The organism is Streptomyces atratus (assembly GCF_040655115.1).
GTDB lineage: Bacteria > Actinomycetota > Actinomycetes > Streptomycetales > Streptomycetaceae > Streptomyces > Streptomyces atratus_D.
The window spans coordinates 1-45,790 of sequence record NZ_JBFAJH010000004.1; the positions used below are offsets into that span (position 1 = coordinate 1).

General features: G+C 68.9%; 38 protein-coding genes and 3 pseudogenes. 21 read left to right on the top strand and 20 right to left on the bottom strand.

Going from position 1 to position 45,790, the window contains the following annotated elements; translation table 11 throughout:
* Positions 1–545: 545 nt before the first annotated feature.
* Positions 546–734, bottom strand: a pseudogene (locus tag AB0I23_RS06785) (nitrate reductase); the annotation flags it as partial.
* An 88-nt stretch (positions 735–822) separates the two neighbouring features.
* Between AB0I23_RS06785 and AB0I23_RS06790 the strand changes: the two are divergent.
* Positions 823–1,257, top strand: a pseudogene (locus AB0I23_RS06790) (MarR family winged helix-turn-helix transcriptional regulator); the annotation flags it as partial.
* A gap of 173 nt (positions 1,258–1,430) precedes the next feature.
* A complete protein-coding gene (locus tag AB0I23_RS06795) occupies positions 1,431–3,542 on the top strand; it encodes an MMPL family transporter (protein ID WP_359107515.1) in 2,112 nt (703 codons plus the stop codon).
* 272 nt (positions 3,543–3,814) lie between these two features.
* Here AB0I23_RS06795 and AB0I23_RS41605 read toward each other — a convergent pair.
* Positions 3,815–4,823, bottom strand: a pseudogene (locus tag AB0I23_RS41605) (B12-binding domain-containing protein).
* Positions 4,824–4,910: 87 nt separating this feature from the next.
* Complete coding sequence (locus AB0I23_RS06810; RefSeq protein ID WP_359107521.1) at positions 4,911–5,315, bottom strand: hypothetical protein; 405 nt, start codon at positions 5,313–5,315, stop codon at positions 4,911–4,913.
* A 619-nt stretch (positions 5,316–5,934) separates the two neighbouring features.
* Here AB0I23_RS06810 and AB0I23_RS06815 point away from each other — a divergent pair.
* The 6 genes from AB0I23_RS06815 to AB0I23_RS06840 all read left to right on the top strand — a co-directional run bounded on the left by AB0I23_RS06815 (position 5,935) and on the right by AB0I23_RS06840 (position 11,910).
* Complete coding sequence (locus AB0I23_RS06815) at positions 5,935–8,655, top strand: SpoIIE family protein phosphatase (RefSeq protein WP_359107523.1); 2,721 nt, start codon at positions 5,935–5,937, stop codon at positions 8,653–8,655.
* Positions 8,656–8,730: 75 nt separating this feature from the next.
* Positions 8,731–9,042 carry a BON domain-containing protein gene (locus AB0I23_RS06820; protein ID WP_359107525.1) on the top strand — a complete coding sequence of 104 codons (312 nt, stop codon included), beginning with the start codon at positions 8,731–8,733 and terminating at the stop codon, positions 9,040–9,042.
* Positions 9,043–9,282: 240 nt separating this feature from the next.
* Positions 9,283–9,882, top strand: a complete 600-nt coding sequence (locus tag AB0I23_RS06825; protein WP_359107527.1) for a CBS domain-containing protein — start codon at positions 9,283–9,285, stop codon at positions 9,880–9,882.
* Entirely contained in the window at positions 9,879–10,019 is a 141-nt protein-coding gene (locus AB0I23_RS06830; protein WP_359107529.1) for a hypothetical protein, read from the top strand. Before AB0I23_RS06825 ends, AB0I23_RS06830 begins: the two co-directional genes overlap by 4 nt.
* A gap of 201 nt (positions 10,020–10,220) precedes the next feature.
* The gene (locus AB0I23_RS06835) at positions 10,221–10,880 is read left to right on the top strand and encodes a CBS domain-containing protein (protein ID WP_359107530.1); all 660 of its coding nucleotides are present in this window, start codon (positions 10,221–10,223) and stop codon (positions 10,878–10,880) included.
* 154 nt (positions 10,881–11,034) lie between these two features.
* Positions 11,035–11,910: a universal stress protein gene (locus AB0I23_RS06840; RefSeq protein ID WP_359107532.1), complete on the top strand. Its 876-nt coding sequence runs from the start codon at positions 11,035–11,037 to the stop codon at positions 11,908–11,910.
* Between the two features lie 244 nt (positions 11,911–12,154).
* Here the strand turns inward: AB0I23_RS06840 and AB0I23_RS06845 are convergent, their stop codons facing one another.
* Positions 12,155–13,033: a universal stress protein gene (locus AB0I23_RS06845; protein ID WP_359107534.1), complete on the bottom strand. Its 879-nt coding sequence runs from the start codon at positions 13,031–13,033 to the stop codon at positions 12,155–12,157.
* 483 nt (positions 13,034–13,516) lie between these two features.
* Between AB0I23_RS06845 and AB0I23_RS06850 the strand changes: the two genes are divergently transcribed.
* Together AB0I23_RS06850 and AB0I23_RS06855 are read left to right on the top strand one after the other, a co-directional pair.
* Positions 13,517–13,975 carry a Crp/Fnr family transcriptional regulator gene (locus AB0I23_RS06850; RefSeq protein ID WP_359107536.1) on the top strand — a complete coding sequence of 153 codons (459 nt, stop codon included), beginning with the start codon at positions 13,517–13,519 and terminating at the stop codon, positions 13,973–13,975.
* 41 nt (positions 13,976–14,016) lie between these two features.
* Positions 14,017–14,655 carry a CBS domain-containing protein gene (locus tag AB0I23_RS06855; protein ID WP_359107538.1) on the top strand — a complete coding sequence of 213 codons (639 nt, stop codon included), beginning with the start codon at positions 14,017–14,019 and terminating at the stop codon, positions 14,653–14,655.
* A gap of 257 nt (positions 14,656–14,912) precedes the next feature.
* On the opposite strand, the gene mmsB is transcribed toward AB0I23_RS06855, so the two are convergent.
* From mmsB to AB0I23_RS06880, 5 genes are all read right to left on the bottom strand, one after another.
* On the bottom strand, positions 14,913–16,157 hold the full coding sequence (mmsB, locus tag AB0I23_RS06860) for a multiple monosaccharide ABC transporter permease (protein WP_359107540.1): 1,245 nt from the start codon (positions 16,155–16,157) through the stop codon (positions 14,913–14,915).
* Entirely contained in the window at positions 16,154–17,704 is a 1,551-nt protein-coding gene (gene mmsA / locus AB0I23_RS06865; protein ID WP_359107542.1) for a multiple monosaccharide ABC transporter ATP-binding protein, read from the bottom strand. The genes mmsB and mmsA overlap by 4 nt, the downstream gene beginning before the upstream one ends.
* Positions 17,705–17,761: 57 nt before the next feature.
* On the bottom strand, positions 17,762–18,874 hold the full coding sequence (gene chvE / locus AB0I23_RS06870; protein ID WP_359107544.1) for a multiple monosaccharide ABC transporter substrate-binding protein: 1,113 nt from the start codon (positions 18,872–18,874) through the stop codon (positions 17,762–17,764).
* Between the two features lie 5 nt (positions 18,875–18,879).
* Positions 18,880–19,872 carry a hypothetical protein gene (locus tag AB0I23_RS06875; RefSeq protein ID WP_359108005.1) on the bottom strand — a complete coding sequence of 331 codons (993 nt, stop codon included), beginning with the start codon at positions 19,870–19,872 and terminating at the stop codon, positions 18,880–18,882.
* Positions 19,873–20,640: 768 nt separating this feature from the next.
* Positions 20,641–21,486: a GNAT family N-acetyltransferase gene (locus tag AB0I23_RS06880; protein WP_359107546.1), complete on the bottom strand. Its 846-nt coding sequence runs from the start codon at positions 21,484–21,486 to the stop codon at positions 20,641–20,643.
* Positions 21,487–21,772: 286 nt separating this feature from the next.
* On the opposite strand from AB0I23_RS06880, the gene AB0I23_RS06885 reads away from it, so the two are divergent.
* Positions 21,773–22,432, top strand: a complete 660-nt coding sequence (locus AB0I23_RS06885) for a CBS domain-containing protein (RefSeq protein WP_359107548.1) — start codon at positions 21,773–21,775, stop codon at positions 22,430–22,432.
* A 569-nt stretch (positions 22,433–23,001) separates the two neighbouring features.
* Here the strand turns inward: AB0I23_RS06885 and AB0I23_RS06895 are convergent.
* Positions 23,002–23,910: a universal stress protein gene (locus tag AB0I23_RS06895; protein ID WP_359107550.1), complete on the bottom strand. Its 909-nt coding sequence runs from the start codon at positions 23,908–23,910 to the stop codon at positions 23,002–23,004.
* 516 nt (positions 23,911–24,426) lie between these two features.
* Between AB0I23_RS06895 and AB0I23_RS06900 the strand changes: the two genes are divergently transcribed.
* The 3 genes from AB0I23_RS06900 (at position 24,427) to AB0I23_RS06910 (ending at position 26,670) form a co-directional block, all read left to right on the top strand.
* Positions 24,427–25,035 (top strand): CBS domain-containing protein, encoded by a 609-nt coding sequence (locus AB0I23_RS06900; protein WP_359107552.1) that lies wholly within the window; start codon positions 24,427–24,429, stop codon positions 25,033–25,035.
* 6 nt (positions 25,036–25,041) lie between these two features.
* A complete protein-coding gene (locus tag AB0I23_RS06905) occupies positions 25,042–25,680 on the top strand; it encodes a CBS domain-containing protein (RefSeq protein WP_359107554.1) in 639 nt (212 codons plus the stop codon).
* A 114-nt stretch (positions 25,681–25,794) separates the two neighbouring features.
* A complete protein-coding gene (locus tag AB0I23_RS06910) occupies positions 25,795–26,670 on the top strand; it encodes a universal stress protein (RefSeq protein WP_359107556.1) in 876 nt (291 codons plus the stop codon).
* A 135-nt stretch (positions 26,671–26,805) separates the two neighbouring features.
* On the opposite strand, the gene AB0I23_RS06915 is transcribed toward AB0I23_RS06910, so the two are convergent.
* The 3 genes from AB0I23_RS06915 to AB0I23_RS06925 all read right to left on the bottom strand — a co-directional run bounded on the left by AB0I23_RS06915 (position 26,806) and on the right by AB0I23_RS06925 (position 28,222).
* Positions 26,806–27,315 (bottom strand): hypothetical protein, encoded by a 510-nt coding sequence (locus AB0I23_RS06915; RefSeq protein ID WP_359107558.1) that lies wholly within the window; start codon positions 27,313–27,315, stop codon positions 26,806–26,808.
* Positions 27,270–27,425: a cation-transporting P-type ATPase gene (locus AB0I23_RS06920; protein ID WP_359107560.1), complete on the bottom strand. Its 156-nt coding sequence runs from the start codon at positions 27,423–27,425 to the stop codon at positions 27,270–27,272. The genes AB0I23_RS06915 and AB0I23_RS06920 overlap by 46 nt, the downstream gene beginning before the upstream one ends.
* A gap of 140 nt (positions 27,426–27,565) precedes the next feature.
* On the bottom strand, positions 27,566–28,222 hold the full coding sequence (locus tag AB0I23_RS06925; protein ID WP_436846886.1) for an Rv1733c family protein: 657 nt from the start codon (positions 28,220–28,222) through the stop codon (positions 27,566–27,568).
* Positions 28,223–28,881: 659 nt separating this feature from the next.
* Between AB0I23_RS06925 and AB0I23_RS06930 the strand changes: the two genes are divergently transcribed.
* Positions 28,882–30,237: a nicotinate phosphoribosyltransferase gene (locus tag AB0I23_RS06930; RefSeq protein WP_359107564.1), complete on the top strand. Its 1,356-nt coding sequence runs from the start codon at positions 28,882–28,884 to the stop codon at positions 30,235–30,237.
* 144 nt (positions 30,238–30,381) lie between these two features.
* Here the strand turns inward: AB0I23_RS06930 and AB0I23_RS06935 are convergent, their stop codons facing one another.
* The 3 genes from AB0I23_RS06935 to AB0I23_RS06945 are packed head-to-tail and all read right to left on the bottom strand — an operon-like array spanning position 30,382 to position 33,851.
* A complete protein-coding gene (locus AB0I23_RS06935; protein ID WP_359107566.1) occupies positions 30,382–30,576 on the bottom strand; it encodes a hypothetical protein in 195 nt (64 codons plus the stop codon).
* A gap of 39 nt (positions 30,577–30,615) precedes the next feature.
* Positions 30,616–33,090 carry a glycoside hydrolase family 65 protein gene (locus tag AB0I23_RS06940; RefSeq protein WP_359107568.1) on the bottom strand — a complete coding sequence of 825 codons (2,475 nt, stop codon included), beginning with the start codon at positions 33,088–33,090 and terminating at the stop codon, positions 30,616–30,618.
* Positions 33,090–33,851 carry an HAD family hydrolase gene (locus AB0I23_RS06945; RefSeq protein ID WP_359107570.1) on the bottom strand — a complete coding sequence of 254 codons (762 nt, stop codon included), beginning with the start codon at positions 33,849–33,851 and terminating at the stop codon, positions 33,090–33,092. Before AB0I23_RS06945 ends, AB0I23_RS06940 begins: the two co-directional genes overlap by 1 nt.
* Before the next feature lie 502 nt (positions 33,852–34,353).
* On the opposite strand from AB0I23_RS06945, the gene AB0I23_RS06950 reads away from it, so the two are divergent.
* Together AB0I23_RS06950 and AB0I23_RS06955 are read left to right on the top strand one after the other, a co-directional pair.
* Positions 34,354–34,812, top strand: a complete 459-nt coding sequence (locus AB0I23_RS06950; protein WP_359107572.1) for a cyclic nucleotide-binding domain-containing protein — start codon at positions 34,354–34,356, stop codon at positions 34,810–34,812.
* A gap of 107 nt (positions 34,813–34,919) precedes the next feature.
* Entirely contained in the window at positions 34,920–35,633 is a 714-nt protein-coding gene (locus tag AB0I23_RS06955) for a response regulator transcription factor (protein ID WP_359107574.1), read from the top strand.
* Positions 35,634–35,854: 221 nt separating this feature from the next.
* Here the strand turns inward: AB0I23_RS06955 and AB0I23_RS06960 are convergent, their stop codons facing one another.
* Positions 35,855–37,570, bottom strand: coding sequence for a sensor histidine kinase (locus AB0I23_RS06960; protein ID WP_359107576.1), 1,716 nt, complete (start codon positions 37,568–37,570; stop codon positions 35,855–35,857).
* A 252-nt stretch (positions 37,571–37,822) separates the two neighbouring features.
* Here AB0I23_RS06960 and AB0I23_RS06965 point away from each other — a divergent pair, with 252 nt between their 5' ends.
* Both AB0I23_RS06965 and AB0I23_RS06970 read left to right on the top strand, forming a co-directional pair.
* Positions 37,823–38,815 carry an Acg family FMN-binding oxidoreductase gene (locus tag AB0I23_RS06965; protein WP_359107578.1) on the top strand — a complete coding sequence of 331 codons (993 nt, stop codon included), beginning with the start codon at positions 37,823–37,825 and terminating at the stop codon, positions 38,813–38,815.
* A 65-nt stretch (positions 38,816–38,880) separates the two neighbouring features.
* On the top strand, positions 38,881–39,762 hold the full coding sequence (locus tag AB0I23_RS06970; protein WP_359107580.1) for a universal stress protein: 882 nt from the start codon (positions 38,881–38,883) through the stop codon (positions 39,760–39,762).
* A 244-nt stretch (positions 39,763–40,006) separates the two neighbouring features.
* Here the strand turns inward: AB0I23_RS06970 and AB0I23_RS06975 are convergent, their stop codons facing one another.
* A complete protein-coding gene (locus tag AB0I23_RS06975) occupies positions 40,007–40,693 on the bottom strand; it encodes a helix-turn-helix domain-containing protein (protein ID WP_359107582.1) in 687 nt (228 codons plus the stop codon).
* Positions 40,694–40,713: 20 nt separating this feature from the next.
* Positions 40,714–41,787, bottom strand: a complete 1,074-nt coding sequence (locus AB0I23_RS06980; protein ID WP_359107584.1) for a zinc-binding dehydrogenase — start codon at positions 41,785–41,787, stop codon at positions 40,714–40,716.
* A 461-nt stretch (positions 41,788–42,248) separates the two neighbouring features.
* On the opposite strand from AB0I23_RS06980, the gene AB0I23_RS06985 reads away from it, so the two are divergent.
* Positions 42,249–43,274: a zinc-binding alcohol dehydrogenase family protein gene (locus tag AB0I23_RS06985; protein ID WP_436846887.1), complete on the top strand. Its 1,026-nt coding sequence runs from the start codon at positions 42,249–42,251 to the stop codon at positions 43,272–43,274.
* A gap of 843 nt (positions 43,275–44,117) precedes the next feature.
* Positions 44,118–45,572, top strand: a complete 1,455-nt coding sequence (locus AB0I23_RS06990) for a glyceraldehyde-3-phosphate dehydrogenase (protein WP_359107585.1) — start codon at positions 44,118–44,120, stop codon at positions 45,570–45,572.
* Here AB0I23_RS06990 and AB0I23_RS06995 read toward each other — a convergent pair.
* The coding region (locus AB0I23_RS06995; protein ID WP_359108045.1) for a hypothetical protein at positions 45,551–45,790 on the bottom strand (240 nt) is incomplete at its 5' end. The two genes, AB0I23_RS06990 and AB0I23_RS06995, sit on opposite strands and share 22 nt — an antisense overlap.

Consider the following 45,790-nt stretch of genomic DNA (forward strand, 5'->3'; position numbering starts at 1 on the left):
CATGCCCAGCGAGATCTTCTTGGTCTTGGTCATGCGGGCGAACTTCTTGGGCATTGCGGCGATCTGCATTCGGTAATTCCACTTCCGTCGGGGGGCGATGCCAAGAATTGTTAATCGAGAGGAAATCCCGGGTCAATACCCACCCTTTACTACCCGGATTCGTACCGGGTCCGGAAATAATCGAGAAAAGTGCCGTCAAGGCTGCGGAACAGGTCCCGGCGGCTCTACTATTTGTCTTCGGAGTGACGCCCGTCACGTGGCCCACTCCACACGGCAAATGCCGCGAATCGGCACAAGAGTGGTGCGGGTCACGTGGTCTGCGTCATATTGAGGACGCCGTATTCGCTTGCTGTAATGCTGAATAAACGCACTGTATTGGTGGCGGATTATCGGCGTGAATCGGCAGGGAATCCCGGCCGATGGCCGGTGCGCGGCCGATCCGGTGGCGACGCATGACGGCGACACACGGTGCGTGTCAGCGTCGTGCGACAAGGCTGATTCAGCATCGCGCGGCGGATCAGCAGGTGAAGGGCAGGCTGTACCCCGGAGCGGCGGATACGGACCCCGACGGCCTGGAGGGCGAGGCCGGAGCTGTAGGCGGTCATGGCGTTGACGGCGATCGTCCCCAACACCAGGGCGAGCAGGAAGACGGGGGTGAACCAGGCGGGCAGAATCGTCTCCAGCTCGGTCTGCGGGTCGGTCATGTCGACCGCGGTCGCGGCGAACGCGCCCATCCGTACCCGGTGACCTCGATAGGCTGGAACACGTGGCGAGTACAGGAAAGACACCGGAGGCGGATGCCCCCGGTCCGTTCAGGGGCGCGAACTCCACGCTTTTGCCGTGCAGTTGCGCCGGATGAACGGAGAGATCAACCGCGTCGCGCACGATTTCGCGGCGGATGAGGGACTGCACGCCACCGACGTGCAGGCGCACGCGGCGATCATGGACTCCGAATCGCCGTTGACACCCGGCCGACTGCGGGAACACGTGGGTCTCACCTCCGGCGCGGTCACCGCATGCCTGGACCGACTGGAGCGCGCGGGCCACATCCGCAGGGCCCGGGAGAGCGCGGACCGCCGCGTGGTGCACCTGCACTACCTGCCTGACGCCAAGACATCGGCGCGGGAACACTTCATGCCGCTGGCGACGGCAACCGCGCGCGCCCAGGAGGGTTTCACCGGCGACGAGCTGTCGACGGTTCTGCGCTTCCTGGCCGTGATGAACGACGAGCTGGGGCAACTGCGGCGCGAGCGCTGATCCCGCGGTGGGCCGCCGGCCGGCAGGCCACCTGCATCCGGATGGTCGCGCCGCACAGAAACCACCGCAGCAAAGTGGCACCTTTCCTTGTGGGGGCGTCGGAGCATTTTATTTCAACCATTGAGACACTCTTTGGTTGAGAGATCTTGCTCATACCAGTACCTGGGAGTGCAATGTTGAGGTCCACCCGGCTCGTGCCCTGGCTGGTTCCCGTCCTCCTGCTCGTCGCGTGGCTCGGCATCGGCGGCACCCTCGGCCCGTACGCCGGAAAGCTCGGCGACGTCGCCACCAACGACCGGGCCGCGTTCCTGCCCCAGAACGCCGAGTCGACCAAGGTCATCAACGCGCAGAAATCCTTCCAGCAGAACGAGACGCTCCCTGCGATCGTCGTCTGGACCGCCGCGGACGGCGCCAAGGTGAGCGACCATCAGCGCCGGGCGGCCACCGACGCCCTCGCCTCGCTCAAGGGCTCGCCCGAGCTGGTCGCGGAGCCGTCACCGGCCCTCGCCTCGCAGGACGGTCAGGCCCTGCAGGGCATCGTGCAGCTGCGGCCCGACCTGGGCAAGGAACTGCCGGACGCACTCGAGAAGCTGGCGGACGCGGCCGCGAAGGTGCCCGGCGCCGAAGTCGCGATCGCGGGACCGGCGGCCAGCCAGGCGGACCTGGCCAGCGCGTTCGCGGGAATCGACGGACTCCTCCTCGGCGTCGCGCTTGCCACGGTGCTGGTCATCCTGCTGCTGGTCTACCGGAGCGTGCTGCTGCCGCTTGTCATCATCATCGGCGCGGTCTTCGCGCTCGGGCTCGCCTGCGCTGTGGTGTACGCCCTCGCCGACCATGCCATCGTCCGGGTGGACGGTCAGGTGCAGGGAATCCTCTCCATCCTGGTCATCGGCGCCTCGACCGACTACGCCCTGCTGCTCACCGCGCGTTTCCGCGAGGAGCTGGGCCGGCACAGCGACCGGATGACCGCCATGCGCGCAGCCCTGCGCAAGTCCGTGGGCCCGGTCGTCGCGAGCGCGGCGACCGTGGCGCTCGGCCTCATCGCCCTGCTCCTCAGCGACCTGACCAACAATCGCGCCCTGGGGCCCGTCGGCGCCATCGGCATCGTGTGCGCCGTCCTCACCACACTCACCTTCCTGCCCGCCGTGCTCGTGCTGCTGGGGCGGAGCGCGTACTGGCCGGCCCGCCCGGCCACCGGCGGCAATTCGGCCGGCATCTGGGTTCGCGTCGCCTCGCTGGTCGACCGCGCACCCCGCAAGGTCTGGGCCGTGACACTGGCAGCCCTGCTCGCCTGCGCGGCCTTCGCCCCCATGCTCGAGTCCAAGGGCATGCCGCTCGACGAGATCTTCGTGAACGACGCACCGTCCGTCGCCGCCCAGGCCACGCTGAGCAAGCACTTCCCTGGCGGCTCGGGCAACCCGGCCGTCATCATCGCCGACGCGAACAGCCTCGACGCAGTGGCCGAGGCCGCCCGCAAGACCGACGGCGTGGCGTCAGCCCTGCCGACCGCTGCCTCCCGGGAGCCCGGCGCCGGGGCTCCCCTGGTCGTCGACGAAAGAGTCCGGATCGCCGCAACGCTCGAGGACCCGGCGGACAGCGACGCGGCGAAGAACACGGTCGCACATCTGCGCGAGGCCGTGCACGCCGTTCCCGGATCGGAATCCCTGGTCGGCGGCTACACCGCCCAGCAGTACGACACCCAACAGACCGCCGAGCGCGACCGGAAGCTGATCGTCCCGGTCGTCCTGGTGATCATCCTGGTGATCCTTGTCGGGCTCCTTCGCTCGCTGCTGATGCCTGTGCTGCTGGTGGCCACCGTGGCACTCAACTACTTCGCCACGCTCGGCGTGTCCGCGCTCGTCTTCCAAGAGATCCTCGGCTTCTCGGGCACCGACGCGTCGGTGCCGCTGTACGGCTTCGTCTTCCTTGTCGCCCTGGGCGTGGACTACAACATCTTCCTGATGTCGCGCGTCCGGGAGGAGTCGCTCAGGCACGGCACGCGCGAGGGTGTGTTGCGGGGGCTCACCGCCACCGGCGGGGTCATCACGTCCGCCGGAGTGGTGCTCGCCGCAACGTTCGCCGCACTCGGTGTCATCCCGCTGGCCTTCCTGGTGCAGATCGCCTTCATCGTCGCCTTCGGCGTGCTGATGGACACTCTGGTGGTCCGGTCGCTGCTGGTGCCGGCGCTGGTGCGGGACGTCGGCGCGACGGCGTGGTGGCCGGGATCCCTCAGCCGTGAGGAGACTCCGCAGCCCACCGAGCGGGAGCCGGTCGGCATCGGCTGAGGCGGTTGCGGCGGCCCGCTGACCGGCCCCCGCGCCCCGGCAATCACCGGGTGCGGGGGTCGTTGTCCCGGAATCAGCACGCTCGCGCAATACGATGCGTCTTCCGCTCGGCACGGTCAAGGGCCATCTCCGGCGCGCGCTGCACTCCCTGCGCCGCTCGATCGACGCGGAGCCGACCACCGTACAGAAGCACGGAACGCCCGCGTAGCTGTCGCAGACGCTGTCCGCTGCTCTCAGCATCGGGGGCGTTCGGGATCGGAGGATGACGGCTGTCAGCCTCGCATCAGGACCTCGACGGCATCGACGCCCGACCGCAGGCCCTTCAGCCTCCCGGTACCCGGGACGTGCGGGCAGCTCGCCCAGCCCGGTCCGGCAAGCAGCAGGGCAGGGCCGGCCCGGGCTCCGCGCAGACCCCATTCCCTACCCGAAACCCTCTGGACGACCGCACGGTCCGCGGTCGAGCGGGACTGCGCCCACAGGACCACCGCCGACGGGCCGATCCGGCGGACCGCCTCGTAGGACGCCTCGGCCGGCAGCGCCGGGCCGAACATCGGTTCGGGCAGACCGCGTTCGCCGAGCGCGGCCCCGAGAGCCTCCATCGGGAGGCTGTGCTGCTCGCCCGGCGCGCAGACCGACAGCACCGGGGCGGCTTCCGTCGGGCCGCGGGCCGCACGGGTGCGGCTGATCGCGGACGAGATGTACCAGGACAGCAGGTGTTGGACCTCGACGTACCGTTGCCCGGTGGTGGCCCACTTGCGCCCTGCGGCGTGGAGCGTCGGGGCGAACACGTCCTCCCAGGGGCCGTCACCGGTCCGTGCTCGGCGATCGCCGTGTCGAGCAGATCCTCCACAGCGAGTGCTTCGAGCCGTATCACCGCCCGGGCGAGGCCCCGGCAATCCTTCCGGACGTCACCGAGCGGCAGGGCGGTACGCCCGCCGGGCGAAGGCACTCGGTGCTCCGTGGACGAGGGGGCGGGTGCGGCGGCGACGTGTGTACGCGCGTCCTCCGCGCCGGACGCACCCCGGAGCGCGACGCGCGCCGCCTCCGCGGCGGAACACCCTCGGCGGTGAGCCGGCACATTTCCTCCAGCCGGGAGATGTCCTCGGGCGTCCGCCGGCAGTGCTTTCCGTCCGTCCGAGTAACGGGGCCCATCGCGTACCGCCGCTCCCGGGCACGGAGCGTGGTGGCCGCGACGCCGAGCCGCCGGGCGACCGCACCGGTGCTCAGAGCGGCACCTCCAGGGTCGTCGAGCCGTGGAGCGGAGTCAGGATCAGTGGCCATGGATCACCGTACGAGGCACGACCGCTGCAAGATCCTCCCTGTCACTCCGGGCCGCCGTCGGACCGCGGTGCAGGTCGCGGACACCGGCTACGGGCGAACGCCGACTTCCGCATCGCGTGGAAGACCGCGGCCTGGCCCATGTGCCACCGGCCAGGGGAAGACGGCTGCAGCGGCGAGGGACTCGTACGCCCTCGGAGATACGCTGTCGAGCCCGCTCGCCCGCTCGGCGTCGACGAGCAGAGTCGGCTCGCCGAGAGGCGAGACGGCGGCGTGGTGGTACGTGGTGACCGTGCGTGTGCGGGGCACCTCCAGCCCCGGGAGCCGTGCCGCGGGCGCCTGCGGTCCGATGGCCACGACCACGACGCGCGCGGCCCGTTCACCGGCTCCCCCGCCGGTGCGGGCGTACACCGGGGCCTCGAGTTCAAGCGCACCGGGCAGAAGCCCGTCGGCGAGCTGCGCGGGCAGGCGCCGATGCCCCGCCCCGGCAGGCACAGGCTGCCGCGGGCCATGCTCCGCCGGACCAGGTCGAAGAATCGGGAGGACGTCTCCAGCTCCGCCTCCGGGAACGCACCCGACAGGACGGACGCAGCGAAGTGTCGATCATCCCCTCGGATATGCCGGCCTCGGTGAGCGCGGTGAGCGTCGTACGGTCCGTCCGGCGTTTCAACGCGGCAGCCGGCAGCAGCATGTCCCGGACGGTCAGTGCCCCCAGCGCCGGCAGGTCACGGGCCGAAGAGCCGCCCCGGCAGCAGACCGGCGGCTTCGCGCGGGCGGCGTGGGGGTCGCTGACCCGAATCCGGCGTCCGTCCCGGTGCACGGGTGACCCCGGGGTGAACGGTCTCGGACCGACGGGGCTCCGCCGGGAGTGCCGCCCCCGCGGAATCGCTTCACGCCGGGGCCAACGTGCGGCCTGGACCGGGCCGGAGGAGCGCAACGTGTCGCGCCCGGCCGGTCCCACCCTGTGGCGCACGATTGAAGCAGGGGCCTGAGGCGGATCTCATCGTCGCCGACCGGAGCGTCTTGACGTCCGGTGTTTTGAGTCGGTCGACGGCGATCGAACGATAAGCGACCCAATGGGCATACGTTGCTAGAAAGTGCTAGGAATATCGACATGGTCGACCATTCCGACCGATCCCGGAGCGGGTCGGCTCGGTCACTGAGCGGCAGGCGTCCGCTAAGCGTAGCCGGGCAGGTATTCATCCTGCAGGCGGTGGTCATTGTCCTGCTTGTGGCGGGCGCGGTGGTGGCGCTGGTCCACCAGTCGTTGCACGACGCCGAGACGGAGGCGCAGCGCCGTTCGGTGGCTACGGCACAGGCGTTCGCACACTCTCCGGGAATTGTGGAGGCGCTGAAATCTCCCGATCCCTCAAAGGTGCTGCAGCCGCTCACCGAGGAGACGCGGAAACTGGCCGGCCTCGATTTCATCGTGGTGACGGACCCGCACGGGATTCGCTACACACACCCCCGCCCGGAGTTCATCGGAAAGCGATTCGTCGGCACCATCGAACCGTCGTTGACGGGCAAGGTCCACGTGGAAGACGTCCAGGGGCCCCTTGGCCACGAAGTCCAGGCGGTGGTCCCCGTCAACGCTCCCGACAACAGGGTCGTGGGCCTGGTGGCCGCCGGTCTCAAGGTCGAGAACGTCACCAACGTGGTCGACAAGCAGTTGATGCTCATCTTTGCCAGCGGGGGCGCCTCGCTCGCCCTGGCCACAGGTGGGGCCGCGCTGGTGGCCAGGCGGCTGCGAAGGCAGACCCACGGGCTCGATCCCGCCCAGATGACCCGCATGTACGAGCACCATGACGCGGTGCTGCACGCCGTCCGCGAAGGAGTGCTCATCGTCGGACACGACGGTCGGCTCCTGCTGGCGAACGACGAGGCCCAACGGCTTCTTGATCTGCCGCCCGACGCCCAGGGACGCCCCGTCGAGGAACTGGAGACCCTTGACCCGGCCACGGCGGAGCTGCTTGTCTCCGGCCGCGTGGCCACGGACGAGATGTACTTGGCCGGAGATCGAATGCTGGTGGTGAACCAGCGGCACACGGCCCGCAACGGAAGCACCCTGGGAACGGTGGCGACCCTGCGCGACTCCACCCAGCTCCTGGCGCTGTCGGGCAAGGTGGAAAGGACGAACGAACGCCTCAGGCTCCTCTACGACGCGGGAGTGGGCATCGGCACCACCCTGGACGTGACACGCACGGCCGAGGAACTGGCCGAGATGACGGTCCCCCGTTTCGCGGACGTCGTCACGGTCGACCTCGCCGACCCCGTTCTGTCCGGGGAGGAGCCGACCGGTACGGCTGCCGACATGCGCCGCGTCGCCGTCAGCGGCATCCGGGACGACCACCCCCTCTTCCCGTGCGGCGAGCTCATCTCCTTTCATCCCTCCACGCCTCAGGCGCGTGGATTCTCCACCGGCCGGTCGGTGGTGGTGCCCGATCTCTCCTCCGCACCCAACTGGCGTGCTCAGGACCCGGAACGGACAGGCAACGTCGTCGACTTCGGAATCCACTCACTCCTCACCACACCGCTGCAGGCGCGGGGGGTGGTTCTGGGTATAGCCAACTTCTGGCGCTCGCGGGAGGCCGGAGAGTTCGACGAGGAGGACCGGTCACTCGCCGAGGAGCTGGTCGCCCGTGCCGCGGTCAGCATCGACAACGCACGCCGGTACACCCGCGAACACGCCCTGGCGGTGATGTTGCAGCGCAGCCTGCTGCCGCGTGCTCTGCCCGAGCAGAATGCCCTGGATGTCGCCCACCGCTATCTGCCCGCACAGTCCGGAGTCAGCGGTGACTGGTTCGATGTGATCCCGCTGTCGGGCAACCGCGTCGCGTTGGTCGTCGGTGACGTCGTCGGTCACGGACTGCACGCCGCCGCCACCATGGGGCGGCTACGCACCGCGGTGCACAACTTCTCCACGCTCGATCTGCCGCCCGATGAGCTCCTCGACCATCTCGACGACCTCGTCGACCGCCTCGACAAGGAAGAGGAGAGCACGGACGTCGGTGCAGGGGTCGTGGGAGCCACGTGCCTGTACGCGATCTACGATCCGGTCTCCCGGCACTGCGTCATGGCCCGCGCCGGGCATCATCTGCCCGCGCTGGTCCACCCCGACGGCACGGTGGAGTTCCCCGAGCTTCCTGCCGGGCCGCCGTTGGGGCTCGGCGGCATGCCGTTCAAGACCGCCGAACTGGATCTGGCCGTGGGCTCTCAGCTGGTCCTCTACACGGACGGGCTGATCGAGGACCGCACCCGGGACATCGATGTGGGGATGGAGCTGCTCCGCCAGACCCTGGCCCATCCCGGGCGTTCGCCGGAAGAACACTGCAGGGCGGTGCTCGACGCGCTCCTTCCCACCCAGGCCAAGGACGACGTAGCACTGCTCGTCGCCCGCACCCGCGCGCTCGGCGCCGACCAAATCGCCGGATGGGACGTGCCGCTCGACCCCGCCGCCGTAGGCGGGATGCGTGCCGCCGTCGCGGAGAAACTTGACGACTGGGGCCTGTCGGAACTGGCATTCGCCACCGAGTTGATTCTCAGCGAGCTGATCACCAACGCCATCCGCCACGCCTCCGCGCCGGTCCGGGTGCGGCTCCTGCGTGACCGCAGCCTGATCTGCGAGGTATCCGACGGCAGCAGCACCTCACCCCATCTGAGATACGCGGCCACCATGGACGAGGGGGGTCGCGGCCTGTTCCTCGTCTCCCAGATCGCCGAGAACTGGGGCACGCGGTACACCTCTCAAGGCAAGGTCATCTGGGCGCAGCAGCCGCTGCCTGCATCCGCCCCCGGCGCGAACGACACGGACCCGTCGCCCACTTCGTCGCCCTGATCCCGGCGTACCCGGCCATCGGCCGCCCTCGGCGGGTGCGCATCGACGCGGGGCAGTCGGGGTGAGGACTCCGACGTGGGAGCCCATGGATCCACCGAACAGCCGGCCCCCGGCGCCCGCCACGAGTTGGGGGCCATGGCGGACACCGAGATCGTCCATGACGTGCTCGGCCGGACGCTCCGCATGGCGGCGAGCGGCGTCACTGTGACGGTGACCGACGGGGTCGTGGGGCTGGACGACCGCGCGGAGGAACGCTCCAGCAGTCCCGTGATCGAACGCTTGTGCCGGTCCGTCGACGGTGTCGTCAGCGTCGAACAGCACCTCGAGTACACCGACGACGACCTCGCCGTGGTTCCTGACGCGGCCCGCGATCGTGGCCACCGGTGAGCCGCTCCACGCACGGGCGGAAAGAGCCCACCCGCTTCTCGCGGATCCCGATTGCGCGGTGCACGGCCGCCAGCCGCTTCTCCGCATCCTGGTAAGGACTCTTTCCGTCGGTTTCATCAAAGCACCCCGGGCAGCAGGCCGCCAGGGCCGAACAGCTCCCACCCGACCCCGGACGACCCTACCCGGCCCGATTCCCGGCTCTCAGGCTCGGAGATACCGAGTCACTATTCCGGAGGGGTCATGAAGCACCTGCGCACAGTCGACGATGTGATGACGCACGCCGTCATCTCGGTCGACCGTCAAGCACCGTTCAGGGACATCGTGGAAATCATGCGGCAACGGCACATCAGCGCCCTGCCCGTCCTGTCCGAGGACGGGCGGGTCGCGGGCGTGGTCTCCGAGGCGGACCTGCTGCTCAAGGCACAGGGCGCCGACGAATCACGCGCGGTCACCGCCGGCCGGCTGATGACCGCACCCGCCGTGACCGTGCCCAGGGACGCCACCATCGCGAGTGCCGCCCGCCTCATGGCACGCGGCCACCTCAAGCGGCTCCCGGTCGTCGACGACGGACGCCTGGTCGGCGTCGTCAGCCGGGGCGATTTGCTGAAGATCTACCTCCGGCCGGACGAGGACATCGCGGCCGAACTGCGTGAGCTGATCATGGCGTACCTCATACCGGCGGGTTCGTCCCTCGTACACGTCTACGTGTCCAAGGGCACCGTCTATCTCGACGGCTCCATCCCCGACCCCACGCTCCAGGCCATGCTGGTGCGCGTCGCACGCACCGTGCCGGGTGTCGTGGATGTCACGGCTCGACTGGACGCCGAAGTGCCCGCGTGAAGGAGGGGCACGACGAGGCAACGCCGATCGCCGCAATGATGACGCCCGCAGACGTCGCGTCGGAGCGCCGCACCACCTTCAAGAACGTCGCCCGTACGCCCGACGGGTTCGGCGTCACGGCCGCTCCCTGCGGCTGAGCACGTCCGCCCCGACCGTCGAGGTCACCGACCGGCTGCTGCCCCTCAACGGCACCGCGCCCCGCTCGAGCCTCGTCCTCCCTCGTCCTGCGGTTGTGCCGGAGCGTCGACGGAGTGGTGAAGGTGGCCAATCGGCTCACGTACGAGCAGGACGACATGTCGGTCGACGTACAAGGAACCGCAGAGCGATAGGAGTGGACGGTGAGACATCGAGACATTGGCGAGCTGATGACCCGCGGGGTCGTCACCGTCCCAGGAAATGCGGCGTTCAAGGACATCGTGCGCACACTCACTGAGCACCAGGTGTCGGCCGTCGCGGTCGTCGACGACGCCGGACACCCGCTCGGAGTGGTATCGGAAGGCGACCTCCTGCCGAAGTCGGCCGATCAGGGGGACTTCCTCCGGTCCCTGCCCACTCCCGAGCCGCAGGAGCGGGAGAAGGCGGAAGGCACGCGGGCCGAGGAACTGATGTCGGCGCCCGCAGTATGCGCCAGGGCGGACTGGACCGTGGCCGAGGCGGCCCGCCTCATGGAGGCACAGAGTGTCAGACGGTTGCTGGTCGTGGATGAGGCGGACACTTTGGTGGGCATCGTCAGCAGGCGGGATCTGCTGAAGATCTTCCTGCGCGACGACGACGCCATCCGCCACGAGATCACCGGCGACGTACTCGACCTGACCTTGCGCCAGGATCCCGGCGCGATCACCGTCGAGGTGACCGACGGCCGTGTCGAACTGAACGGCTCGGTGCGGTTCAAGAGCCTGATCCCGGTGATCGAACGGCTGTGCCGCACCGTCGACGGAGTGGTTCACGTGGCACAGCACCTCGGATACGCCGTCGACGACGACGTATCCGTCCGCTGACGTACGGCCTCCGTCACGGCACCGGCGGTCTGCGACCGGTGCCGCGGGTCGCGACCCGCGCCGGTCCGATGACGGACTCGTGCCCACCCTTCCACCCCGGCATGGGCACGGACGAATCTCCGCCACACCCACACCACGCACTCAGGAGGACGCCTTGGACCGCCACATCACCGTCGGCCTCGACGGATTCCCCGAGAGCGCGGCTGCTGCCCGCTGGGCGGCGCGCGAGGCCCGTCTGCGCGATGCGGCCTTGCACCTCGTCCATGCCGAGGAACGGTCGCGGCCGCTCGGCTTTCCCGCAGCGGCTTCTGGTGTACGGCGTGGCTGGGCCGACGCCATCCTGCGGGAATTGGCTGACGACCTGCGCCGCGCTCACCCGGAACTCGAGATCACCACGCAGTCGGTCGACGGCCCACCCGCGGCGGCGCTCGCCGCAGCCGCGACAACTGCCGACATGCTCTGCATGGGATCCCGCGGGCTCAGCGCCGTGACCGGCTTCGTACTCGGCTCCGTCGGCATGGCCGTCATGCACGCCACCGAGCGGCCCGTGGTACTCGTACGCAGCGGAGAGGACGCGCTGCCTCACGAAACGGAACAGCACACCCAGCGCGACGTAGTCGTCGGTGTCGACATCAGCCGGCCCTGCGACGCCCTGCTCGCGTTCGCGTTCGAGGAGGCGTCGCGTCGGGCCTGCCCGCTGCAAGTCCTGCACAGTTGGCCGGCCCCGCTGTTCTACGGGTACGGATCGACCTACGATCCCAAAGTCCCGGCGCAGATCAACCAGAGCATGGCCGCCGGCCTGGACAAAGCTCTCAGGCCCTGGCGGGACAGGTTCCCCACGGTCGAGGTGAAAGCCCGTACCCCGATGGGGCACGCGGCGCAGCAGCTCCTGGACGCCGGTGCCGACGCCGGTCTGATCGTCGTCGGTCGCCGGATCCGCCGCTCATTGCTGGGTGCTCACATCGGCTCCATCACACACGCCGTGATCCACCACGCGACCTCACCGGTCGCCGTCGTCGCCCACGACTGAGACCGCTTCCGGCTCGGGGTTCCGGGGGCCATCCCGCGTGGACGAGCCGACCATGGACGTATGCCTACCGTACGCCGTGGAGGAGAGGTCGACGCCTTTCGAGCCTTGACCGGACGCCGCGGACGCCCCGGGGACCGCTTGCTCGAAGCCCTGAACAGGCCCGGAAGGGGCAATGATCGGTGAACACGCCGCAGGCCACGCGGGCCTGCCCACTGTCCGTCCGCCTCCTTGACTCGGCGATGGTTCACGGACTGTGGGGCACCACTGCCACGGGACAGCTGGAGTGGTGGAGCGCCGTGTGAGCTGTCCGGCCGAGTTGCAGACCCACGTGCCCCTTGCGCCGCGATGCACCCACGACAAGGAGGTCGGCGGCTGCGGAGCGCCGGACGAGAACTTGATGGGCCGGCCCCTCGACAGCGGAGCGGGAGACGACAACGTCCGGGTTCTCCTCGATCGAACCCTCAAGCGCTTGGTCAAGCTCGGTGGCCGCCCGCATCTCCCAGGTGAGGTGAGGCGGAGAGTCCTTGCCGTGCGGCCGGCCGACCGCTTCCGACGCGGGACAACGCCAGGCGCGTACTGCGTCGATCTCACAGTGCCGGGTGGCAGCCTCGCGGAAAGCGAACGTCACGGCGGCCGTCCCGTGGGACACGTCCGCGACACCGAGCAGGATGCGGCCGTGCGCTCCGGCTGTCCCTGCCGGGTCGCCGCGTACCACGATGACAGGGCAGTGGGCCCGGGACGCAAGGGCCAGACTTACCGAACCCAGCAGGAGCTCCTTGAGCTGACCCCGGCCCCTGGATCCGACAACCAGCATCGCGGCCTCGTTCGCCTCGTCGAGCAGCGCGGTGACCGTGTCCTCCGCCAGCACCTCGGTGGAGATCTTCAGATCGGGATCACGGATGCTTGCGCGCGTGGCCGCGGCGGCCACGATGGTGTCGGCCAGAATTTGCCCGGAAGGGCGCTCGACGCTCTGATGCAGGCCTGCCCCCTCGTAGCGTTCCCATCGGGAGGCGTAGACAACTCTCAGAGGAAGGTTGTGCCGGGCTGCCTCCTCCACGGCCCAGTCGACCGCTCGGAAGCTCGAATCCGATCCATCCACGCCCACGACCAGGGGCTGCCCCATCGTTGTCATCGCCTTTCGTCCACTTGTCGTCGGATGCCCATGCCGCCACCGTGCCATCCCCCTGGACTTCCCAGGAGGGATGACCGGGTCCTCGTGCTGGACATTCGACCCGATATTCGCAATAAACAATAAGAGTGATACATGCCCTCGGGTGGCCCCGCCGTACTACGCGGCGGGACGACTACCCGAATGCCCTGCTCGCCACCGCATCAGGGCGCAGACTCCTCATGCGAACAGCCGGTGGTCCGCGCGGCCGACAGTCGAAGCCAGGCTCACGTGTAGGGCCGGTTGGTCCCCAGGTCGCCCCCGTAGAGCCCCTGGGGAACCCGGATCATTCGGCGCACTCTATGCCCGAGAGCGGCCCGGCAGGACCCGCACGCCGTACGAGGAAGCAGAGCGCCGAGAGGAGCACAGCCTCGGCTCAGGCACCGCCGGCAACGCTCTCACCGACGACCCGTGCCGCCCTGCGGAGGAGACCAGATCATGACCACTCCAAACATCCGGTCGCTCGGCACCAGGCATCGGGACCGGCTCATGCAGTTCGCCCGGGAAGTGTCGTTCCCGGAGGGGACACGCATCTTTGAGGAAGGGCAGCCTGCCGATCACTTCTGGATCGTGAGGACCGGCACCGTCAGCCTCGATTTTCACGTTCCGAAAGGACCGCCGGCGGTCATCGAGTCGCTCGGGCACGGAGAACTTGTCGGCTGGTCGTGGTTGTTCAGCCCGTATGTGTGGCAGCTCGGAGCAGAGGCGATGACGCCCGTGCGCGCCTACGAACTCGATGCCGCGCAGGTCCGCCTCGCATGCGAAGCGGACTCGGAACTGGCCGCTGCCGTGGCCCTGTGGGTCGGCCAGGTGATAGCCCACCGACTTCAGTCCGCCAGGGCGCGTCTGCTGGACCTGTACGCACCGCACGGTAGTGGGATGCCCCCTGTCACCTGATCCGCCGTCCCGGTCGGACGGGCACCCGTGAGGAGACCACCATGGCTGATTCACCACACACGGTCAGCGATGTCATGACCCACACCGCCATCGCGGTGGGAGGACAGGCCAGTTACAAGCAAATCGTCGAACTGATGAAAGAGTGGAAGGTGAGCGCTCTTCCCGTACTCGAAGGCGAGGGACGAGTGATCGGCGTGGTCTCGGAGGCCGATCTGCTCCCCAAGGAGGAGTCCCGGATCGACGACCCGACCCGGGCGGAGCTGCCCCTGGCAGACAGGGTGAAGGCGGGCGCCGTGAGCGCGGAGGAGCTGATGTCGAGCCCGGCAGTGACGGTCCACCCTGACGCCCCCATAGCAGAGGCAGCACGCATCATGGCCCAGCGTCACGTGAAGCGGCTTCCCGTGGTCGACGCAGTCGGACTGCTGGAGGGAGTCGTCAGCCGCAGTGATCTGCTGAAGGTCTTTCTCCGCTCGGACGAAGACCTGGCCGACGAGATCCGACGCACGGTCACAGACGTGTCCCAGCCCGGAGGAGCGGTGACCGTATCCGTCGTCGACGGCGTAGTCACGCTCGGAGGTACGGTGCGCGACCGCACGCTCATCCCATTGCTCGCCCGGGCCATCCGAGCGGTCGAGGGCGTGGTGGACATCCGCTTGGACCTGAATCGGACCGCGGGTTGAGCCCGGGGAGGCCGCCCGCCGACGAAGCCGCTGCGCGGAGCGCGGTTCATGCCGCGGTGGAAGCAGGGTTCGGCCTCGGCGACTTTCCCGAAGAGCTCCTTCACCGGTACACCGTGCTTACCCGTTGCGTGGGCCGTTGCGTGGGCCGTTGCGTGGGCCGTTGCGACCAACGTGCTCGCCGCCGGCCCGGCGGCCGCGGCCGCCGCTCACACCGTGCGTCTGCTCGTACCCATGGCGTGCGGCTCCTCTCTGAGACGTTACGAACCGACCTTGCGCTTGTTCCACACGTCGAAGCCGACCGCCGCCAGCAGCACCAGGCCCTTGATGACCTGCTGCCAGTCGGAGCCGACCCCGACGAGATTCATGCCGTTGTTGAGCACGCCCAGCACCAGACCGCCGATGATCGCGCCCAGCACGGTGCCGACGCCGCCGCTCATGGAGGCGCCGCCGATGAACGAGGCCGCGATCGCCTCGAGTTCGAAGTTGATTCCGGCCTTGGGGGAGGCCGCGTTGAAACGCGCCGCGAAGACCAGGCCGGCCAGGGCGGCCATCATCCCCATGTTCAGGAAGACCAGGAAGACGACCTTCTTGTCCTTGACACCGGACAGCTTGGCCGCCGGGAGGTTCCCGCCGATCGCGTACACATGACGGCCGATGACCGCATTGCGCATCACATAGCCGAAGCCGACGACCAGGACGCCGAGGATCAGCAGCACCACCGGTGCGCCGTTGTAGCTGGCCAGCAGCATGGTGACGGTGACCACCGCGGCGATCAGCGCCGTCAGCTTGAGGGCGAACAGCTTGGCGGGCAGGACGTCCAGGGTGAACTCCTGCTGCCGCCTGCGGTCTCGCACCTCCTGGTAGACCACGAAGGCGATCAGCACGAGCCCGAGCAACAGGGTGAGGTTGTGGTAGTTGGTGTCCGGGCCGACCGCGGGCAGGAAGCCGTTGGCGACCGTCTGCAGGCCGTCCGGGAACGGGCCTACCGTCTGGCCCTTCAGGAAGATCTCCGTCAGACCTCGGAAGAGGAGCATTCCGGCGAGGGTGACAATGAACGACGGTATGCCCAGATACGCGATCAAGTAGCCCTGCATCGCTCCCGCGACGGCACCGAGCAGCAGCACCAGGACCACAGCCAGCGGCCAGGCCATCTTGTGGTCGACCATCAACACCGCGGCCGCCGCTCCGACGAACGCGGTGAGCGAGCCGACCGACAGGTCGATGTGGCCGGCGATGATGACGAGCATCATGCCGATCGCGAGGATCAGGATGTAGCTGTTCTGCAGGACCAGGTTGGAGACGTTGCGCGGCAGCAGCAGGTCGCCGTCGGTCCAGACGGTGAACAGGACGACGATCAGGCCGAGGGCGATCAGCATGCCGTACTGGCGCATATTGCGGCGCAGTCCGTCCAGCATCAGCTGGGGCAGGCTGTCCCGGGTCCTGTCCTTGCCGCCGCCGGACGGGGCCGCCGTCGTGGTCCTGGCGGTCAGATTCGCGCTCATCGCTCTTCCCTCTTGTCCTTGGTCATCTGGCGCATCAGCGCTTCCTGCGTTGCCTCGGCCCGCGCGACTTCCCCGGTGAGCCGGCCGGCGGCCATCGTGTAGATGCGGTCGCACATTCCGAGCAGCTCGGGGAGCTCGGAGGAGATGAAGACGACCGCCTTGCCCTCGGCGGCCAACGTGTCGATCACCGTGTAGATCTCGTACTTGGCGCCCACGTCGATACCGCGGGTCGGCTCGTCCAGGATCAGCACATCGGGGCCCGCGAAGATCCACTTGCTGAGGACGACCTTCTGCTGATTGCCCCCGGAGAGCCTGCCGACCCGCTCGAAGACGTTCGGTGCCTTGATATTCATGCTCGTGCGGAAGCCCTCGGCGACCTTGCGCTCCCCGTGCTCGTCGACCATCCCGCGGCTGGCGACCTTGGGCAGGGCGCTCAGGGTGATGTTGCGGGTGATGGTGTCGATGAGATTGAGCCCGTAGTGCTTGCGGTCCTCGGTGACGTACGCGATGCCGTGCGCGACCGCCTCGGGGACGGTCTTCGTACGGATCTCCTTGCCGTCCTTGAGGACGGTGCCGCCCGCGTAACGCCCGTACGTGCGGCCGAAGACGCTCATCGCGAGCTCGGTGCGGCCCGCGCCCATCAGGCCCGCGATGCCGACGATCTCACCCCTGCGCACCTGGATCGACACCGAGTCGACGACCTTGCGCTGCTGGTCGATCGGGTGTCGTACGGTCCAATCACGGATCTCCAGCGCCGGGGCGCGGCCCGCCTCCGTCTCATGCGGGGTGCGCTCGGGGAAGCGGTGTTCCAGGTCGCGGCCGACCATGCCGTTGATGATCCGCTCCTCGGTGGTCTCAGCGGCCTTCACATCCAGGGTCTCGATGGAGCGGCCGTCACGGAGGATGGTCACCGAGTCGGCGACCCGCTCGATCTCGTTGAGCTTGTGCGAGATGATGATCGAGGTGATGCCCTGGGTCTTCAACTCCAGGATGAGGTCGAGGAGTTTGCCGCTGTCCTCGTCGTTGAGCGCGGCTGTGGGCTCGTCGAGGATCAGCAGCTTCACCTCCTTGGACAGCGCCTTGGCGATCTCGACGAGCTGCTGCTTGCCGACGCCGATGTCCGCGACCCGGGTCTCCGGGTGATCGCCCAGTCCGACCCGCCTGAGCAGCTCGGTGGCGTGCCGCAGGGTGTCGCGCCAGCTGATCACGCCGCGCCTGGCGTGCTCGTTGCCCAGGAAGATGTTCTCCGCGAGGGAGAGATAGGGCACCAGGGCGAGCTCCTGGTGGATGATCACGATGCCGCGCTGTTCGCTCGCCCTGATGTCCTTGAAGCGGCAGGGCTCGCCCTGGAAGAGGATCTCCCCTTCGTAACTCCCGTGCGGGTGGACGCCGGAGAGGACCTTCATGAGGGTCGACTTGCCTGCGCCGTTCTCCCCGCAGATGGCGTGGACCTCGCCCTGGCGGACGGTCAGGGAGACGTCGGAGAGCGCCTTGACTCCGGGGAAGGTCTTGACGATCGAGCGCATGTCCAGGACGGGTCCCGCCATGGTCGTGCCTTTCTGATCTGCGTTGCCGCTACCGATGGGACTGCTGGACCCGGTGGGTCACTTGAGGTCGTCGGTCGTGTAGTAGCCGGTGTCGATGAGCTCCTTGGCATAGTTGCTCTTGTCGACACTCACGGGCTGCAGGAGGAACGAAGGAACGGTCTTCTTCCCGTTGTTGTACGAGGTGGTGTCGTTGATCTCGGGCTTCTTGCCCGTCAGCGCCGCGTCCACCATGTTGGTGGCGACCTCGGCGAGCTTGCGGATGTCCTTGTAGACCGTCTGGTCCTGCTCACCCTTGGTGATCGACTTCACCGAGGCGACCTCGGCGTCCTGTCCGGTGACGACCGGCCACGGCTTGCTCGCCGTGCCGTAGTGGTCGGAGCGCAGTGAGGACAGGATGCCGATCGAGATGCCGTCGTAGGGCGAGAGCACGGCGTCCACCCGGCCCGAGGTGTACGAGGACGTCAGCAGGTCGTCCATGCGCTTCTGCGCGGTGCCGCCGTCCCAGCGCAGGGTGGTGACCTGGTTGAGCTTGGTCTGGCCGGACTTGACGACCAGCTGCTTCTTGTCGATGTACGGCTGGAGGACCTTCATCGCGCCGTTGAAGAAGTACTGGGTGTTGTTGTCGTCGTTGGAGCCGGCGAACAGCTCGATGTTGAAAGGACCCTTCTTGCTGCCGTCAGCGAGCCCCAGTTTCTCCACGATGTATGTGCCCTGGAGCCTGCCGACCTTCTCATTGTCGAACGAGGCGTAGTAGTCGACGTGTTCGGTCCCGAGGATGAGCCGGTCGTAGGAGATCACCGGGATGTGGGCGTCCGCGGCCTGTTGCAGCACGTTGTTCAGCGACTTGTTGTCGATGGCCGCGATGACCAGAGCCTTCACGCCCTGGGTGATCATGTTCTCGATCTGCGAGACCTGGGTGTCGGGGTCGTCCTCACCGAACTGCAGTTTGGTCTTGTACCCGGCCTCCTGGAGGTCTTTGACCACGTTCTTGCCGTCGGCGATCCACCGCTCGGAGGACTGGGTCGGCATGGCGATGCCCACGGTGCCGCCCTTGGCGCTCGCTGTGCCGGTGTCCTTGCTGCCGCCCGAACTGCTCTGGCCGCAGGCGGTGAGGGAGAGGCACAGGGTGAGGGAGGCGACGGCAGCCGTCGTGAGGGTACGGATCTTCATGGTCATCAGTCCTTGTTGGTCTCATCGTCGAGAACGGGGAAGCGGCGAAGGGTGCCCGGCAGCCGGGAGCCGAGCGGCGACATTCCGCTCTCGGCCCCGTGCCGGGCCAGCAGGTCGAGCGCAAGACGGCCGCGGCGGACACGTTCGCGCGCGGTGCTGAGGGTGTGGTCGCGCAACTGCGCGCCGTAGGGGTAGATGCCGGGGGACTTGGAGAGCCCGAACTTCAGATAGATCGGGGCGCCGCGCCGGATCAGCTCGGCCGCCTCGTACATCCGGACGTAACCGCCGAGGTCGTCCGGGGCCTCGATGTAGAGGTCCATGGGGGTCGCGGAGACCCGCCGGATCTCGGTGAAGTGGGCGAGCGTCAGGTCGGAGGGGATGTTGATCGAGTCCGCGCCGAGCTGTTCGTACACCGTGTAGGAGGCCGGGTTGACCGGCCCGATCAGCGCGGAGACCTTGAAGGTGGTGTCGGCGGGCAGCATGCCCCGTGCCCGCAGCCGGTGGAGCGTCCAGAGCACGCCCTCATCGGCGACGAGCAGGCACGTGACCCCCAACTCCGTTGCGCGCAAGGCGTCTTCGACACATCCGGCGAGTGCGTCATGGCCGCGAGCGCGCAGGCCGGCGCCTCCAGAGTCCGTACGCGTGGAGCCGCCGATGTCCCAGGTGCCGCGCGGGCCGGTGAACAGGCAGAGTTCGATGTCGCGCTCGGCGCAGGCCTCCACCATCTCGGTGATCTCGGCGTCGGTGAGCATCCAGACACCGCTGCCCTGGCTGATGCGGTGGACCGGCACATCGAGCCGCGAGGACTCCTTCAGTACGACGGCGAGCGCCTCGGGGCCCTCCACCGAGGGGATCTCGGTGCGCCAGGTGCCGCCGTCGGGGAAGGCGTGCGCGGAGGAGTCGGCAGGGATGTCGGCGGGCGCGGCGAGGCCGAGCGCGGCGAGGGCGGATTCGCCGGGACGGCGGGCTCCTGAGGCGGTGGTCACGTGACTCCCCATGATTGTTCGATATTTCGTACGAGGTTCGGCAACAACGGCACGGAACTGCCACGACGGACACAGCAGGACCTTGCCGGCCTCGGGATCACCCCTGCCCACCGGGCCGACGGCGCGCGGGAACTCCTCCGGCGCGCGTTCATGCGTGACGAGCGGTACAAGGCGAGCGGACGGGAACCGGCGCCCCCTACGGCATGCGCCCAGGCGGGCGACAGTGCGCCGAAGACGGTCCTCACCTCCGGCCGGGACGCGACCGGATGGGCCGCCCGCCCACGGATCGAACACCGCCCGCCGCACGGCGATACAGGACATGACGATCTCGCCGGGCCGCCCGCGATCGCCGCACTCCAGCTCACGCACCAAGCCCTCGGCCACGAACGGGTCGCAACCGGCGATGCGGTTGATCCAGACCTCCCCGAGGGAGTTGGACGGCACGCCGGTGCGGCCGAGCGCGCGGGAACCGCCGACGCCGGTGACACCTTCGCCGGCGTGGACCCGTACCGAGGCGAGGTTGCGCCCGAGCGCTCCGACGACGTGGGTGGTGAATCCCGTGATGCGCAAGACAGTTGCCCCCGGAATTGTTCGGTATTTCGTCACACGTTCGGAATGCTGGCGTGAACGTAGTCGCGGACAGCGGGCAGCGTCAATGGTCCTGCGTCGGTCGATTTCGCAGTGGGTCCACCCTTACGTCTGACGACCGCGGGGTTGGGTCGCGGACGCGACGAGTGAAGAACAAAGCGCCGCGTCATGGGCGACGGCGCCTGCCAGTCGCTACTCGACGGACTCGGCGATCAGTGCCGTGGCCACAGAGCGGAAGCCGAGCCGGGCGTAGATCCGGGCGACCTCGTCGTCGCCCGCGGACAAGAAGACAGTCTCGGCGCCTCGCGATCGTGCGTCGGCCACCAGCACTGCGGTGACCGCTTGCCCAAGACCACGGCGGCGCGCGGTCGGCAGAGTTCCCACCCCGACGATCTCGCTGACCGCGCCGACCGGCCGGTGCTGACCGGCACACAGTGCCGTTGTGTCCTCCACCGCGGCAGCAACGCACGTCAGGCCGGCCATGATGCGTGCCACCGCGCGTTGCACCGACCCGTCACCGGCACGGGCCCGCACCGCCTCGCCAAGTTCCGCCAGGCCGGCGGTACCGACACCGATGCCGGATTCCGCGAAGGCCAGATGAGGAACGACCAGGGCGCTCGGTAGCACCGGATCGTCCGGCCCCACGACCCGGACCAGCACACCGCCGGCCACCTCGGGAGTCGGTACGCCGGGGCCGAGAACCATCAAGGGGTGCTCGTGCACCACGAGCCCCGCCTGCTCGACCGCAGCCCGCAGCGTGGGCGTGGTCTCGGCGACCCACTCAAAGCTCTCCGGGATGCCCAGTTCCCGCTGCCGAGCACGGACCCTGTTCACATCGGCGGCGCTCGCCGCTCCGGACCATCCCAGGGCCGGACGTGCGTAGAAGGGACGGCCCTGCCCCTCTCGTATGAACAGGGTCAGCGACCCGAAGTCCTCGACCAGGGCACCGGAGCGGGGAACGGCGTCGTAGTACTGCTCAAGGCGGTCCAGCAGTTCACATGAAGGTCGGTGCGCACTGTGCCCGCCGTGGCGACGCATGACGTCGCCTCGGTCGGCCGCAGAGCGCCATGGGACGACATGGTGAAAACTGTGCTGCAGCGGCGCACGCTTGTAAGTGCGCTGCCCGTCCTCTCGGAGGACCGTCGGACCGCTCCGTGGTCCCAGAGGCGGATCCGCTACTCGAAGGCACGATGGTACCGACGAGTCTCACACGGTCACCACTGGCCCGTTGACGACCGTTCCGGCCAGGACCCGCCGGCTGGCGTACCAGCTGGACGACCTGCCAGGCAGTGCAACAGAGGCCGCCGAGAACTTGGAGCGAACGGTGAAACATCGAGAAGTGGCCGAGCTGATGACCCACGACGTCGTCACAGTCCCCAGAGACGCCACGTTCAAGGACATCGTCCGAACGCTTGAGGAGCACCAACTGTCGGCTGTCGCCGTCACCGACTCGGCCGGGCACCCACTCGGAGTAATTTCGGAGAGCGACCTGCTGCCGAAGTCGGCCGACCAGGGAGATTACTTCCCGCCACCGCCCCACCCGGATCTTTGGGAGCGCGGAAAAGCCGAGAGCACACGAGCTGAGGAGCTCATGTCGGCTCCCGCCATGTGCGCGAGACCTGCCTGGACCGCAGCTGAAGCGGCCCGGTTCATGGAAGCACAGCAGGTCGAGCGACTGCTGGTCGTGGATGAAACCGACACCCTGGTGGGTATCGTCAGCCGCCGAGATCTGCTCAGGATCTTTCTGCGCGACGACGACGCCATCCGTCATGAGATCACTGGCGATGTACTCGACCGGATCTTGCATCAGGACCTTGCCGCCATCACCGTCGAGGTGACCAACGGTCACGTCGAACTGCGGGGCCTGGTGCCCTTCAAGACCCTGATCCCGGTCATCGAACGACTCTGCCGCACCGTCGACGGGGTGATTCACGTGGCACAGCACCTGCAGTACGTCGTCGACGACACCGACACCCCTCATTGAATGGCGTTCAGGCGCGGTTGCGCGGGAGCTGACCATCAGCGGCGTCCGCCGTCCGCGTGGTCTCGTCATCATGGATTCGGTGGGTGGTCATCGAGGTGTCTTCGGGCCTCGACGTAGATCTGGGTGGCGATCTCGCCGGCAGCGTGCAGCCGCCGCCAGGAGGGCGGACAGCGTCGCGGACGCCGGGAGACAGACGTTCTGACGGGTCAGCAGGTGTGTGCGAAGGCCCAGGACCACGCCCAACCGGGCGCCGGGCAGGGCGAGGAAGAGGACGCTCTGCAGACTGCGGCCGCGCCGATCGGTTGGTCGTCGCCCACGGCCGAGGCCACAGCGAGTACGCGGAAGCCGCGAGCGGCCAGAAACGACGCCTGCTGCAGTGCGCCGTGCGGCAGGTCCCTGGACGGATGCGTCCCAGGTCCGCCGGATCGGTGTCGTGGCGCGGCGGGACCGCAAGCACGAGCCATAGCGGCAATGTTCGGCGCCGAGCCTCGTCCGCAGCCCAGACCAGGGCCAGATGCCATTCGCGGACCAGGTCGACGCCTACGACGATTTCCTGTCTTCCTCACTGTTCATTGCGGCTCACCCGCCGTCCGCTTGCCAGGGCGCGGGATCAGTTCGACCGGGCAGTTCGCATGGTGCAGCAGGCTGTGGGTGACCCGGCCGAGCGTCGGGCCGAAGTACCCGGGCGAGCGTCGCCCACCCATGATCAGCAGATCCGCGTGTCGAGTCGCAGCAACCAGCACACCGGCGGCGGAGATGCCCTTCTCCGCCTCCGCCTCCACCGCGAGTCCCGGGAAGTCGGCACGGATAAGGTCCGCGACTCCCATCACCATGCGAACATGATTCTGAGCCACGTCGTCCACGGCATCGAGCATCGTCACCACAGTTCCGACCGACTCCAGCACGTTCCATACGTGCAGAAGTCGCAGCGACGCCTTGCGCAGCTCCGCCTCACTCGCCGCGTGGCGTGCACAGTCCAGGTCGTGCTCGTCGTGGACGGCGGCCACCACGACGTCCGCCGCGGGAGTTCCTTCGGCGCCGCGCACCACGACCACCGGCGTCCTGGCACCCGCAGCAACCTTCAGACCGACCGAGCCGAGCATCAGCGAGTTGAAGCCTCCGAGGCCACGGCTGCCCACAACGATCGTGCCGTGGTTTCCCGCCGCGTTGCGCAGGCTCGCAACGGGCTCACGGCGGCTCAGCTCCCTCGTCACCTTCAGGCCGGGGTAGCGCTCGGCGACGATGGCAGCGGTCTCCTGGAGAAGCTCTCGACCGGCGTGCCGAACCTCCTCGATGGTTTCCATGGACGCGTAGAGCATCCGGCTGTCCGTGTCGGCCGCGTAGACGAGGTGCAGAGGACGATCACGCCGTAGGGCTTCCTCGGAAGCCCATAGCGCTGCCCGCTTGGCGGGCTCGGAGCCGTCCACCCCGGCTACGAGTGCTCCGAGGGCCGGGCGACCCCTGTCGCTGGAATTCATGGTTCCTCCTCACCGGAGCTGCCGGTGCAATCCCACCCTGGCACCGTGACCCCGAGTTGCGAGAGGGCCGCTCAGGACCCTGCGGGGGCCGAAGGGCCCTGTCACCCCTGCGCCCCATGTCCTTCTCGCGCTGCGGCGTGCCCTCCCCCCCCCCGGAGCGGACAGCCCACCCCATGTGGTGACCCGCGAATCGCCCGACGGCCCGGTCGCCGGGAGTGGCTGGGCACCATCGCGGCTCATGCTCGGTCGGCGGGCCGGAGCGCTGCGACGGTGCTGGGCGGACCGCACCGCGCGCACCGGATGCCCACGGTCCTCCGCGCTCGGACCTGAGCCGCACGCCGATTCGGCAGCTGCCCTTCCGCACCACGGTGCGGAAAAGGCCCTCCCCCGCTGCTCGTGGATCCCCGCGCATGCTCCCGGGGGCCGAACAGCCCACGGCGAACCCCGGAAGGCCCTACCCCGTGCGCATGCCGGTGCCCACGCTCGGAGTATGAGCGCCCCTCCCCGGGAGGAATCATGAAGCGCCTGCGCACCGTCAACGACGTGATGACCCACGCAGTGATCTCGGTCGACCGCGGAGCGGCGTTCAAGGACATCGTGGAGTCCATGCGGCAGTGGCGTATCAGCGCGCTGCCGGTCGTAGCGGACGACGGGTGGGCCGCCGGTGTGGTGTCCGAGGCGGACCTGCTACCGAAAGCGCAGGGGGTGGACGTGCCGCGCGCCGTTACCGCCGGACAGCTCATGACCGCGCCGGCGGTAACGGTCACGCGCGACGCGGCCCGGGCCGGAGCCGCCCGTCTCATGGCGCGGGACAACCTGAAGCGGCTCGCGGTCGTCGACGGCGACGGGCGGCTGGCCGGTGGGGTCAGCCGGGGCGACCTGCTGAAGGTCTGCCTTCGCTCGGATGAGGACATCGCCGAGGAATTGCGCGAAGTCGTCATGGCTCACCTGACCCCGGACGAATCGGCGGCTGTACGTGTCCACGTGTCCAACGGCGTCGTCCATCCGGACGGTTCCATCCCGGATGCCTCGCTGTTCGACGTGCTCGTCCGTGTTGCGCGAGGCGTACCCGGAGTCGTGGACGTCGCGGTCCGGCTGGACGTCGGCAGTCCCACGCGAAGGTGAGCGACGATGAGGCATCGCAGCGTCGCGGATCTGATGACGCCCACAGCCGTCAGCGTGCAGCGAGGCACAGCGTTCAAGGAGATCGCCAGGCTTCTGGACGAGTTCGGTATCACGGCCGTGCCCGTGCTGGACGACGACAGGCATCCCGTGGGCATCGTCTCCGAGGCCGATCTGCTCCGTCGCCGCAACGCCGGAGGTGGTACGCCCACCGCAGTCGATCTCATGTCCAGCCCTGTGATCACCGCCGGCCCCGACTGGAGTGCGGTCCGTGCTGCTCGTGTGATGGAGATGCACGGAGTGAAGAGACTGCCGGTCGTCGACGCCGAGGACAGGCTGATCGGGATAGTCGCCCGCAGCGACCTCCTCCAGTTGTTCCTGCGAAAGGATCACGCGATCCAGGAGGAGATTCTTGAGGATGTGCTGACCTGCACACTCCGGCTCAGCCCGTCGGCCCTGACCGTGGAAGTCGTCGACGGTCTGGTCACCCTCAGCGGCACCGTGCCCCGGAGCAGCCTCGTTCCCGTCATCCTGCGGATGTGCCAGAGCGTCGACGGTGTCGTGGAGGTGATCGATCGCCTCGACTACGAGGAGGACGACCTGTCGGCCGGTCAGAAGAGAGCACCGGACGGCGGGAGTACACAGTGAGACATCGAGACGTACGTGAGCTGATGGCCTGTGTGGTCGGTGCGGCTCCCGGGAACGGACCGTTCAAGGACAGCAGGCGCCGCGCGTGTCTGCGTCCGTAGGAGACGAGTTGCCATGAACCCCAGCATCGTCGTCGGTCTGGACGGGTCGGCGGAAAGTGTCGCAGCGGCTCACTGGGCCGCACGCGAGGCGCTTCTGCGCGACGTGCCGCTGCATCTGGTCCATGCCGCGGATTGGTCGTCCCCCCTCGGTGTTCCGGCCACCGGCACTGCCGTCGGCCGTGAGTGGGCCGAGGCGCTCCTGCGCGACGCGACGCACGAGCTTCGCGACCTGCATGGTCGGCTGGAGGTCCGGGCCCGATCGATCGACGGCCGGCCGGCCGTCTCGCTCGCGACCGCAGCGGCCTCGGCGGCCATGCTCGTTCTCGGCTCCAGGGGGCTCGGCACCCTGACCGGGTTCATCCTCGGTTCGGTCGGCATGGGTGTCATCCACGCGACCGAGCGGCCCGTGATTCTGGTACGTGCGCACGAGGACGCCCTGCCACACGCCGAAGGCCTGCACACGGACCGGGACGTGGTGGTCGGCGTCGATATCAGCCGCCCGTGTGACGCACTCCTGGACTTTGCCTTCGAGGAGGCATCACGTCGACGATGCACTCTGCGTGCGCTGCTCTCCTGGACGCTTCCGCCCCTCACCGGGTACGGAGCGGTGTACGATCCGGGCCTGCACGAGCAGATGGGCGACAGCATGACCGTCGGTCTGGACGACAGGCTGCAGCCTTGGCAGGACAGGTTCCCGTCCGTCGACGTGGTCGCACGGGCAACGGCCGGCCACGCGGCAGAGCAACTCCTGAAGGCCGGGGCCGAGGCGGGTCTCGTCGTCGTGGGGCGTCGCATCCGTCAGTCCTCCCTGGGCGCGCACATCGGGCCCGTCACCCACGCCGTTCTCCATCACTCCCGTGCGCCCGTCGCCGTCATCGCCCACCGGTGAGGAGCCGCGACTCCCGCCCTTCGCCGGCCTGGAAGCGCGTCGTCGGACCGCGCCTGGGAAACGCCGGCCGGCGTGTGCCGGCTCCGCCTCACGCCGGTGCCGTGTTCCCGCACGGTCCGCTCGCCGCCTTCGACCTCACTCACCGCCACGGCGTTCGAGCGGGCTCGGGTCGCGGCGTGCGCGCTGGCTCAGTGCCGCAATGCGACCCAGCTCCGTGTGGTCGCCGGTGGCGAACACCATCGCCTTGGCCTGACCCTCGGTGCATGTGGTCCCGGTGAAGACGAGGTTGGGCTCCTGCAGCAGTGGCGCGCCGCTGAGTCCGGGGCCGGCAACGCACTCGGCGGGCGTGGACTCCCCCGTGACCATCGAGAGGTCCACCTCGATGCCTCCGTCGGTCAGCCGCGCGTCGGCGGGGACCTCGGCACCCTCCTCGAGAACGACCAGGGCCCCCGGTACGAGTTCCCCGGCCCCCACAGCGGACGGCCGGTCGTCGCGGATCACCAGAGCCTGCTCGGGCAGGTAGCGCGCCAGTGTCTCCACCGCTTGTTCTGCCTGCCGTTCCTGCAGGAGGGCAAATCCGGCGTTGAGGATGATCACCGCTATGACGGCCCAGCCGAGCACGGCAATGTCGGCGACGAATGCCATGGCCGCCGCTGCCCGGAGCAGAGAAGGCCGAGCGGATGGACCAATTGCCGGACGAGTTCACGCCACAGCGAGCTCCGCGCCTTGCGGCGCACTTCGTTCGGCCCGTACACGGCAAGGCGGCAGCGCCGCCTCCCGCGCAGAGAGGCCGCGCGCGCCGGTGCCGAGTTCCCGGCGCAGTAGTGGAAGCGGCTCCAGCTGATCCGGGATCGGTATCGAAGCAGAGGCGGTGGTCCTGGCGCCGGCGGAGGCGTCAGTCATCATCGGCCCCCGGGCCCCGGCGCAGCCGACCGGACCAGCGCGGCTCCACGAGCTCCCACTCCTCGTCCCATCGGGCGAGGCTGCGCGTCTCGACGCGGCGGAGCCTGAGGCGGACAACCATTCCGGCGGACAGGGCGACCACGCCCATGGCACAGGCCCCGGCTGCGGCGGCCTGCACGATGCGTTCGCCACGGGAAGGCGGGGCGGCCGAGATCCTGCCCGAGTCATCCACCCACAGCGTGACCGTCCGGCCCACCGGTGTGTGAGGGGAGACCACGATGGTGTCCGTATGGGGTGTGGCGGCGGGATACCGCCAGACGGCCCGAGCCGTTGCTTCCGAAGCCCCGGCAAACCGGGCAGGGGGCCTGTCTTCGGCCTTGCTGACTGTTGTGGCCGTCACCTGGTGGCGGTGTCGGGCCTCTTGTTGCGCGCTTACGCTGTCGGCGTCCCAGATCTTGATGCCGACAACAACGCCGCAGAACACGGCCACGAGCGTGAAGACCATGGAAGCGGCGAGCCAGCGGCTGCGTACACGGTCGGCAGCCCGCTGCAGCGGATTCGTGCGGCGCTCGAACGGCCGTCGTATGCGGAATCCGTGCCGCTTCCGGGGCCACAAGGACCGGGGTCCGGACGAGTCGGCCTGGAACATGTCACGCCTCCGCCCTGTGCCGTCGCCGCACCCGCGCGCAGCGGTGGGTTCGGCACCTGGGAGATGAGCTCTGGTCTGGACCCTTGGGAGATCGCGGAAGTCTTCACCCCGTCCCGCTCACTCACCGCGATCGGGGTCGGGTGAATACCGACGGCCGGCCGCCGGACCGGGAACCGGGGGAAGTCGGCGCCGAACCGGTCCACGAGATCGGGGAGGAGGCGGTGCCTTCGCTCCGTCTGCCTTCCTGACATCGTGCTCTCCACTTCCGGCACCTCGGGGCGCCCTTCGGTGTCCGTCTTCAGTCCCGTCCGGGAGACGACCTCCCTCGTCCAGCACGCACCCTCGTGCAGACGTACCGACTGATCCCCGATGCGCACACGCAGCCCGCTGCCATGACATCCTCCACAGAGGTGCGCAGCCCTGCATCCGTACGGCATCGGGCGGCGTCCGGATTCCACGATCACACCGCGGGGTGTCGGCTCAGGAGTGCCGGGGAGGCCAGGCGCAAGGGGCCGAGTGGGCCGTATCGGGAAGGGACCGACCAGCCCATGCCCCCGCTCCTGGTGTCACCGCACCGTTCACCGAATAGGGCCACTCGGAACAAACCGGGCCCCGACAGGCCCAGTGCCGTCATCGACGTCCGCGCTCAGGCTCGACCTGTGTCCGAGGTGACGACCACTGACCTGTACGAGGTGACGATGGCGATGTCGTACCTGCGGGAAGACATGCACGCCACGGCCACCTTCAGCCTCTTCGTGCGTGATCTCCCCCCGGGCCGGGGCTTCCTCGTCGCCGCCGGACTGGAGCCGGCTCTCGACTACCTCGCGCGTTTCCGTGTCCAGCGCTCCGACATCCGCGATTTCTCGGCCGCGCTGCACCGCCCGCCGGAGGACCTGGCCGACCTCCTCGACCTGCGGTTCGAGGGGCAGGTGCGGGCGGTGCCCGAAGGGCGGATCGTGTTCGCCGGGGAGCCTCTGCTCGAGGTCACCGCTCCCCTGCCGCAGGCCCAGCTCGTCGAGACGTACCTGCTGACGCAGCTGTGCCACCAGACCGCTGTCGCCTCCAAGGCGGCCCGGTGCATGCTCGCGGCCCACGGGCGGCCTCTGATCGACTTCTCGCTGCGCCGCAGCCACGGCCCCCAGGCCGGCCTGCAGTCGGCCCGGCTCGGCGCACTGGTCGGCTTCGCAGGAACCAGCAACGTGGCCGCGGCAACCCGGTTCGGCATTCCCGCCTCCGGGACCATGGCGCACTCCTACATCGAATCCTTTGCCTGCGAAGAAGACGCTTTCCGGGCTTTCGCGCGCACCCACCCGGGGCCCGTCACCTTCCTTGTCGACACCTACGACACCGAGCTCGGCGTCCTGACAGCCGCCCGCGTCCTGTCCGACCTGCGCCGCGGCCCGGGAAGCTCGATCCGCCTCGACAGCGGCGACCTGGGTCTGCTCGCCCGCCGGTCGCGAGCCCTGCTCGACGCAGCGGATCTGGCGAACGTCCGGATCATCGCCAGCGGCGGACTGGACGAATACGCCATCGCCGATCTCGTGAGCAGCAAGGCACCGATCGACGTGTTCGCCGTCGGTACGCGCGTGGGCGTCGCTGCGGATGCTCCCTATCTGGACGCCGCGTACAAGCTGGTCCAGTACGACGGGAAGCCGGTGATGAAGCTGTCGTCCGCGAAAGTCACGGCGCCGGCACCTAAACAGGTGTTCCGTCTCCCCGGGTGCTCCGATGTGATCGCCCTCCGCGACGAGGAACCGCCCCGGGGCGGGACGCCGCTCCTGCACACGGTGATGCGAGCAGGCCGCCGGACCGGCCCGCCCGACTCGCTGGCCGCCGCCCGCGCCCGCCTCGGAGCGGATCTCGCCGCACTACCGTCGGCGGCGCGGCGCATCCATCACCCGGAGCCGCCCGTTCCGGTCACTTCCCCGCGGCTCGAAGCCCTGACCGAATCAGTCCGGGAGAGTCTCACCAGCGGGTTGGCCGGCCACCCCGGCACGAACGCTCCAAAGCGATGAGCACGACCCGGTCCTCCTCCCGCGTGGCGACGGCCGAGACGGCTCCGTCGTCCCCGCCCCCTCGCCCTGCTCTGCTCAGTTTCCTCGCCGGTGAGCGGACGTCACGGGCAGCGCATCGTTGCCCGGGGTGGCACGGTCGTTGTTTCAGTTTTCGCGGAGGAAGTCCGCAGGGATGTCGTCGGGCTGCTGCCCGGGGTTCCCGAGGCTGCGGATCGGCGTGGCCGACGCGGTGGTGACGCTCGGCGGCTGCATCGAGGACACGTCGCTTGTTCCGGTCGCGGCCCGGCCGGTGCGTGCCGTGGAAGGCGTCGCGAACGTGGAATATTCGTTGTCACCCACCCGGCTCCGGCCCGGAAGGGGGCCGCCGGTGGTGGGCCCTCAGTCCTGACGCCCTTCCTGTGACGGCGGGCGTGACTGCGGGCGAGGCAGCGGCCTCAAGGGCAGATCGAGCCAACGCACCCTGCCGGGGACGATCATGTGGATGTGGCCGCCCAGGACCAGCCGGATGGCTGGGTGGTGCGAGTCCGGTACCGCGATCCGGAGCCGCTGTGCCCGGATACCCAGGTCCACCTCGTGCCCACGGAATCCGATGCGTACCCCGAATTTCGAGAGCTGGGGAAGCGGAGCCGGGGAGAGCCAGAGGGCGTCGTCACGGGTCTCCAGCCCGGTCATCCCGCGCTGAACGAAATCGAGGGTGCCGGCCATCGCCCCGAGATGAATGCCTTCCGCCGTGGTGCCGCCCTGGATGTCGGCCACGTCACCGGTCAGCGCCTCCTCGCAGTATGCCCATGCCTCCTCGCGTTGCACCCGAGCCAGCACCCAGGCATGAACCAGGGAGCTGAGGGTGGAACCATGGCTCGTACGCGCGAGGTAGTAGTCGACGGTGGCGTGCCAGGTGTCGTCGTCCAGCACATGTCCGAGGCGTTGGAACAGGCCTCCGAGTTCTCCGGGTGAGAACAGGTAGCCGAGCATCAGCACATCGGCCTGTTTGGATGCCTGGTAGCGGTTGACCGTGTCGCCCTCCGCCTCAAGGATGCGGTCGAGCCGCCTGATGTCGCCGTAGCGTTTGCGGTAAGCGGCCCAGTCGAGTTCGTCGAGTTCTCCGTAACCGGCGAACTGGCTGATGACACCACGGTGATACGGCACATGCAGCCGACGGGAAACGTCCTCCCAACGCTCCAGCTCCGTAGGGTCCAGCCGCATGCACTCCGCAAGGATCCTGCGCCGGGGCTCGGGCAGGTCGCGGTACAGTTCCATGGCCCGTGCCAGCACCCAGGCCGCCGTCACGTTCGTGTACGCGTTGTCATCTATGCCTGCGGTGTCGGCTCCCGGATAGGCGTCGTGGTACTCGTCGGGGCCGACCACACCGCGGATGCGGTACCGGGACAGCTGCGCGTCCCATACGGCGCTGTCCGCCCAGAACCGGGCGATCTGCAGCAGCATCTCCGCGCCCTTGGAATGCAGGTAACCGGTGTCCGCGGTGGCCTGGCAGTACTGCCACACGTTGTAGGCAACAGCCGAGCCGACGTGGTGCTGCAGATGGGAATTATCGGGGAGCCAGCGCCCCGACAGCGGGTTGAGATGGAGTTCCTGGGTCTCCTCCCGGCCGTCCTCGGCGCTCTGCCAGGGATACATGGCCCCGGCCCGCCCCACCTGCTGTGCCGCGCGGCAGGCAGCGGGCAGCCTCCGGTGGCGGTAATCCAGAAGTCCGCGGGAAACCTCCGGGAAATGCAGACTCAGGAACCTCAGCACGAAGAGCTCGTCCCAGAAGACATGGCCTCGGTAGGCCTCCCCGTGCAGTCCTCTCGCCGGAACGCCCACATCGAGCTCTGCCGTGTGCGGGGACAGCGTCTGCAGAATGTGGAAGAGGTGAAATCGCAGAATCCTGCCCGCTTCGCCCGGGACCTCGATTCGTGTCCGCTGCCACAGGCCGGCCCACGCCCGATGGTGCGAGGCCAGCAGCTCTGTGAACTCCGGAGCCGTCCGCACACCAACCACAGCAGCCCGCAGCGGACTGCCGATCGCCGGGTCACGCGAGGTGTACAGCGCCACCGTCTTGTCCACGACGGCGTCGCATTCCGGATCCAGCGGCAGCACCACTGTCTGGAAGATCTTCCGTGGGATCTGCCGGGGACGAGGACGCCGACCGGACTCGACCGTCTGCCGACCGGGACCGCCGGACGTGGCCACGATGCGGGACGCCAGCGCGAAGCCGATGTCCGACTCCACGGTGCGACATCTCAGCCACACCACATCGTCCTGTTCCGTTCCGGTCGACCAGCCGGTCAGATGGCGGTTCGACAGGTTCCGGTACCGCACGACACCGGTGTTCCGGATGTCACCGTCGATCGCCGCCTCCACCTCGATCGCCCCCTCCCACCCCTCCGCGGTGAAAGCCGTGTGCAGGGCGGCGAGATGCGGGTTGCCCATGTGCACCAGACGGCACTGCTCGACATACAGGCGACGGCCTGCCTCGTCCTCGTAGACGGACCGGCGGGTCAGCGTGCCGCGGCGCAGGTCGAGCGTCTGCCGGTGTTCCGCGAGGTGTTCGTGGTCCGGTGACAGCCACGGTCCGGGGCCTGTGCCGACAGGACGGATGCGGTAGCGCAGCGGCAGCCAGTTCGGCAGGTTGACCAGATCGGCGTTCACCACCTGCCGGCCCCGGACCGATGAGGTCAGCCGGTCGTAGCAACCCGCCATGTAGGTGCCCGGGTAGTGGGACCTGCTTGTGGTGGTCTCGGATGCGGCTCCACGGGTGGCGAAGTACCCGTTGCCGAGCGTGCACAGCGCCTCGCGCAGCCGCTCTTCCTCCGGCTCGTACCCCTCGTACAACCACTCCCAGACCCCCGCCATCAGTCGTCCGCGCCGATCAGTAGTTCACCGGGATCGGACACCACGATGTCGGCGCCACGACGTCGCAGGTCCGCGGCCTCGCCGGGACCGCCTGTCCGGTCCACACCGACCACAAGTCCGAATCCGCCGCGGCGGCCGGCCTCGACACCGGCCAGGGAGTCCTCCACCACAGCGGTGTCCGAAACGGGAACCCCGAGGCGCCGCGCCGCCTCAACGAAGAGCGCGGGATCCGGTTTCCCCGCGAGCCCCAGCCGCCGTGCCTCATTTCCGTCGACCACGGCCCCGAACTGCCCGATGAGACCGGCGCGCGACAGCAGTTCCGTCGCGTGGCGGGAGGCGGACACGGCGGCACAGGCCATCCGCTCGCTGCGCAGCGCGTGAAGGAGACGAACCGTGCCGGGCCACACATCGACCCGGCGGGTGCGCAGAGTTTCCGTGAACAGCTCGTCCTTGCGTGCGGCGACCGCACATACCGTCGCGGTGCCGGGCGGGTCGTCCGGGCTGCCTTCGGGAAGGTCCAGCCCTCTCGACGCGAGGAAGGCCGCCGCACCGTCCCGCCGTGAACGGCCGTCGACGTGGTGGAGATAGTCGTCGACCGGATCGAAGGGCTGCTGTCCCTCCCGCTCCGACAGACAGGCGTCGAATGCCTCCTTCCAGGCTGCGGCATGGCTCCGGGCGGAGTCGGTGATCACTCCGTCGGTGTCGAAGACCACGGCCCGCACGGAGCGCAGGCACGGGGCAAGAGACGGTACGGCTGCCATGAACGGGTGGTCCCTTCGCCAGGGTTTCCCTTCATGGCATCACGGTTCCAGGACACGGGCGCGTCGTGGTTCTCAGTAGGGCAGAGGCCGCCCGGACGGAGTACGCAGGTCGAGGGGCGGAGGCCCCGAGGGAGGCGGTGGGCGACGGACGATTCTGATGCGGCTCACTGCCACCACCTCCTGGCGCTCATTCGGGTATGTGCCCGGGTGCGTCCTCCGCAATCCTGCGCGGGAGATCCGGGTCCATGGGCCGATCGGTCCCGGAACACCCCCCGTACGGCCCAAGCGGGCGGGTCGCTGGGCGGATCACCGTGAAAATCACGTGGAATGCCGGTCAACGGGCTGTTGCCGTTCAGCAGGTTCGGGCACGACGGCCCCCGGGGGGTGCTCGATGGCCGAGCCTCCCCGCAGAGCCCCGCCTATCGTTCACACCGGACGGTCGGGCACCTGGCCGGGCTGTCACGTGCGGAGCCGCCATTGCCCGCCAGGGACGGAGGAAACCATGTCGACGCGGAGTCTGCTCGACGCGCTCCCGCCCGAGAGCCGTCAGCGCCTTCTCGACACGGCTGCCCACGAAGTGCCGCTGGTCCTCGACTCACGCGTCTTCGAGGAAGGCAGGCGGGCCGACCGTTTCTGGATCATCCGCTCCGGCCAGGTCGAGGTCGACCTCCATGTGCCCGGCCGCCGCCCGGCGGTCATCGAGACCCTGGGCCAGGACGACCTGCTGGGCTGGTCCTGGCTCTTCTCCCCGCACGTGTGGCATCTGGGCGCGCACGTGGTCCACGCGGGTCAGGCCCTGGAGTTCGACGCCGCGACCGTCCGCGCGCTGTGCGCGGCCGATGCGGTGCTGGGCCGGGCGGTGTACAAGTACGTGGCCGAGACGGTGGCGGAGCGGTTGTACGGAACGCGGACGCGGTTGCTGCAGCTCTACGGTCCCAGGGCCGACATCTCCGAGGACTGAACGGCCCGGGTGGTTCAGGGGCCGATCGGCTCTGGTGCACCATCGGTCTGCGGGCCACGATGAATACGGGGCTGGTCGCAGAGCCCCGCAAAAGCGAGGTGGGCGCCATGAGCGGCGAAGCCGCGTTCTCCGCACAGAATCCGATCCGGGTGTTCCTGCTCGACGACCACGAGGTGGTCAGGCGCGGGGTGCAGGATCTGCTCGATGCGGAACCCGACATCGAGGTCGTCGGCGATGCCGGTACGGCCGATCATGCGCTGGCCCGTGGGCCTGCGCTGCGCCCGGATGTCGCGATCCTCGATGTGCGGCTCCCGGACGGCGACGGGATCAGCGTCTGTCGTGAGCTGCGTTCACGAATGCCGGAACTGGCCTGTCTGATGCTCACCTCGTTCGATGACGACGAGGCGCTGCTCGACGCCATCATGGCGGGCGCAGCAGGCTACGTGCTCAAGGAGATCAAGGGATCCGACCTCGTCACAGCCGTCCGCACGCTGGCTTCCGGGCGCTCGACCCTCGATCCGGCGACCACCGCACGGCTGATGAACAGCCTGCGCGGAAAGAAGTCCGGCGTCGAAGCCGAGGACGAGGACGCGCTCTCCGCACTGTCTCCCCGGGAGAAGGACGTTCTTGCTCTGATCGGTGAAGGACTGACCAATAGTCAGATCGGCAAACGCCTCTATCTGTCCGAGAAAACGGTCAAGAACCACATCTCCCGCCTCCTGGCGAAGCTCGGCGTGGAGCGTCGCATTCAGGCAGCCGTGATCGCCGCGCACCGACCGGCACCTTCCTCGCCGTCCTCGGCGAGCGGTCGGGAGTACTAGGGTGTCTGTCGGAAGTCCCGCCTGCCCCGCGACGCCTGGCACGCACGCTCGCCGCGTTGTCGGGCTCGTCCACGTGCGTCCGGTACGAGGACGACCCTCCGCCTTGCGATCGCACGCACCGGACGCCGCCGGGTCCGCCCTTCGGGCGGACGTCGGGACTTCCGACGCGTGCCCTGGAAGCCGCTCACGCCGATGCTGCGGCCCGCTGCGCGGTCCACGGATCACGACAGGCGCAGAGGCACGCGCCACCTCACCCGGGTGCCACCCTCCGCCGACGGCTCGACCGTCATGTCACCGCCGAGGTGCTTGGCGCGCTGCGCCAGGTTGTCCAGCCCGCTGTGTGCGCCGTCGTGGTCCGGCATGCCCACTCCGTTGTCGGACACGACCAACGTCAGTGCCCCTTCACCGACCACCATCGAGACGTCCACCGAGGTCGCCCTGGCATGGCGCGCGACGTTGCTGAGCGCTTCGCCGAGGACCGCGATCACCTGGTCCGCGGTCTCAGTCGGCACATCTGTGTCGATGAGTCCTCCCATGCGAAGAGATGGCTGGAAGCCCAGGGCACGTGCGGCCTGCTCCACCGCGGTCAGCGTGCGGACGCGCAGGCCTTGCTCGGCACGGCCCGATTCACGTGCGCGGAGGCCGAAAATGGTGGAGCGGATTATCTTGATGGTCTCGTCGAGATCGTCCACGGCGCGCAGCAGCCGTTCACTGGCCTGCGGATGGTCCACGAACCGCACCGCGCTCTGCAGGGTCATGCCGGTGGCGAACAGCCGCTGAATGGCGAGGTCGTGCAGGTCCCGGGCGATCCGGTCGCGGTCCTCCAACAGGGCGATCTGCTCGGCGGACTCGCGCCGTTCGGTGAGTTCCATCGCCAGCGCAGCCTGCCCGGCGAACGTCAGCAGGGGCGCGGTCTCCCACGCGGTGAATGTGGGACGCTCCCGTACACGGGCCAGCAGAAGCACCCCCAGGACCCGTCCCCCCGTCTTCATCGGCACCGCGACGGCCGGACCGAGCCCGGCCCATCGCCGGGGACCAACGGTGATCCTCGGATCGCACTCGACATCAGGGCTGGTGATCGGCTCGCGCGCGTCGAGAGCTGTGCCGACGAACGAACCCACGCGGGGCAGGACCAGTCCGCGGTGCGTGTCGGCGTCCACACCCGAGGCGATCACCACCCGCAGGGCACCCTCACCCTCGGGAAGCGCCAGAACACCCAGGTCGGCGGAGAGGATACGCGAGGCGTGATCGACGATCCTCTGCAGGACGTACTCCTCGTCCAACCCGCTCAGCAGACCCTCGACGATCTCGCTGTTGGCCTCCTGCCAACGCTGCCGGTCACGCGTCTCCGAGTACAGGCGCGCGTTCTCGATGGCGACCCCGGCTGCCACAGCGAGGGTGGAGAGCACCGTCTCGTCCTCGGCGTCGAAGGCGCGGCCGCCCCGTTTCTCGGTCAGGTACAGGTTGCCGAACACCTCGTCGCGGACCCGGATGGGCACCCCCAGAAACGAGTGCATGGGGGGATGGTTCGGCGGGAACCCGTGGGACGACCGGTGGTCGGAGAGTTCCTTGAGCCTCAGGGGCACCGGGTGGCGGATCAGCTCGCCCAGGATGCCGTGCCCCTCGGGCAGCGAGCCGATGGCTTTCTTCTGTTCGTCCGTGATGCCCACGGGCAGGAACTGCGCGAGGCGGGTTCCCTCGCCGAGCACTCCGAGTGCCCCGTACTCGGCGTCGACCACGACGACCGCGGCTTCGACGATCTGGCGCAACACCTGCGGCAGATCGAGCCCCCTTCCCACAGACATGACGGCGTCCAGCAGCAGCGCCGCCTCGGCGGGGCCACGCTTCGACAGATCGAGGCGTTCCTGGAGATCGCCGGGGAGTGTGCCCAGCCGACGGTGTTCCTCGCCGTTGCGGTCAGTGCCCTTGTCGCCCACGGTGCCTCCGCCATGGCCCGCGCGTCACGGGCCACACGTCCACGGTAACGGCCGAACGCCGCAAGGCACCCGGTGGAGCGCACGCGGGGGAACACGTCCTGGTACGGACGCCTTGTGGCCGACGCGTTCGCAAAGGCCCCGACGAGGAGCCCGTCCGGCCCCACCGAGGGACGAATGGCCCATATCCACAGGGAGGACACACACACCATCCTGAAGACGCTCCGACCGATACCCGCTTCCAGGAGGCTCCCGATGCTCGCGCAGACGCTCGACGACCTGACGCTGGCCGGCCTCGTCTCCGATGCCACCGCAGCTCCGTCCATGCACAACGCCCAGCCCTGGCAGTTCCACTACGGACGTTCCAGTCACGTTCTTGTTCTTCGGGCGGATTTCGACCGTGCCATGCCGGAGGCCGACCCCTCCACCCGTGGACTGCACGTGGGATGCGGCGCGGCCCTTCTGAACCTGCGAGTGTCCGCGGCCCACGGGGGCCTCGCCACGGAAACCGCACTGCTGCCCGTCCCCTCGGATCCGGCGCTGCTGGCGAGCGTCCACATGAAGGACACCCCTCAGAAACCCGAGGATGCCGCGCTCGTCGGTCTCCACCGAGCGATCCGGGACCGGCACACCAGCCGGTACCCGTTCGAGGCCCGGGCGGTACCCGAGGACGTCCGCACACTCTTCGCCGAAGCGGCGCGTGCCGAAGGGGCGGAATTCTCGATCTTGACCCCGACGCACCTGGAGACCGTGCTGGAACTGATCCGGGACGCCGAGGCGTACGACCGAGGGGATCCTGGACGGGAGGCGGAGCAGCACTACTGGACCCGGGACACGAAGACCGAGGCACCCGTCGACGGGATCCCGGACTACGCTTTCGGCCCCTGCGACGCGTCCGGAAGGGCAACGGTCCGCGACTTCGCGGGTACCGCTGTCGTGGCGGGCCGCGCACGCGTCCTGTTCGAGAAGCACCCGCAGCTGGCCGTTCTCAGCACCTCGGGCGACCGTCCCGTGGACTGGTTGCGTGCCGGTCAGGCCCTGGAACGTGTTCTGCTCACCGCCACGCTGAACGAGGTGTCCACCTCGTTTGCGACGCAGCCCCTCGAATGGCCGGACCTGCGGTGGATCCTGCGCGATCCCGTCTTCGGCACGGGACACGCACAGATGATCATCCGCATGGGATACGGGCCGACAGGGCCGAGCACACCACGCCGCCCCCTGGCAGAGGTTCTGACGATCGAACCGTAGAACCCTCCCGGACCGACCGGGCGCCGATGGGCGCGGAGGGAACGAGAAGACGGGTGGTGGGCGTGATGCGGCTCCCCGTAGTCGTCGGCCTGGACGGATCGATGGGCAGTCTGCGAGCTCTGGACTGGGCAGCGGCCGAAGCGGCACGGATGCGGCTCCCCCTTCGCATCGTGCACGGATCTCTGTGGGAGCACTACGAAGGCATACGGCCCAGCTTCGACACCGGCCGTCCTGCCGAGCAGATCCTCGCCGAACATCTCGTCGCCTCCGCTCAGGAACGGGTACAGCGACTCGATGCCGAGGTGGAGGTGGTGGCCGTCGTACAGCCTGACGATCCGGTGAACGCGCTCGTCCAGGAGAGTCACGGGGCAGCCATGATCGTTCTCGGCTCCCGCGGCCGGGGCAGGATCGCCGAGATGCTCCTGGGCTCCGTCAGCCTCGCCGTCGCCGGCCGGTCACACGGCCCGGTCGTGGTGATTCCGAAGGCGGCGTCCGCCGTTCAGTCCACATCCGGTCGCGTCGTCGTCGGAATCGGCGACGCCCAGGGCCCTTCGGCGGCCGCCCGCTTCGCGTTCGACCAGGCGGTCTCACGTCATGGTGAACTGACCGCCGTACGTGCCTGGCGCTGTCCCGTCAACGAGGCCATGGACCATCCGCTCCTCTCGGGTTCACCCGCTGCCTCCCACCACCGAGACGCGGAGGAACATCTCGAAGACGTCCTGGCGGTACTGGACCGGACCGGTTCCGGTCCGGTGATCACCCGATCGGTGGTGCAGGGGCCGGCCCACCAGGCATTGATCGAAGCGGCCTCAGGAGCGGACATGCTGGTCGTAGGTGCCCGACGGGGAGGCGGAAAGCACTGGCATCGACTGGGTACGGTCAACCATGCGGTGCTGCACTACGCGCCGTGCCCGGTCGCCGTCGTGCCCGACACCTACCGAGACTGACGTGGTCAGAAGCACAGGCGCCCTGTCCCTTCGGCTCCTTTCGACGCGTTACGCCACGCACCCCTCACTGACAACCGCCGCACAGGACGTCATCGAGGCCCGAGAAGGCTCGCTGCACGGTCGGGAACGCGTACGTCCGAAGCTCAGACGTATACCGCGCGACACGGGGGTTCGTGCTCGAACTCCCACCCACAGCACACCATTTGCGGAACGACCGGCGTGCCCGCGGCGGCAGGAAGCCTTCTCACCTCTGCACCACGCGACGCCCGGTGATACGGGTGGGGGTGACCACCATCCAGTGGGTGCGGGGGCCACCCGCCCAGGGAAGGGAACGGGCAGCACTGTCCAGTCGCTGGATGGCCTGGGCAGCCATGACGCCTGACGCATCACCCACCACCAGCACACTCCAGCCCTGGCTCATCGCGTCGTCGATGTGATCGGCCTCGAAGGCCACCTCGGTCCCCGCGGACGCGGCGAGCAGTCCATCGCTGGTGGTGCGGAACGCGATCTCCTTGCCCGCCAGCACGTAGTTGACCGGAAAGATGACCGGCCCGTCCGCCGTGACGAGCGCGATCCTGCCCACACCGTGCGTCGCAAGCAGTCGAAAACACTCGGATTCACTCAGCGCGATGAGTTCGGCGCCCGGCCGTGCCGCTGCCATGCCGGGCGGACGTTCCACCGTCATACCGGTCAGCTCGGCAACGGTCGTCTCCAACGCGTCCGCGAGGCGCACGAGAACGCTGACGGCCGGTGCAGCGGCCCGATCCTCTATGTAGGCGATGTACGAAGGAGCGGCGCCGCAGCGTTCGGCCACTTCCTCGCGGGTGAGACCGAGTTCCTGACGGCGCGCTGTCACGCGCCGCCCGAGGTCGCTGCGGGCCGTCGGGGACTGGGTGGAAGCGGATGAAGATGAAGGCGTGCCTTCGCTCATGGTCCTCAACGTCCTTCGGGTCACGGCAGGTCGGAGACGGAGACAGCGTTGTGCTGCGGGCCGCCCAGTGCCACCTTGAGGGCACCGGTTTCGGCGGCGCGGGAGAAAATGTCGTACGCCTCCTCCATCTGGCCCAGCTCGAAACGGTGGGTGATCAGCGAAGCCGACGGGAGACGCCCTGCGGCCATCATGTCCAGCAGCATGGGCGTCGAGTGGGTGTCCACCAGCCCGGTGGTGATCGTGACGTCCTTGATCCAAAGGTCTTCGAGGTGCAGGACGGCGGGCTTTCCGTGAACCCCGATGTTCGCGACCCGGCCGCCGGGGCGGACCATCCGGGTGCACATCTCGAATGTCTCCGGTATGCCGACGGCCTCCATGACGACATCGGCACCGAGTCCATCGGTGAGGTCCTCGACGAGGCGCTCGGGTTCCTCGCTCGCGCTGACGGTCGCGTCCGCACCGAGTGCGCGTGCGGCAGCCAGCCGGGACTCCGCGAGATCCACCGCGATGACGCGGCCGGGGCTGAACAGACGCGCGGTGGTGACGGCCGCCAGACCGATCGGCCCCGCACCGACCACGACAACCGTGTCGCCGGGCCGCACGTTGCCGTTCAGCACCCCGACCTCGTACGAGGTCGGGAAGATGTCAGCCAACAGGACCGCGTCGTAACTGTCGACGGCGCCGGGCAACGGATGTACGGACAGGTCGGCGAACGGCACCCGCACATATTCGGCCTGGGTGCCATCGATCGTGTGGCCCAGCACCCAGCCGCCGCCCCCGCGGCACTGACCGTACTGTCCGCCGCGGCAGAACCGGCACCGCCCGCAGGCGGAGATGCACGAGATCAGCACGCGGTCACCGGGCCGCACCGTGCGGACATCGCCGCCGGTCTCGACCACGGTGCCCACCGCTTCGTGCCCGAGCACACGGCCCGGAACCACCTCGGGCACATCGCCCTCGACGATGTGCAGGTCGGTGCCGCAGATCGTGACCGTGTCGACGCCGACGATCGCGTCCGCGGCGTCCTTGATGCCAGGATCCGGTACATCCCGCCACGCGGTCCGGCTGGGGCCCTGGAAGACGAGTGCCTTCATGACATCGCCCTTCTTCCTGTCAGGTCCAGTACGGGGCACTGTCAGGCTGACTCGGCAGGAGCTCGGCGCGCATGGGCCGGATGGTCCCCCGGCAAGGACCTGGCGGGCCATCCACTCCCCCGACGCAGCATGCGCCCCGATCTGCCGGGGTGCCCGAAGCGCAAACGGGGTGCCCGAAGCGCAAACGGAATCAGTAGCGATGTGGGCAAGGCTCCCCGCCGAACGGGAGCACACCCTGGAACCCGCCTGACGACCGGCTTTCCGCATTGCTGTCCATGCTGTGGTCCCGCCGCGACCGTCAGCGGCGGTCCAGTGGAACCCGCCTGACCCAAGCAGGGTCCTCGTGGGGCATCGGTTCCGCCGAAATCGCCGTCGAGGGGGTCCGGCCGCGGAGATCGCCCTCGTCCCGCGGGAAGACCGGCCGGTTTGCCGGACCCACCCCACGGCCGCAGGCTTGGGGTATGGGGCTCCCCCACTCAGAGATGCTCAGCGGCTGGGCCGTCGGGACACCCGGACCGATCGGTACCGGTCCCCTCGTACGGACACAGCGCCGGGTGAGCGCGCCCGCCCCGGATGAACTCCTGCTGCGGGTGGAGGCCTGCGGTGTCTGCCGCACGGACCTGCATCTCGCCGAGGGGGACCTCACCCCCCACCGTCCGTCGGCCATTCCCGGGCACGAGATCGTCGGCCGCGTGGCAGCGGTCGGCGAGGCGGTCGGCGTGTTCCGTGTGGGTGACCGGGTCGGCGGCGCCTGGTTGCGCCGTACCTGCGGGTCCTGCCGCTACTGCCGCTCCGGCCGGGAGAACCTGTGCCCCCGGTCCACGTACACGGGGTGGGATTCGGACGGCGGCTTCGCCGACCTGGTCCTTGTTCCCGAGGCGTTCGCCTACCGACTCCCCGAGTCCCAGGACGCGGCTCTGCTCGCCCCTCTCCTGTGCGCGGGAATCATCGGTTACCGGTCGCTGCGCCGCAGTGCGTTGCCGAAGGGGGGCAGGCTCGGCATCTACGGTTTCGGCGCGTCGGCCCATCTGGCCGCTCAGGTGGCTCTGGCCGACGGCGCGACGGTCCATGTGATGACGCGTTCCGCGCAGGCGCGTGAACTCGCCCTGTCCCTGGGAGTCTCATCGGCCGGCGGAGCCTACGACAGTCCACCCGAGCCGCTGGACTCGGCGATCCTGTTCGCTCCGGTGGGTGATCTGGTACCAGTGGCTCTGGAGGCACTGGACCGGTCGGGCACCCTGGCGATCGCCGGTATCCACCTCTCCGACATTCCCGCGCTGAACTACCAGCGGCATCTCTTCCAGGAGCGGAACCTGCGGAGCGTCACCTCCAACACCCGCGAGGACGGCCGCGAATTTCTCGAACTCGCCGAACGCATCGGTATCCAGGTCACCGTCAGCCGCTATCCCCTGGACCGGGCTGATCAAGCACTGGCCGACCTGGCCGCGGACCGCGTGAACGGCGCAGCGGTGCTCACCCCCGGCTGACGGGAGTCGGCCCGGCGCCACTCGGTCACCCACGAGCCAGCGGTGTACGTTGCCGCATGGGCGCGCTGGAGAACACGATCATTGCCGCCGCGACTCGAGCGTGAGGGCAACTGCTCACGCGCGCCGGGGCGCGAATCCCGTGGCCGGCGTGGACGTCCGCGGCTTCCACGAGAAGTCCGCGGCCCGGCCCGCGGCCTGGACAACAGCTGCGGGTCACCCGCCCGCGGCCGGTGACCCGCCTCGACATCCCTCTCGCGTCCGGCCCGTCGGCTCCGTCGCTGATCTCGATGCGCCCGTGGGCGTTCGGCCCGCGGCCACCGACGCCCACGGGCGCACGCTCAGCGGCTGACGGCTGCTTTCTGCGTACTCGTTCGGCTCAGGCACCGGCCCGTCGGCAGCGCGGGCGGGCACGATCAGGGCAGCGTGGACGACGGAGCCCGCCCGGGAGTCCTTCGCACGTCGACCGGGCGGGCCACTTCCCTGCCGGCTTTTCTTGGCGCGCCGTTGTGCTGCGAGAGCGCGACGGACGGTCGCGGGGTGTTCCTGGCGCGGGATCGAGGACGCGTGGTCCCTTCCCTGGATCGTGCGAACCCTGCACCGCTGAGGTCCGCGGAGCCGGTCGGTGCGGATGACATCGGCGCCGAGGTCGACGAGGAGCGCGCAGGGGGTGGGCCGGGCCGGATCCCCGCCTGTCGAGCACCTCTACCCCGCGCAGCGGCCCCTTCTCTGTCCCGGTGTGGCCATGGGGCTCGGCCACGGCAGCCCGCTCAGGTGGCACCGTGTGAATGATCGAAGTGGCGGGCGGTTACCATATGAGCGCCGCCTAGCTCGAAAGATAAATCTGTGACTGTCAACGAGGACTCGTTCACCAGCTGGAAGAACCGCGAGAGGATCGCGGAGTCGATGATCCCGATCATCGGGAAGCTGCACCGGGAGCGGGACGTCACCGTCCTGCTTCACAGCCGCTCCTTGGTGAACAAGTCGGTGGTCAGCATTCTCAAGACCCACCGATTCGCCCGCCAGATCGCCGGTGAGGAACTCTCGGTCACCGAGACGCTGCCGTTCCTGCAGGCTCTCGCCGCGCTCGATCTCGGCCCTTCCCAGATCGACATCGGCATGCTCGCCGCGACGTACAAGACCGACGACCGCGGTCTCTCGGTGGAGGAGTTCACCGCCGGGGCCGTCGCCGGCGCCACGGATGCCAACAAGATCGAGCGCCGCGAGCCGCGCGACGTCGTCCTTTACGGGTTCGGCCGCATCGGCCGCCTCGTCGCCCGCCTGCTGATCGAGAAGGCCGGCTCCGGCAACGGACTGCGGCTGCGCGCCATCGTCGTCCGCGGGGGCGGCGGCCGGGCCGACGAGGATCTCGTCAAGCGCGCCTCGCTGCTGCGCCGTGACTCCATCCACGGCCAGTTCCAGGGCACGATCACCGTCGACGAGGCGAACAGCACGATCGTCGCCAACGGCAACGAGATCAAGGTGATCTACGCCGGCGACCCGACCGAGGTCGACTACACGGCGTACGGCATCAAGGGCGCCATCCTCATCGACAACACCGGCAAGTGGCGCGACCGCGAGGGCCTCTCGAAGCACCTGCGCCCCGGCATCGACAAGGTGGTGCTGACCGCGCCGGGCAAGGGCGACGTCCCCAACATCGTCCACGGCGTCAACCACGACACGATCAAGCCGGACGAGCAGATCCTGTCCTGCGCCTCCTGCACCACCAACGCGATCGTCCCGCCGCTGAAGGCGATGGCCGACGAGTACGGCGTGCTGCGCGGTCACGTGGAGACCGTCCACTCGTTCACCAACGACCAGAACCTGCTGGACAATTACCACAGCTCCGACCGCCGCGGCCGCTCCGCGCCGCTCAACATGGTCATCACCGAGACCGGTGCCGCCTCCGCTGTCGCCAAGGCGCTGCCCGACCTCAAGGCTCCGATCACCGGCAGCTCGATCCGAGTCCCGGTACCGGACGTCTCGATCGCGATCCTCAGCCTGCGGCTCGGGCGCGAGGCCACCCGCGAGGAGGTCCTCGACTACCTCCGCAACGTGTCGCTGACCTCGCCGCTCAAGCGCCAGATCGACTTCACCAGCGCCCCCGACGCGGTCTCGAGCGACTTCATCGGCTCGCGCCACGCCTCGATCGTCGACGCCGGCGCCACCAAGGTCGACGGCGACAACGCGATCCTCTACCTCTGGTACGACAACGAGTTCGGCTATTCCTGCCAGGTCATCCGCGTCGTCCAGCACGTCTCCGGGGTGGAGTACCCGACCTACCCGGCCCCGGCGGTCTGATCCCGGCGGACTGTCCGATCCGGTGTCCCGGCGTGCGGGGCGGCGGTAGGACGGCAATCGATCCCGATCGGCGTCCGGTTGCTCTCCCACCGCCGGCCGCCACCGGCAGTGGAACGGAACGGGCCGGGAGCGCGGTCACCCTGGGTGACCGCGTGCACATCGTGCCGGTCGGAGAGATCGAGGACCAGCTCGACAATGGTGTCCTCGACGACCTTGGG

What these genes read in the sequence shown, in the direction of transcription:
- AB0I23_RS06795 (WP_359107515.1), top strand. Translation starts at nt 1,431, where the DNA reads ATGTTGAGGTCCACCCGGCTCGTGCCCTGGCTGGTTCCCGTCCTCCTG.
- AB0I23_RS06815 (WP_359107523.1), top strand. Translation starts at nt 5,935, where the DNA reads ATGGTCGACCATTCCGACCGATCCCGGAGCGGGTCGGCTCGGTCACTG.
- AB0I23_RS06825 (WP_359107527.1), top strand. Translation starts at nt 9,283, where the DNA reads ATGAAGCACCTGCGCACAGTCGACGATGTGATGACGCACGCCGTCATC.
- AB0I23_RS06845 (WP_359107534.1), bottom strand. Translation starts at nt 13,033, where the DNA reads ATGGGGCAGCCCCTGGTCGTGGGCGTGGATGGATCGGATTCGAGCTTC.
- AB0I23_RS06850 (WP_359107536.1), top strand. Translation starts at nt 13,517, where the DNA reads ATGACCACTCCAAACATCCGGTCGCTCGGCACCAGGCATCGGGACCGG.
- AB0I23_RS06855 (WP_359107538.1), top strand. Translation starts at nt 14,017, where the DNA reads ATGGCTGATTCACCACACACGGTCAGCGATGTCATGACCCACACCGCC.
- mmsB (WP_359107540.1), bottom strand. Translation starts at nt 16,157, where the DNA reads ATGAGCGCGAATCTGACCGCCAGGACCACGACGGCGGCCCCGTCCGGC.
- mmsA (WP_359107542.1), bottom strand. Translation starts at nt 17,704, where the DNA reads ATGGCGGGACCCGTCCTGGACATGCGCTCGATCGTCAAGACCTTCCCC.
- chvE (WP_359107544.1), bottom strand. Translation starts at nt 18,874, where the DNA reads ATGAAGATCCGTACCCTCACGACGGCTGCCGTCGCCTCCCTCACCCTG.
- AB0I23_RS06875 (WP_359108005.1), bottom strand. Translation starts at nt 19,872, where the DNA reads ATGGGGAGTCACGTGACCACCGCCTCAGGAGCCCGCCGTCCCGGCGAA.
- AB0I23_RS06880 (WP_359107546.1), bottom strand. Translation starts at nt 21,486, where the DNA reads ATGCGTCGCCACGGCGGGCACAGTGCGCACCGACCTTCATGTGAACTG.
- AB0I23_RS06895 (WP_359107550.1), bottom strand. Translation starts at nt 23,910, where the DNA reads ATGAATTCCAGCGACAGGGGTCGCCCGGCCCTCGGAGCACTCGTAGCC.
- AB0I23_RS06900 (WP_359107552.1), top strand. Translation starts at nt 24,427, where the DNA reads ATGAAGCGCCTGCGCACCGTCAACGACGTGATGACCCACGCAGTGATC.
- AB0I23_RS06905 (WP_359107554.1), top strand. Translation starts at nt 25,042, where the DNA reads ATGAGGCATCGCAGCGTCGCGGATCTGATGACGCCCACAGCCGTCAGC.
- AB0I23_RS06910 (WP_359107556.1), top strand. Translation starts at nt 25,795, where the DNA reads ATGAACCCCAGCATCGTCGTCGGTCTGGACGGGTCGGCGGAAAGTGTC.
- AB0I23_RS06915 (WP_359107558.1), bottom strand. Translation starts at nt 27,315, where the DNA reads ATGGCATTCGTCGCCGACATTGCCGTGCTCGGCTGGGCCGTCATAGCG.
- AB0I23_RS06925 (WP_436846886.1), bottom strand. Translation starts at nt 28,222, where the DNA reads ATGTTCCAGGCCGACTCGTCCGGACCCCGGTCCTTGTGGCCCCGGAAG.
- AB0I23_RS06940 (WP_359107568.1), bottom strand. Translation starts at nt 33,090, where the DNA reads ATGGCGGGGGTCTGGGAGTGGTTGTACGAGGGGTACGAGCCGGAGGAA.
- AB0I23_RS06945 (WP_359107570.1), bottom strand. Translation starts at nt 33,851, where the DNA reads ATGGCAGCCGTACCGTCTCTTGCCCCGTGCCTGCGCTCCGTGCGGGCC.
- AB0I23_RS06950 (WP_359107572.1), top strand. Translation starts at nt 34,354, where the DNA reads ATGTCGACGCGGAGTCTGCTCGACGCGCTCCCGCCCGAGAGCCGTCAG.
- AB0I23_RS06955 (WP_359107574.1), top strand. Translation starts at nt 34,920, where the DNA reads ATGAGCGGCGAAGCCGCGTTCTCCGCACAGAATCCGATCCGGGTGTTC.
- AB0I23_RS06965 (WP_359107578.1), top strand. Translation starts at nt 37,823, where the DNA reads ATGCTCGCGCAGACGCTCGACGACCTGACGCTGGCCGGCCTCGTCTCC.
- AB0I23_RS06970 (WP_359107580.1), top strand. Translation starts at nt 38,881, where the DNA reads ATGCGGCTCCCCGTAGTCGTCGGCCTGGACGGATCGATGGGCAGTCTG.
- AB0I23_RS06975 (WP_359107582.1), bottom strand. Translation starts at nt 40,693, where the DNA reads ATGAGCGAAGGCACGCCTTCATCTTCATCCGCTTCCACCCAGTCCCCG.
- AB0I23_RS06980 (WP_359107584.1), bottom strand. Translation starts at nt 41,787, where the DNA reads ATGAAGGCACTCGTCTTCCAGGGCCCCAGCCGGACCGCGTGGCGGGAT.
- AB0I23_RS06985 (WP_436846887.1), top strand. Translation starts at nt 42,249, where the DNA reads ATGGGGCTCCCCCACTCAGAGATGCTCAGCGGCTGGGCCGTCGGGACA.